At 67.8% G+C, this 47288-nt stretch carries 40 protein-coding genes; 31 read left to right on the top strand and 9 right to left on the bottom strand.

The genetic code is table 11. The features are described from left to right. Nucleotides 1-91: 91 nt before the first annotated feature. Nucleotides 92-964, bottom strand: coding sequence for a LysR family transcriptional regulator (locus E1263_RS20845; protein ID WP_132169860.1), 873 nt, complete (start codon nucleotides 962-964; stop codon nucleotides 92-94). Between the two features lie 92 nt (nucleotides 965-1056). Between E1263_RS20845 and gabT the strand changes: the two genes are divergently transcribed. From gabT to E1263_RS20815, 6 genes are all read left to right on the top strand, one after another. After that, nucleotides 1057-2379 (top strand): 4-aminobutyrate--2-oxoglutarate transaminase, encoded by a 1323-nt coding sequence (gene gabT, locus E1263_RS20840; RefSeq protein WP_132169858.1) that lies wholly within the window; start codon nucleotides 1057-1059, stop codon nucleotides 2377-2379. Beyond that, nucleotides 2376-3749, top strand: a complete 1374-nt coding sequence (locus tag E1263_RS20835; protein WP_132169856.1) for an NAD-dependent succinate-semialdehyde dehydrogenase — start codon at nucleotides 2376-2378, stop codon at nucleotides 3747-3749. The genes gabT and E1263_RS20835 overlap by 4 nt, the downstream gene beginning before the upstream one ends. A gap of 345 nt (nucleotides 3750-4094) precedes the next feature. Then, nucleotides 4095-6656, top strand: a complete 2562-nt coding sequence (gene lanKC / locus E1263_RS20830) for a class III lanthionine synthetase LanKC (RefSeq protein ID WP_132169854.1) — start codon at nucleotides 4095-4097, stop codon at nucleotides 6654-6656. Further along, nucleotides 6646-7200, top strand: a complete 555-nt coding sequence (locus E1263_RS20825) for a flavoprotein (RefSeq protein WP_132169852.1) — start codon at nucleotides 6646-6648, stop codon at nucleotides 7198-7200. The genes lanKC and E1263_RS20825 overlap by 11 nt, the downstream gene beginning before the upstream one ends. Further along, the gene (locus tag E1263_RS20820) at nucleotides 7197-8429 is read left to right on the top strand and encodes an MFS transporter (protein WP_132169850.1); all 1233 of its coding nucleotides are present in this window, start codon (nucleotides 7197-7199) and stop codon (nucleotides 8427-8429) included. Before E1263_RS20825 ends, E1263_RS20820 begins: the two co-directional genes overlap by 4 nt. Nucleotides 8430-8441: 12 nt before the next feature. Further along, the gene (locus E1263_RS20815) at nucleotides 8442-9644 is read left to right on the top strand and encodes a JmjC domain-containing protein (protein WP_132169848.1); all 1203 of its coding nucleotides are present in this window, start codon (nucleotides 8442-8444) and stop codon (nucleotides 9642-9644) included. Nucleotides 9645-9650: 6 nt separating this feature from the next. Here the strand turns inward: E1263_RS20815 and E1263_RS20810 are convergent, their stop codons facing one another. Continuing rightward, nucleotides 9651-10016, bottom strand: a complete 366-nt coding sequence (locus tag E1263_RS20810; protein ID WP_132169846.1) for a DUF1844 domain-containing protein — start codon at nucleotides 10014-10016, stop codon at nucleotides 9651-9653. Nucleotides 10017-10282: 266 nt separating this feature from the next. Between E1263_RS20810 and infC the strand changes: the two genes are divergently transcribed. From infC to E1263_RS20780, 6 genes are all read left to right on the top strand, one after another. Next, the gene (infC, locus tag E1263_RS20805; protein ID WP_132169844.1) at nucleotides 10283-11032 is read left to right on the top strand and encodes a translation initiation factor IF-3; all 750 of its coding nucleotides are present in this window, start codon (nucleotides 10283-10285) and stop codon (nucleotides 11030-11032) included. An 84-nt stretch (nucleotides 11033-11116) separates the two neighbouring features. After that, on the top strand, nucleotides 11117-11311 hold the full coding sequence (gene rpmI / locus E1263_RS20800; RefSeq protein WP_132169842.1) for a 50S ribosomal protein L35: 195 nt from the start codon (nucleotides 11117-11119) through the stop codon (nucleotides 11309-11311). Between the two features lie 94 nt (nucleotides 11312-11405). Beyond that, the gene (gene rplT / locus E1263_RS20795; RefSeq protein WP_132169840.1) at nucleotides 11406-11792 is read left to right on the top strand and encodes a 50S ribosomal protein L20; all 387 of its coding nucleotides are present in this window, start codon (nucleotides 11406-11408) and stop codon (nucleotides 11790-11792) included. Between the two features lie 29 nt (nucleotides 11793-11821). After that, complete coding sequence (locus E1263_RS20790) at nucleotides 11822-12634, top strand: TrmH family RNA methyltransferase (protein ID WP_132169838.1); 813 nt, start codon at nucleotides 11822-11824, stop codon at nucleotides 12632-12634. Further along, nucleotides 12631-13527, top strand: coding sequence for a CehA/McbA family metallohydrolase (locus tag E1263_RS20785; protein WP_165956697.1), 897 nt, complete (start codon nucleotides 12631-12633; stop codon nucleotides 13525-13527). Before E1263_RS20790 ends, E1263_RS20785 begins: the two co-directional genes overlap by 4 nt. Nucleotides 13528-13671: 144 nt before the next feature. Then, nucleotides 13672-14382 (top strand): hypothetical protein, encoded by a 711-nt coding sequence (locus E1263_RS20780; RefSeq protein ID WP_132169836.1) that lies wholly within the window; start codon nucleotides 13672-13674, stop codon nucleotides 14380-14382. Here the strand turns inward: E1263_RS20780 and E1263_RS20775 are convergent. Further along, nucleotides 14372-15070, bottom strand: coding sequence for a TetR/AcrR family transcriptional regulator C-terminal domain-containing protein (locus tag E1263_RS20775; RefSeq protein ID WP_238161358.1), 699 nt, complete (start codon nucleotides 15068-15070; stop codon nucleotides 14372-14374). The genes E1263_RS20780 and E1263_RS20775 overlap by 11 nt on opposite strands. Nucleotides 15071-15120: 50 nt before the next feature. Here E1263_RS20775 and E1263_RS20770 point away from each other — a divergent pair, with 50 nt between their 5' ends. Beyond that, nucleotides 15121-16629 (top strand): MFS transporter, encoded by a 1509-nt coding sequence (locus tag E1263_RS20770; RefSeq protein ID WP_238161357.1) that lies wholly within the window; start codon nucleotides 15121-15123, stop codon nucleotides 16627-16629. Here the strand turns inward: E1263_RS20770 and E1263_RS20765 are convergent. After that, nucleotides 16567-18045, bottom strand: a complete 1479-nt coding sequence (locus tag E1263_RS20765) for an alpha/beta hydrolase (RefSeq protein WP_132169832.1) — start codon at nucleotides 18043-18045, stop codon at nucleotides 16567-16569. The genes E1263_RS20770 and E1263_RS20765 overlap by 63 nt on opposite strands. Before the next feature lie 143 nt (nucleotides 18046-18188). On the opposite strand from E1263_RS20765, the gene pheS reads away from it, so the two are divergent. From pheS to E1263_RS20735, 6 genes are all read left to right on the top strand, one after another. After that, nucleotides 18189-19298, top strand: coding sequence for a phenylalanine--tRNA ligase subunit alpha (gene pheS, locus E1263_RS20760; RefSeq protein WP_132169830.1), 1110 nt, complete (start codon nucleotides 18189-18191; stop codon nucleotides 19296-19298). Continuing rightward, nucleotides 19298-21865 (top strand): phenylalanine--tRNA ligase subunit beta, encoded by a 2568-nt coding sequence (pheT, locus tag E1263_RS20755; RefSeq protein WP_132169828.1) that lies wholly within the window; start codon nucleotides 19298-19300, stop codon nucleotides 21863-21865. The genes pheS and pheT overlap by 1 nt, the downstream gene beginning before the upstream one ends. 6 nt (nucleotides 21866-21871) lie before the next feature. Continuing rightward, on the top strand, nucleotides 21872-23419 hold the full coding sequence (locus E1263_RS20750; RefSeq protein ID WP_132169826.1) for a gamma-glutamyltransferase: 1548 nt from the start codon (nucleotides 21872-21874) through the stop codon (nucleotides 23417-23419). A gap of 29 nt (nucleotides 23420-23448) precedes the next feature. Next, on the top strand, nucleotides 23449-24417 hold the full coding sequence (locus tag E1263_RS20745) for a glycosyltransferase family 2 protein (RefSeq protein ID WP_238161356.1): 969 nt from the start codon (nucleotides 23449-23451) through the stop codon (nucleotides 24415-24417). Continuing rightward, nucleotides 24414-26387: a hypothetical protein gene (locus tag E1263_RS20740; protein ID WP_132169824.1), complete on the top strand. Its 1974-nt coding sequence runs from the start codon at nucleotides 24414-24416 to the stop codon at nucleotides 26385-26387. The genes E1263_RS20745 and E1263_RS20740 overlap by 4 nt, the downstream gene beginning before the upstream one ends. A 100-nt stretch (nucleotides 26388-26487) precedes the next feature. Beyond that, complete coding sequence (locus tag E1263_RS20735; protein ID WP_132169822.1) at nucleotides 26488-32271, top strand: Ig-like domain-containing protein; 5784 nt, start codon at nucleotides 26488-26490, stop codon at nucleotides 32269-32271. Nucleotides 32272-32285: 14 nt separating this feature from the next. On the opposite strand, the gene E1263_RS20730 is transcribed toward E1263_RS20735, so the two are convergent. The 4 genes from E1263_RS20730 to E1263_RS42800 are packed head-to-tail and all read right to left on the bottom strand — an operon-like array spanning nucleotide 32286 to nucleotide 34234. Then, nucleotides 32286-32804, bottom strand: coding sequence for a GNAT family N-acetyltransferase (locus tag E1263_RS20730; RefSeq protein ID WP_132169820.1), 519 nt, complete (start codon nucleotides 32802-32804; stop codon nucleotides 32286-32288). Nucleotides 32805-32832: 28 nt separating this feature from the next. Then, nucleotides 32833-33711, bottom strand: a complete 879-nt coding sequence (locus tag E1263_RS20725) for an RNA polymerase sigma-70 factor (protein WP_132169818.1) — start codon at nucleotides 33709-33711, stop codon at nucleotides 32833-32835. Nucleotides 33712-33737: 26 nt separating this feature from the next. Beyond that, nucleotides 33738-34058, bottom strand: a complete 321-nt coding sequence (locus E1263_RS20720; protein ID WP_132169816.1) for a hypothetical protein — start codon at nucleotides 34056-34058, stop codon at nucleotides 33738-33740. Beyond that, nucleotides 34058-34234, bottom strand: a complete 177-nt coding sequence (locus tag E1263_RS42800) for a hypothetical protein (RefSeq protein WP_165956696.1) — start codon at nucleotides 34232-34234, stop codon at nucleotides 34058-34060. Before E1263_RS42800 ends, E1263_RS20720 begins: the two co-directional genes overlap by 1 nt. A 104-nt stretch (nucleotides 34235-34338) precedes the next feature. Between E1263_RS42800 and argC the strand changes: the two genes are divergently transcribed. The 10 genes from argC to E1263_RS20670 all read left to right on the top strand — a co-directional run bounded on the left by argC (nucleotide 34339) and on the right by E1263_RS20670 (nucleotide 43634). Continuing rightward, complete coding sequence (gene argC, locus E1263_RS20715) at nucleotides 34339-35370, top strand: N-acetyl-gamma-glutamyl-phosphate reductase (RefSeq protein ID WP_132169814.1); 1032 nt, start codon at nucleotides 34339-34341, stop codon at nucleotides 35368-35370. Then, the gene (gene argJ, locus E1263_RS20710; RefSeq protein ID WP_132169812.1) at nucleotides 35367-36569 is read left to right on the top strand and encodes a bifunctional glutamate N-acetyltransferase/amino-acid acetyltransferase ArgJ; all 1203 of its coding nucleotides are present in this window, start codon (nucleotides 35367-35369) and stop codon (nucleotides 36567-36569) included. The genes argC and argJ overlap by 4 nt, the downstream gene beginning before the upstream one ends. After that, on the top strand, nucleotides 36566-37447 hold the full coding sequence (gene argB / locus E1263_RS20705; protein ID WP_132169810.1) for an acetylglutamate kinase: 882 nt from the start codon (nucleotides 36566-36568) through the stop codon (nucleotides 37445-37447). Before argJ ends, argB begins: the two co-directional genes overlap by 4 nt. Further along, nucleotides 37444-38646 (top strand): acetylornithine transaminase, encoded by a 1203-nt coding sequence (locus E1263_RS20700; protein WP_132169808.1) that lies wholly within the window; start codon nucleotides 37444-37446, stop codon nucleotides 38644-38646. Before argB ends, E1263_RS20700 begins: the two co-directional genes overlap by 4 nt. Before the next feature lie 76 nt (nucleotides 38647-38722). Continuing rightward, nucleotides 38723-39658 carry an ornithine carbamoyltransferase gene (gene argF, locus E1263_RS20695; protein WP_132169806.1) on the top strand — a complete coding sequence of 312 codons (936 nt, stop codon included), beginning with the start codon at nucleotides 38723-38725 and terminating at the stop codon, nucleotides 39656-39658. Beyond that, the gene (locus E1263_RS20690) at nucleotides 39655-40164 is read left to right on the top strand and encodes an arginine repressor (RefSeq protein WP_132169804.1); all 510 of its coding nucleotides are present in this window, start codon (nucleotides 39655-39657) and stop codon (nucleotides 40162-40164) included. Before argF ends, E1263_RS20690 begins: the two co-directional genes overlap by 4 nt. 234 nt (nucleotides 40165-40398) lie before the next feature. Further along, nucleotides 40399-40938, top strand: coding sequence for an RNA polymerase sigma factor (locus tag E1263_RS20685; protein ID WP_132169802.1), 540 nt, complete (start codon nucleotides 40399-40401; stop codon nucleotides 40936-40938). After that, nucleotides 40935-41603, top strand: coding sequence for a hypothetical protein (locus tag E1263_RS20680; RefSeq protein ID WP_132169800.1), 669 nt, complete (start codon nucleotides 40935-40937; stop codon nucleotides 41601-41603). The genes E1263_RS20685 and E1263_RS20680 overlap by 4 nt, the downstream gene beginning before the upstream one ends. Nucleotides 41604-41619: 16 nt before the next feature. Continuing rightward, the gene (argH, locus tag E1263_RS20675) at nucleotides 41620-43035 is read left to right on the top strand and encodes an argininosuccinate lyase (RefSeq protein ID WP_132169798.1); all 1416 of its coding nucleotides are present in this window, start codon (nucleotides 41620-41622) and stop codon (nucleotides 43033-43035) included. Continuing rightward, nucleotides 43035-43634: a DNA-3-methyladenine glycosylase gene (locus E1263_RS20670; RefSeq protein ID WP_132169796.1), complete on the top strand. Its 600-nt coding sequence runs from the start codon at nucleotides 43035-43037 to the stop codon at nucleotides 43632-43634. The genes argH and E1263_RS20670 overlap by 1 nt, the downstream gene beginning before the upstream one ends. Here the strand turns inward: E1263_RS20670 and E1263_RS20665 are convergent. Then, nucleotides 43631-44590, bottom strand: a complete 960-nt coding sequence (locus tag E1263_RS20665; protein ID WP_238161355.1) for an LLM class flavin-dependent oxidoreductase — start codon at nucleotides 44588-44590, stop codon at nucleotides 43631-43633. The two genes, E1263_RS20670 and E1263_RS20665, sit on opposite strands and share 4 nt — an antisense overlap. A 99-nt stretch (nucleotides 44591-44689) precedes the next feature. Here E1263_RS20665 and E1263_RS20660 point away from each other — a divergent pair, with 99 nt between their 5' ends. Then, on the top strand, nucleotides 44690-45727 hold the full coding sequence (locus tag E1263_RS20660) for an App1 family protein (protein ID WP_132169794.1): 1038 nt from the start codon (nucleotides 44690-44692) through the stop codon (nucleotides 45725-45727). 58 nt (nucleotides 45728-45785) lie between these two features. Further along, nucleotides 45786-47084 carry a tyrosine--tRNA ligase gene (gene tyrS, locus E1263_RS20655; protein WP_238161354.1) on the top strand — a complete coding sequence of 433 codons (1299 nt, stop codon included), beginning with the start codon at nucleotides 45786-45788 and terminating at the stop codon, nucleotides 47082-47084. Nucleotides 47085-47288 lie beyond the last annotated feature (204 nt).

Here is a 47288-nt window from a genome sequence, read left to right as displayed (position 1 = left end):
GTGGGAGTACTACCTGCAGTTGTTCGTGCTGGGGAGTGGAGAAAGTTGCGTGCCTGCGTGGGCCGCAGATTGAGGGGCGGGGGATTACTGCCTAGCTGTAGCGGGCTGCCACGAACTGGCTGAGGCGGTCGGCGATGTCGGCGAGAGCCGCTCGGGCGGGGTGCCGGGAGTCCCAGGCGCTGACCAGGCGGACGGACAGGTCGCCGTCGCTGGTGCGGATCGGTAGCGGGCACAGGTCGAACTGGGGGTCGTCGGAGACCACGGCTACCCCGCGGCCGGCGGCGGCGAGGGCTTGGGCGACTGTGCCGTCGGCTGCCTCGACAGCGGCGCCGTACGAGAGACCGTCGCGTCGCAGCGCTGCCTCCAACGAGATGCGAGACGTGAAGGACCGCGGCGGCAGCACCAGCGGTACGTCGGCCAGTTCCGCGAGCTTGATGCGTTTGCGCTCGGCCCACCGATGGGTGGCCGGCACGCAAGCCCACACCGGCAGCACGGCCAGAGTGCGAGTCTCGTACGGCGCTCTGGCCGGCGTACTGGTCACTGCGAGGTCTGCACCGCGTCCCAGCACCTCGGCCGCGGTCTGGCCGTCTGCCTGGAACACCTCCGGAGTGGGGTCGTCAGCGTCCAGCGTGGCGATGAAGGGCGCGACCACATCCCGCAGGGTGGTGAGGGGAGCGCCGATGGTGACGCGGTCGAGCCGACCCTGCGCCTGGTAGGTCGCAGCGACCCGCAGAGCGTCCGCACGCTCCAGCACCTCCTGGGCCAGCGGCAGTAGCGCCTGACCGGCGCGGGTGGGTGTCAGACGGCCGCCGGTGCGGTGGAAGAGCTCCACACCGAGCTCCTGCTCGAGCTGGCGGAGCTGCCGGGACAGGCCGGGCTGGGTGATGTGCAGGTGGTCCGCCGCGGCGGTGACCGTGCCGGAGGCGACGGTCTGCACGAAGTACTGCAGCGTACGCAACTCCATTAAGAGCCTCTCTCTTGGCTAGAACTCCCAGGCATGCAGAAAGTGCAGAACAAGTATTGGACAGCATAGGCCGCTGACCGAAGACTGGAGGGATGACGATCGAACAGCGACGCATCCTGAAGACAGCGATCCCGGGACCGATCTCGGCTGAGCTGATGGCACGCAAACAAGCCGCGGTCGCGGCGGGGGTGGGGACCACCCTGCCGGTCTTCGCGGTCGCCGCCGACGGTGGCGTCGTGGTTGATGCCGATGGCAACCAGCTGATCGATCTCGGGTCCGGGATCGCGGTCACGACGGTCGGCGCGCGGGCGCCCCGAGTGGTCGACGCGGTCAAGGCGCAGGTCGACGCGTTCACCCATACCTGCTTCATGATTACGCCGTACGAGGGCTATGTCGCTGTGGCCGAGGCGCTCAACCGGCTGACCCCTGGCGACCACGAGAAGCGCACCGCGCTGTTCAACTCCGGCGCTGAGGCGGTCGAGAACGCGGTCAAGATCGCCCGCGCCTACACCGGTCGTCAGGCCGTCGTCGTCTTCGATCATGCCTACCACGGCCGCACCAATCTGACGCTCGCGATGACGGCGAAGAACCAGCCGTACAAGCGCGGTTTCGGCCCGTTCGCCGCCGAGGTCTACCGCGCGCCGGTCTCGTACCCGTACCGCGACGGCGGGCTGGATGGCGCAACCGCCGCGGCTCGCGCGCTCGACATCATCGAGAAGCAGGTCGGCGGGACCGAGGTTGCGGCGGTTGTCATCGAGCCGATCCAGGGTGAGGGCGGCTTCGTCGAACCGGCTCCCGGCTTCCTCCCGGCATTGGCCGAGTGGTGCCGGGCGAACGGCGCGGTCTTCGTGGCCGACGAGGTACAGAGCGGCTTCGCGCGGACCGGCGACATGTTCGCCAGCAACCACGAGGGCGTCGTACCGGATCTGGTGGCGACGGCCAAGGGGATCGCGGGCGGGCTGCCGCTGTCGGCGGTGACCGGCCGCGCGGAGATCATGGATGCGCCGCAGGTCGGCGGCCTCGGTGGCACGTACGGCGGCAATCCGCTCGCGTGTGCGGCCGCGCTGGCGGCGATCGAGACGATCGAGGCCGATGGGCTGGTCGCGCGCGCCCGTCAGATCGAGGAGCTGATCAAGCCGCGGCTGCTGCTGGCCCAGAAGGAGGACGACCGGATCGGTGACGTTCGTGGTCGCGGCGCGATGATCGCGGTCGAGCTCGTGCAGCCCGGTACGTCGGAACCGGCGCCGGAGCTGGCGAAAGCGGTCGCGACTGCTTGCCATCAGCAAGGAATCATCGTGCTCACCTGTGGCACCTACGGCAACGTGCTGCGCTTCCTGCCACCGTTGACGATCACCGACGACCTGTTGATCGAAGCCCTCGAGATCGTCATTGCGTCCCTGCGGGAGATCTCATGATCAAGGTTCTCAACCCGGCTGACCTGAGCATTGTCGGTGAGGTCCCTGATGGCACCACCGCTGATGCCACTGGGGCTGTCGATAAAGCCGCAAAAGCCTTCCCTGCATGGGCTCGCACCGCACCACGGGCTAGGTCGGAGATCCTGCACAAGACCTTCGAGCTGATGCTGCGCGACCGCTCCCGATTGGCCGAACTCATCAGCCTGGAGAACGGGAAGTCCGAAGCCGATGCCCTGGCCGAAGTGGGCTATGCCGCGGAGTTCTTTCGCTGGTTCGCCGAGGAAGCGGTCCGCCCCGGCGGTGACTACGGCGAGGCCCCGGCCGGCGGCGTGAGGACGCTGGTCACCGCCAAACCGATCGGTGTCGCGGCCCTCGTGACCCCATGGAACTTCCCGGCCGCGATGGCCACCCGCAAGATCGCCCCGGCCCTCGCCGCAGGCTGTACGGCGGTCCTCAAGCCGGCCGCCGAAACCCCGCTGACCGCGCTCGCGATCGCCGAGCTTCTCACGGAGGCCGGCGTACCGGCTGGCGTGCTCAACGTCGTCACGACCACCGACGCAGCCGGGGTGGTCTCCACCTGGCTGGCCGACTCACGCGTACGGGTGATCTCGTTCACCGGTTCGACCCCGGTCGGCAAGACGCTGCTCCGCCAGGCGGCCGACCGGGTCGTCGTGACGGCGATGGAGCTCGGCGGCAACGCGCCGTTCGTCGTCACTGAGGACGCCGATCTGGAGAAGGCGGTCGCGGGCGCGATGATCGCGAAGTTCCGCAACGGCGGCCAAGCCTGTACGGCGGCCAACCGGTTCTATGTGCATTCCGCCGTGGCCGATGAGTTCACCGAGCTGTTCGGCCGCGAGGTGGAGAAACTTGCCGTCGGCCCCTATTCGCAGGGGGCGCAGATCGGGCCGCTGATCTCGGACACCGCCGTGCAGCGGGTGACCTCGGTCGTCGACGAGGCGGTTGCGGCCGGCGCTCGCGTTACGCACCAGGCCGCCGTACCGGTTGCTGCTGGGCACTTCTACCCGCCGACGGTACTGCGAGATGTGCCGGACGACTCGACGTTGTTCACCGAGGAGATCTTCGGGCCGGTCGCTTCGATCGCCACCTGGTCGGACGATGACGAGCTTGTTGCCCGGGTCAACGAATCCGAATTCGGACTGGCTGGTTACGTTTATGCCGGTGAGCTGGGTCGCGCGATCCGGATCAGCGAAGCGCTTGATGTCGGCATGGTGGGCGTGAACCGTGGTCTGGTCTCGGATCCGTCGGCGCCCTTCGGTGGCGTCAAGCAGAGCGGGCTCGGCCGCGAAGGCGCTCGCGACGGTCTCCGCGAGTACCAGGAGACGCAGTACCTGAGCATTGACTGGCCGTAATGGGTGTTGCCTACCCATATTCAGTAGGCGGTGGGTAGGCGCGTAGGGCGCTGCTGAATATGGGTGGTCGCAACCCATGTGGGGGATCGGCGGAAGCGGTTGACTTCTGGCTATCGGGAAGGCCAATCGGCCGACCGCCCCAAGGGACTGGAAACGGTTCCTGACCGAAGGAGAAACATCATGGCTGAGGTTCTCGACCTGCAGATCCTGTCCGAGGAGAACACCACCAGCCCGGTGCTGCACACCGACGGCTCGGGCGTCAGCTACAACTGCTGATCTTCGTGACCCAGGGGGCCTGTGCCGACTCGGCCCGGGCCCCCTTCCGTCTGTCCTGAGAGGGGCGCAATGCCGATGATCGACTCGTTCCGGGCCTACACGATCAGTGACCCGCAGTACTACGACCGCGTCGAGCGGTCCTCCGAACCGGGCGCGTTCCTGGAGCTCCTGCGCGAGCGGGTCGGCGACAAGGCGGCCGTCCTCGACGGTGTCGGCATCTGGGCGCGCTGCCTGGACCGGCCTCTCACCGAACTGCCGGAGTACGGCTGGAAGCTGCACCTGGCAGCCCGCCCGGACGACCTGGCCACGCTCATGAACGCAGTGATCGACGAGTACCTCATCGACTCGTTCAGCTTCAAGGTCATCCGCTCCCCGGAGCTCGGACTGGCCCAGCTGGCGCGCTGGTGGTCGCGTGGCGGCGCCGGCAAGGCGGTGACTGTCTACCCGCTGTCCGAGGAGCACGCTCGCGAGCTGGCTGAGCGCTTCAGCGCCCGGCTCGGCGACCTGCACGGTGCGCACGTTCTGACCGACCGCCGGTACCCGGGCAGCGATGTGGTGCAGTACCGCTACGGCACCTTCCGCAAGCCCCCTGGCATCGATGACGACGGCTACCCGAGCTCTGTGGTCACCGGACCCGACGGTAAGCCGTGGAACGACTCCCGCACCCCCACGTTCACCCTGCCCTCCTGGGTTGCTGAGGACCCGTTCGCCGTACCGGCCGCAGTTGACGCTCCGCCGGCTGACCCGACCGGTCTGCTCAAGCGCTACAAGATCAAGTCGGTACTGCGGCACTCGCCGGCCGGCGGCGTCTATCTGGCGACCGGTCCGGACGGGGCGGAGTACGTGCTGAAGGAGGCGCGTCCGCACACCGCCTTCGCGCCGGACGGCTCAGATGCGCCGGAGCGGTTGCAGCGCGAGTACGACTACCTTCAGAAGCTCTCAGGCACCGGTGTTGCACCGGACGGCGTAGAGCTGGTGACAGTGTGGGAGCACACCTTCCTGGTGCAGTCCAAGGTGCCTGGAATCACCATGCAGGTCTGGCTGTCCCGCAACCACCCGTTCGCTGTTGGCAAGCCGGACCCGTCTTACCCGGCCCGCGCACAGACGATCCTGGAGCAGATCCGGACCGCACTGGCGACCTGTCTTGAGCACGGCATCGTGTACTCCGATGTCTCGCTCACGAACATCATGATCGACGACGACGAGACGGTGCGGCTGGTCGACTTCGAGGCCTGCCGCCCGGTCGGATCGGACCCTGCGCAGTACCCACGCACCAGTGGTTTCGCCCCCGAGCCGGGAACGGCCGCCTGGGGGAGTGACGCGGCGTACCTCGCGTACGGCGTCGACGCGATCGAAGCCGCGACGGTCATGCCCCGCAACGCCCTGCTCGCCTTCCGCCCTGAGGCGTTCAGCCGGGCCCTTGCGGTCACCTCCCGTCAGCTCGACATCCCCCTCAGCGGCCTGCCGGAGCGTCTCGGTCTGCCGGAGGTAACGGAGGAGCCGGCGGACCTGCTGGCAGACACCCTCCGCGGTCTGCGGGCGGCTGCGACTCCGGAGCGACGGGACAGGTTGTTCCCGGGCCACCCGGAGCAGTTCCAGAGCAACACGCTCTCACTCGCGTACGGCGCTGCTGGCGTACTGCGTGCGCTGCACCTGCTGGACGGTTCGGTGGATGCAGAGTGCACGGACTGGCTGGTCGCACGGCTCGATGAGAACCGCCCGCTACCGATGGGCCTGTACGTCGGTCGTGCCGGCATCGGACTCGCATTGCTGGAGCTAGGCCTCGACGACCGCGGTCTACTGGCCGGTGCGACGGCTGAGGCGCTCAGTGGCGACAAGCGCGGCGGACTGGCGACCGGACTGGCCGGTGTAGGCGTTGCGCAGCTGTACGCACACCGGCTGACCGGTTCATCGGAGCACCTCGACCAGGCGCGAGCGATTGCCGACCGGCTCATCGACAGCGCCTCTGATGACGGCACCGGGTTGTGGTGGCAGCAGGCGGATCCGCATCCGCTTGGGCTGATGCACGGTTCGGCGGGAGTAGCGACGTACCTGACTGAGCTGGGGGTCGCTGTTGGCGACTCGTTCCTGGTGAAGATGGGACGCCGGGCGCTCGGCTTCGACCTGGCGCAGGGGCGGCCGCGGTTCAACGGGGGTATCGGATTCGGTGCCTACACGGGCAGCTCGCCTTTTGAGCCGTACGTCGTCCGTGGTGGCTCCGGTGTCGGCCTGGCCGTCGCGCATCACCTGCGACTGACTGGTGACGAGACGCTGGTCGATCCGCTCTGGTCGATCGTGCGGGGTGTCGGGATGCCGTTCACGGTGAACCCCGGGTACTTCGCCGGGATGAGCGGGCTCATCGAGTTCCTGCTCGAAGCCAAGGCAGCACTGCCGGACGATGCGGCCACTGTGGACGAGACGATCGGCAGACTGGTTGAACAGATCACCTCACTGCGTTGTGAGGATGCATCCGGAACAGGCTTCCCTGGTGACGGACTGATGCGGCAGAGCTGCGATGTCGCGTCCGGCAGTGCTGGTGTCGCGATGACGCTGCACCGGTTGCAGAACGGTGGCGACACGCTCGACGTACGCTTCGGTCGGCCGGCGGGGGTGCTTAGCCATGCCGGGTGATCGTCTGGCTGTTGTGTGCACCGGTGCGAGCGCTGCGCTGGACCTGGTGTCGCACTTGGCGCACTGGCGTCGTGAGGTGAGCGGACCGCTGTCGGTGATGCTCACGCACTCGTCGCTGACCTTCGTGCAGCCGTCGGCGGTTGCGCTGATCGCTGACGAGGTGATCGAGCCGCACGGACCGGTGGTGAACCCGGTCGCTTTCGCCAACCAGGCCAGGCTTTTCGTGGTCGCACCGTGCTCAGCGAACTTCCTGGTCTCGGCTGCGCTCGGACTGGCGTCGTCGCCCGCACTGACCGCGATGTTGGCCACTCCGGCACCGCGGATCGTGTTCCCGCACATGAACCCGCGGATGTGGCAGGCGCGCACCACCCAGCAGGCGGTCCGTTCGCTGCGAGAGCAGGACGTGGTCGTGGTGTCTCCTGAGGACACTGAGGTACTCACGCTATGGAGCGGCGAATTCGAGCCCAGTAAGGCGATGCCGCCCCCGGTGCGAACCGCTGCTGTGATCGCTGGGCAGTGGCGAAACCTGATTGCAGCAGCATGACTTCCCGGACCGAGTTGCTACGTGACAACCGGGATTTCAGCCGGTTCTGGTGGGGTCAGGCGCTGACAGCGCTGGGTGCGCGCGTTAGTGACGTGTGCATCCCGCTGCTGGTGCTGGATCTGACAGGGTCGGTCCTCTGGGCCGGTGCGTTGCTCACGGTCCGGCTGATAGTGCTGAACGTGGCCCGGCTCCCAGCCGGTGCACTCGCCGACCGATGGGACCGGCGCCGAGTGATGATCCTGGTCGACCTGATCCGCGCAGTGTTGTGGGCTGTGCTGGCAGTAGCGGTCTTCACCGGTGTCGCGTCGGTCTGGCCGCTCGTCATCGTCGGTGTGGTCGACGGTCTGGTCAGTTCGATCTACAACCCGTCGCTGGCCGCCGCACTGCGACACCTGGTCCGACCGGACGACATCACGAAAGCCGTTTCCCTGAACGAGTCTCGCTCGTACGCCGCCAGTCTCCTGGGCCCGGCGGTCGGCGGTGGACTGTACGCCGTCGCGCACTGGATCCCGTTCGCGATCAACGCGGTCACCTTCGTACTGTGCACCTACCTGGTCTACCGGATCTCGGCCGGCCTCGGTGGTCGGAATGCCTCGAAAGAACGGCTGACCACAGACATGTGGGCGGGGCTGAGGTACGTGTTCACCCAGCCCTTCCTGCGAACGCTGACGATCTGGTCCGCGGTGCTGAACTTCGCTACGGCCGCAGCGTTCTTCGGAATGGTGCCGATGCTGGTCAGTCTGGAGACACCGGCCGCGGTGATCGGTGCGATGTCTGCAGTCGTTGCTGCGGGCGCACTGCTCGGATCACTGATCGCACCGAAGCTGGTTGCGACAGGCGCGTTCCGGGCTGTGGTGGTTGGCGGACTGGTGGTGGCTGGGGCAGTCACGGCAGTGGCCATCGTGCCGTCGATGCCTGTGGTGGTTGGTGCGCTCGCACTGCTTGGCGCGACCGCTCCGGTCCTCATCATCGCGATGACTGCGCAGGTCTACGACGTCATTGACGACTCGATGATGGCGCGGGCCCAGAGCACCATGACGCTGGTCGGCTCACTGTTCTACCCGGTCAGCACCCTCGTCATGGGCTGGCTGATGCAGTACCACGGGCCAGGCCCGGCGTACGGCGTGATGGCCGCCGCGCTGGCGGGTGCCGTCCTGTTCACTCTGGCCCGGCCGGTCCGGGCCCAACTGTCACCTGAACCGGTGGCATCCCGTCCGGTAGTGGTGTGAGGAGACCAGAACATGCGTACCGAAGCCCTTTCCAGCCTGATTCCTGATGCAGCTGACTTCCTGGACCACCCACCGACCGAGGCGGTCGCCTGGCGCGGCTCCTCCACACTCGACTTCGGCCTGGCCGCAGTGGGCGAGCTGATCGACCACGGCTCGCTGCAGCGCCAGATGGTGAGCATGGTGAAGGACGGCCAGCGCGTCGCACCCGCGGCGTACACCTGGGCCGGTCAGCCGATCCAGCCCGGTTTCGCGGAGGTAGTGCGCACAACGAAGGTCTCGGCGTACATCGGAGCAGGTGCGACCACTGTGCTCGAGTCGCTGCACCGCACGTGGAAGCCGATCGGCGACCTGTGCCGTCGGCTCAGCCACGAGACCGGACTGCCGATCAGTGCGAACGCCTACCTCACTCCATCCGGCAGCCAGGGTTTCGCGCACCACTACGACACCCACTCGGTGCTGATCGTGCAGACCGCTGGCAGCAAGACCTGGCAGCTGCATGCGCCGGTCTACAACGACCCGCTGGAGAACCAGCCGTGGGACGGCTCCAAGGTGACCGAAGCCGAGTGGGACCGCCTCAAGACCGGTACGCCGTTCCTCGAGGTGATGCTTGAGCCCGGCGACAGCCTGTGGATTCCGCGCGGCTGGATCCACAACGGGTTCGCGACCGACGACCACTCGCTGCACGTCAGCTTCTCGTTCCCGACACTGACGCCGTACTGGCTGGCGGGGGAGCTGATCCGGGCGCTCGGCTCGGAGCGGGCCTTCCGTGCCGAGCTGCCGTGGGGCTTCGGTCGCTCTGCCGACCTGCGCGCCGAGGCACTGGCCACTACGACCAAGCTGCTGGCCGAGCATTTCAGTGCGCTGTCGGAACAGCCTGCAGAGAACTCCGAGCTGGCTGACACCTACCGGCGGTTCTCACTGGAGTCCAGCCGGCACCCGATGGACAACTTCTTGCCTGCGCCCACTCTGGACACGCAGGTCCGTACGGTCGCCGAGTCGGCGGCCGGTGTCGACTGGACGGCCGACGGCCGTCTCCGAGTTCACCTCGGCGACTCCATTGTCGAGTTCGAGAACGCCCCCGCCCGAGTAGTCGCCGAGCTCCTCACCGCCGACTCCTCAACCCCCTGGACGGGGCAGGCCCTCGAACTCGATGAGACCGAAGCGCTGGAGCTGGTCAGTCTTCTCCTGCGCACAGGTCTCGCCGTCCGCGCCTGACTGCGGTCAGTGGGCAGCGGAGGGGTAAACGGCCCCGGTGTACTTCTCACCGGGGCCGGCCCCGGGCTCGTCGGGAATACTGGAGGCTTCCTTGAAGGCGAGCTGCAGTGAACGGAGGCCGTCGCGGAGCGGAGCTGCGTGGTGGTGACCCAGGGACGGTGCGGCCGCGTCGAGCAGGCCGGCGAGCGCGTCGATCAGCGAGCGGGCCTCGTCGAGGTCCTTGTGGTCGGGCAGGTCCTCGGCCAGGCCGAGGTTGACGGCGGCTGCGCTCAGCAGGTGCAGGGCGGCCGTCGAGATGATCTCCACGCTGGGCACCTCGGCGATGTCGCGGGAGGCGGTTGCAAGCTGCGGAGTGGAGACGTCGTCGGTCATGGTGTTACTGTTACACAGCGACCGATCTGGTCCGGCGGTGCCCCATGGGTGGAATACTCGTGAAGCTCCGGTGGTTGGATCCAAGCGGAGGGCCACCTCCCACCCAGTCGATGAACAGTCGGCGGGTCCCGGTCACGCCGAGACTCCGGTCTTGGCGATCGTACGGCGTACCAGCAGTAGTTGTGGTTGGTAGTTGTGGATCAGGGACAGTGCTAGTGGGAGTTGGGGCCTTCGTGTGTTAGTCGCACGGAGGCCTTCGTCGTTTCTTGAGGAGACCTCGAGCGGCGAAGAGGTGGTACCGGAATCAGAACAACCCAGGAGGACCCATCACCATTGAACTGCGCGTCAACGAGCGCATCCGCGTTCCCGAGGTGCGGCTGGTCGGACCGAACGGTGAGCAGGTAGGCATCGTCCGGATCGAAGACGCACTGCGGTTGGCACAGGAAGCCGATCTCGACCTGGTCGAGGTTGCAGCCACGGCACGCCCGCCGGTCTGCAAGCTGATGGATTTCGGCAAGTACAAGTACGAGACCGCGCAGAAGGCGCGCGAGTCCCGCCGGAACCAGACCAACACCGTCATCAAAGAGATGAAGCTGCGGCCGAAGATCGACCCGCACGACTACGAGACCAAGAAGGGTCACGTCGTCCGCTTCCTCCGTGCCGGGGACAAGGTCAAGATCACCATCATGTTCCGTGGTCGCGAGCAGTCGCGCCCGGAGCTCGGCTTCCGGCTGCTGCAGCGGCTGGCCGAGGACGTCAGCGAGCTCGGCTTCGTGGAGTCGAACGCCCGCCAGGACGGCCGGAACATGATCATGGTTCTCGGACCTCACAAGAAGAAGTCCGAAGCGCGCGTGGACGTGGATGCCGAGAAGGCGAAGAAGCAGGCCGAGCGAGAGGCCGAACTGGAAGCGGAGCGCGTCGAACGCGCCGAGCAGGTTGCGGCGCACGAGGCCGAGATCGCCGCCGGTGCCACGAAGAAGCCGAAGGGTCCGGCAGACAACCTCGACCCGGAGTGACGGATCGCTCCGGCCGCGGTAGCAGCCGGAGCACCACACACCGAGTTCGAGTCAACGAAAGAACGATTCAGGAGTTCACAAGCCATGCCGAAGATGAAGACCCACTCGGGGATGAAGAAGCGCGTCCGCGTCACGGGCTCGGGCAAGCTGCGCCGCGAGCAGACCGGTGTTCGCCACCTCGCCGAGGCGAAGTCGTCGAAGCGCAAGCGCCGGCTGAGCGGCACGGTCGAGGTCGCACCGTCGTTCGCCAAGAAGGCCAAGAAGCTTCTCGGTATCTGAGGCTCCCGCCTCGCGGGGCCTCGTGGCCCTTCCCCCGAACATCCGCCGTACCGGCCCAGCCCGGTCGCGGCGCAGAACCAAGGAGTAACACCTCATGGCACGCGTGAAGCGGGCAGTCAACGCCCACAAGAAGCGCCGGGTCGTACTCGAGCAGGCCAGCGGTTACCGCGGCCAGCGCTCGCGCCTGTACCGCAAGGCCAAGGAGCAGGTCACCCACTCGCTCGTCTACGCCTACCGCGACCGCAAGGCGCGCAAGGGCGACTTCCGCAAGCTGTGGATCCAGCGCATCAACGCTGCGGTCCGCGCCGAGGACCTGACGTACAACCGTTTCATCCAGGGTCTGCACCTGGCCGAGATCGACGTGGACCGCAAGATCCTCGCCGACATGGCCGTCAACGACCCGGCCGCGTTCTCCGCGATCGTGCAGCTGGCCAAGGCCGCGCTGCCGGCCGACGTCAACGCGCCCGCCGCCTCGGCCTGAGCATTACCGTTCCCAGCCGTAGCAATCGAGTGGCGAGCCCTGTCCTGCTGACCGCGCAATCCGTGCGGATCAAGCAGGCCCGGCGGCTCGCCACTCGTGCGTTCCGCCGCAAGACCGGCCGTTTCCTGGCCGAAGGCCCGCAGGCCGTCCGCGAAGCTCTCGAGCATCGCGAACTGGTCCTCGAGGTGTACGCCGAGCCTTCCGTCGCAACGCGGCATCGCGATCTGCGCGACCTGGCCGCCGCTGCCGACGTCCCGTGGTTCGACGTCGATCGTGCCGGTGTCGAGGCGCTCAGCGAGACGGTCACCTCGCAAGGTGTCGTCGCCGTCTGTTCCCTCGTCGATGTTTCGCTCGAGGAAGCGGTCCTTCCGACGGCTCGTCTGGTCGCCGCCGGCTTCCAGGTCAGAGATCCCGGCAACGTCGGCACCCTGATCCGTACGGCGGACGCCGCCGGCGCGGATGCCGTCGTACTGTCCACGGAGTCGGTCGACCCGCACAATCCGAAGGCCGTCCGGGCCAGCGTCGGCAGCATCTTCCACCTGCCGATCACAGTCGAAGCCGACCTCGCCGCAGCCGCCACCACCTGGCGGGCCCAAGGCCTCCAGGTCCTGGCCGCCGACGGCTACGGCACCACCGACCTGGACACCTGCATCGACGACGGCACCCTCGCCAAACCCACCGTCTGGCTCTTCGGCAACGAGGCCCACGGCCTCCCCGACGGCTTCGACGCCTTCGTCGACCACTCCGTCAAGGTCCCCATCTACGGCCGCGCCGAGTCGCTCAACCTGTCGACCGCCGCCGCCATCTGCCTCTTCGCCTCGGCCCGCGCCCAACGCCGATGAGCGACCTGCCGTTCGGCCTCCCCGGCCGCTTCTGGCGCGGCAATCTGCACACGCACTCGAACGAGTCCGACGGTGCCTTTTCCCCGGCCGAAACCGCGCGCATCTACCGCGACGCCGGCTACGACTTCGTCGCGATCACCGACCACTTCCGCCCGGAGTACGACTACCCGATCACGGATACCCGGGGTCTGCGCTCCGACGGCTTCACCACCCTGATCGGCGCCGAGCTGCACGCACCCCGCACGGAGGCCGGCCAGCAGTGGCACATCATCGCCGCCGGCCTACCCCTGGATTTCCCGCCACCCGGCGCTGCCGAAACCGGCCCCGAGCTGGCCCGCCGAGCCCGCGCCACCGGCGCCTTCATCGGCATGGCCCACCCATCAGCCTCACTCCTGACAGCCGTCGACGCCGAGAGCCTGGACGCCGCCCACTCGGTCGAGGTCTACAACGCCCTCGCCGACCGTGAGAACCGCGGCGACAGCTGGCACCTCACCGACGTGTTGCTGAACCGCGGCCACCGCCTCACGACGTACGCGGCCGACGACGCCCACCTCCAACCCCAAGACCCGCCGCCGTGCGCTGCCTGGGTGCAGGTGCGCAGTGAGTCCCTCGAGCCGGATGCGCTGCTGGCCGCGCTGATCGCCGGCCACTTCTACTCCAGCACCGGCCCCGAGCTGCACGACGTACGGGTCGAAGGCGACACCGTTGCAGTCCGCTGCTCACCCGCCACCAAGATCCTCCTGTCCGGCAGCCACCCCGGCGCCGAAGTCTGCCAAGGTACCGACCTCACCGAGGCCACCCTCCCGCTCGCGCTCTTCGAAGGCGGCCATTGCCGCATCACCATCGAAGACGCCACCGGCGCCCGAGCCTGGACGAACCCCATCCACTTATAGGTATGGTTGGCGCAGCGCGCGCCAGGGCGCCTCTTCTTCGCGGCAAGCACTGAGTGCACCTGGGAGTACGGCGAACTTGTGATGGCCGGTGAACCCTTCGGGACGGCCTGAGTCAGCGGAGCGGGTTGTCCTGGAAGGATCAACATGTCGACCATGCCGCTGCCTGCCAAGGCGAGTTTGAGTCAGTTGCGCGCGCGGGCCAAGGATCTGCGGAAGGCCGTGAGCAAGGGACGCCCGGACGCGATTGAGCGTGCACAGGCGCACCATCCGGCGTACGGGGATGCTGGCAGTTTCACGCTGCGGGACGCGCAGCTGACGGTGGCCCGTGAGTACGGGGTGGTCAGCTGGGGTGAGCTGATGGCGAGGGTGGCCACCGAGTTGGTGGAGGGGCGCGAGCTGCACCGGTACTTCGGGGTGGAGCTCAACAACGAGACGTGGGACCTGCTCGACCAGATCGACGAGACCAGTCCGGTGCTCGACCAGGAACGCGTCCTGTACGGCGCCTATGCCGCCTGCCTGCACTGGTTGGAGGCGGGCAACGAGGCGAACCATGCTCGCGGTGAGCACCTGATTGCCCGAGTGGCTGCTCGCATCGGTCGCGCCGACCTGGCCCTGCCGCACGCCCGTCGCTGCCTCCAACTGATTCAGGCGCACCCCCAGCAGATGTCCGACTGGGACGAGCCGTTCGCTCGCGAAGCCTTGGCTCGAGCCCTCGCCGCGACCGGTGCAGTCACGGAGGCGCGTGCCGAACTCCAGCGTGCGCGGCAGCTGACCGAGCTGGTCGCAGACTCCGGCGACCGCGAGGTCCTGGAGAAGGAGCTGGCCAAGGAACCCTGGTTCGGTCTTAGTTCTTGATGCGGGCGGCGATTCCTTCGAGGACGATTTCCAGGCCGTAGGTGAAGGAGTCGTAGAACATGCCGTCGATGTCGCCGGTGGCTCGGCGGCGGGCCGATTCCTGCATGGTGGTGTCGCCGAGGTGCTGGGTGGATTCGAGGACTGCCGTGGCGAGCTGGTCGATGGACTGACCGGCTCGTCGCGCCATCTCGCGGGTGGCGACCTCGCCGCCGGCGCTGCCGAGGACGAAGGACATCACCGTGCCGAGGGCGAAGTCGGCATTGCGGCCGGTGATGCCGGCCGCGGCGATCAGGGCGAGGCCGCGGGTGCCCATGGTCATGGCGTTCGGGCCCATGCTCGGGCGGGTGTACATCACCTCGGGCAGCCACGGGTGCCGCATGATCGTCGAGCGCATGCTGTGGGCGTACAGAAGTGTCCCGCTGCGCCAGCCGGCCAGCTCCGGCTCCGGGATGTCGATCTCGCCCCAGACTTCGTCGATCAGCAGATCGATCAGGTCGTCCTTGGTCGGGACGTGCCAGTAGAGGCTGGTCGCGCCGGACCCGAGCTTGGCGGCGAGCTTGCGCATGCTGAGGCCGGCCAGGCCCTCGGCGTCAAGGGTTTCCAGCGCCGTCCGGACGATCTGCTCCCGGGTCAGCGTCTCGCGCGCTGGGCTGGTCTTCAGCTTCCGCGTCCAGATCGATTCCGTCACGCCAAAGATCTTACTGGAACACCGTACGAGTCTTGTCGTACAGTGTGCGAGTGACTAGTACACCGTTCGAGTCAAGCGCACATCCCCGCCGCTGGTGGATCCTGCTGATCCTGTGTCTGAGCCTGCTGGTGCTTGTCGTCGACAACACCGTGCTCAACCTCGCCATCCCGTCGCTGATGCGCGATCTGGGGGCCACCCCTGCCGACATCCAATGGGTGATCGACGCCTACATCCTGGCCTTCGCGGGCCTCCTGCTGACCGCAGGAAGCCTGTCCGACCGCTTCGGCCGCCGGAAGATGCTGCTGATCGGCCTGGTCCTGTTCGGGGCCGCGTCGATGCTGGCCACGCTGGCCGAGACGCCGTGGCAGCTGATCCTCTGCCGCGGGCTGATGGGCGTCGGCGGCTCGCTGCTGATGCCGAGCACGCTCTCCCTGCTCTTCACGGTCTTCCCGCCGGAGGAGCAGCGCAAGGCCATGGCTGGGTGGTCAATGGTCGCAATGGTCGGCGTCATCGCTGGCCCGACCGTGGGTGGCGTGCTGCTGAACCACTTCTGGTGGGGCTCGATCTTCCTGCTGAACGTTCCCATCGCCGTCGTCGCGATCATCGGCACGCTCACCCTGATCCCGGAGTCCCGTGGCCCGGCTCGCAACCTCGACCCGCTTGGCGCCGTACTGACTGTTGTCGGGATGGCGTCGGTCGTCTGGGCGATCATCGAGATCCCCACCAAGGGCTTCGGCTCGGCCGAGGTCTTGGGCGGGCTGGCCCTCGGCGCGGCTGCGCTGACGGCATTCGCGCTGTGGGAGAAGCGCAGTGCGCATCCGATGGTTCCGCTCGAGCTGTTCAAGGACCGTCGGTTCAGCGGGACCAGCTTCTCGATTGTGCTGCTGTCCTTCACCGCAGGTGGTCTCATGCTCGCGCTGACGCAGTACCTGCAGTTCGTGCTCGGCTACAGCCCGCTGAAGGCCGGTCTGGCGCTCATCCCGTACGCCGTCGCCGCCACAGTGTTCAACGTGCTCGGCGCGACGTTGGGTAAGAAGCTCGCCGACCGGACGCTGATCGCCATCGGGCTCGCGGTGATCGCAGGTGCGTTCGCGATCCTGTCCCAGGTCTCCGAGACCACCGGCTACGGCCTGCTGATCGCCGGACTGATGGTGATGGGGATCGGAGCTGGTCTGGCCGGACCAGCGGCGTACACGCTGCTCATGCAGGCCGTCCCAGCCGAGCACCGTGGTGTGGGTTCCGCGATGAACGACACTGTCCAGCAAACCGGTGGTGCGCTGTCGGTCGCCGTACTGGGCAGTGTCCTGGCCGCCGCCTACTCAGCCAACCTCCCCGCCGCAGTCCCCGAGGCGGCGCGTGACTCCATCGCCGCGACCCTCGCTCTGGGATCAGAGTTCGCAGCCGCAGCTCGGGAGTCGTTCACTGAGGCCATGACGATTGCCATGACTGTCGGACTGGTCGGAGCACTAGCCGGTGCGCTGGTCGCGCTGCTTGTCCTACCGGGGCGCGACGCCACCGTCGACACTGCAGCGGATGTCAGCGGGGAGGTCAGCGCCTAGCAGGAAATTGCTGGTGGCGTCGTTCGAACAACTGGACGGCGTCAGCAGCCAGCTCCCGTGACCACCGGCATCGACGGTGATCATCCGCGTCCGATCCCAGCCCAGTGCCCGCCGCATGGCCAGCGCGCCCTGGTACGGCGTCGCCGGATCCCGCAGGTTCTGCAACAGCAGGATGTTGTCCGGCCCATGGTCAGCCAGCGGCACTCGCTGGATCGGCTTGTTCGGCCAGAACGCGCAGGGGGTCGGTGTAGCCGTCCTGCCGGCGGTCAACGGGTACTGCCGCATCGACCGCTGCACATCTGCCTTGTAGAAGGCCATGGACTTCGGCCAGGTCGCCTCACCGCAGGTGATCGAGAAGAAGACTGCGTTGAAGGACTGGTACAGCGTGTCATCCGCGGCAGCACGCTTCGCGGTCGTGACACCGTTCTTGATCGCCTTGTAGAGCTCAGCCAACGCTGGGAAACGCTTGGTGTCATACCCGTACAGTCCGGGTCCACGAGTCCGCTCGCGCAATGTGTTGCCGTCCATCCGCCCTTCCGGCGTCTCAGCCGGTTTGGCGTCCAGTTGCTTCAGCAGTCCGAGGTACGTCGTCCGTACGGCGGCCGGTGTCGCTCCGAGCCCGTACGTCGTGTCCCGGGCCGCTGCCCACCGAGTGAAGTCGCCGAACCGCACCTCGGTGGCCTTCTCCCACGCCAGCAACGTCCCGCGCCACAGCGTGTCCGGGTTCACCACGCTGTCCAGCACGATGCGATCGGTTCGCTTCGGAAACAGCGATGAGTAGACCGCGCCGAGATACGTGCCGTACGACGTCCCGTAGTACGAGATCTTCTGCTCGCCCAGGGCGATGCGGATGCGGTCCATGTCACGAGCGGTGTTCTCCGTGGTGATGTGCGGGATCACCTTGCCGCTGTACTTCTGGCACTGGGCGGCGATGTCGCGGACGACCCGGATGATGTGCGAGATGTCGCCGTTCGGAGTGGGGTACGCCACGGCGATGTCGTCGGTCTGCTCACCCGCCAGGCCACAGGTGATCGGCGAGCTCTTCTGCACGCCGCGCGGGTCGAACCCGATCAGGTCGTAGCCGGCCAGCAGGTTCGCCGGCGCGTCCTTCTCGATCTCCAGCGGAGCGTCGAGCCCCCAGACACCCGGTCCGCCGAAGTTCAGCAGCAGTGCACCACGGCGCTTGGCCGGATCGGTCGCCTTGAGTCGCGAGACGGCAATCTGCAGGGTGCCGGCGTCCGTGTTCTTGTAGTCGAGCGGCACGGTCAGCATCGTGCACTGCAGTCGCTCGGGTGGTTCGGGCATGGTGTCGGTGGCTGGACAGTCACCCCAGACAGGGCCTGCCGCAGCTGCTGGTGCTAGCGATCCAGCGGTCAGGGTGAGAGCCAGCGCAGTACTGATCAGCAGAGTCCGCATACCGGCAGTAGACACAGAGTCACAGCCCGGTGGGGGCGGCTGACCGGAACGTGCCAGGAGTGGCGATGAGACGGCCGATTCACGCTCTGGGGCCGAGGCTTCCTAGACTGCAATTCGCAGATGTTCCGAATTGAGAGCGAGCCATGTCCGGTCCTAACACTCAGTACGACCCGGTCGAAGTGACTCCATTGCATGCTGAAGCACTGGAGCGGACCCGGGACGAGGCTCTGTCGGCGTTTACCGAGGCGGCCGATCTGGCGGCCTTGCAGGCGGCCAAGGTGACGCATCTGGGCGAGAAGTCACCCATCGCGCTGGCGAACCGGGAGATCGGCGCGCTGCCGCCGTCGGCGCGCAAGGAGGCCGGTCAGCGGATCGGTACGGCGCGGAAGGCGATCAACGACGCCTTCGCGGAGCGGCTCGTGGTGCTCGAGGCCGAGCACGAGGAGCGGATGCTCGCCACCGAGCGGGTCGACGTGACGCTGCCCTGGCACACGCCGGAGCTGGGCGCGCGGCACCCGTTGTCGCTGATCTCCGAGCAGGTCGCGGACGTGTTCACCGCACTCGGCTGGGATGTCGCCGAGGGTCCGGAGATCGAGGCCGAGTGGCTGAACTTCGATGCGCTGAACTTCCAGCCCGACCACCCCGCGCGGCAGATGCAGGACACGTTCTTCGTCGAGCCGGCCGGTTCGGGCAAGGTGCTGCGCACGCACACCTCGCCGGTCCAGGCGCGCTCGATGCTGACCCGCAAGCCCCCGATCTACGTGATCTGCCCGGGCCGCGTGTTCCGCACCGACGAGCTCGATGCGACCCACACGCCGGTCTTCTACCAGGTCGAGGGCCTGGTTGTGGATGAGGGCATCACGCTCGCGCACCTCAAGGGCACGCTCGACCACTTCGTCGTGTCGATGTTCGGTGAGGGGCTCGAAGCGCGCCTGCGGCCGAACTTCTTCCCGTTCACCGAGCCGTCGGCCGAGGTCGACCTGAAGTGCTTCGTCTGCCGCGGCGCCTCCGTCGGCAACCCGGACCGCCCCTGCCGCACCTGTGGCAGCGAGGGCTGGATCGAGTGGGGTGGCTGCGGTGTGGTCAACCCGCGCGTCCTGCGCGCCTGTGGCATCGACACCGACCGGTACTCCGGTTTTGCCTTCGGAATGGGGCTGGAGCGGACGCTGATGTTCCGCAACGGCGTCGAGGACATGCGGGACATGGTCGAGGGTGATGTGCGGTTCAGCCGCCAGTTCGGGATGGAGATCTGATGCGGGTCCCACTGTCGTGGCTTCGTGAGTACGTCGAGCTTCCGGCCGACGTGACCGGCCGTTCCCTCGGGGAGCAGCTGGTCCGGGCCGGTCTCGAGGTGGAGACCGTCGAGGAGTCCGAGCTGACCGGCCCGCTGGTGGTCGGCAAGGTGCTGACGTACGAGAACGAGCCGCAGAAGAACGGCAAGACCATCCGCTGGTGCTCGCTCGACATCGGCAAGGACGAGCCGCAGTGGGTCGTCTGCGGTGCGCACAACTTCGAGGTCGGCGACCTGGTCGTGGTCGTGCTCCCGGGTGCGGTGCTGCCCGGCGGGTTCGCCATCTCCGCGCGCAAGACCTACGGACATGTCTCCAACGGGATGATCTGCTCCAGCACCGAGCTGGGGCTGGGCGACGACGGTACGGACGGCATCGTCGTACTGGAGCCTGGTGAAGGCACTCCTGGCGATGACGCGATCAAGCTGCTGTCGCTCACCGATGACGTGCTCGACATCGCCGTCACACCGGATCGCGGGTACTGCCTGTCGATCCGTGGTGTCGCCCGCGAGGCCGCCACGGCGTACGGGCTTCCCCTGAAGGACCCGGCCGCTTTGACGCTGACTGGCTCGGGCGACGGCGGCTATCCGGTGCGCGTCGACGACGCCACGGCCTGTACGGCGTTTGTGACCCGCACCGTGACCGGGATCGACGCGAAGGCGTTGTCCCCGCGCTGGCTGCAGAAGCGGCTGCTCGCGGCGGGCATGCGGCCGATCTCGATCGGTGTCGACGTCACGAACTACGTGATGCTCGAGCTCGGTCAGCCGATTCACGGCTACGACAAGAGCCGGCTGAGCGGCGACATCGTCGTGCGGCGGGCCACCTCCGGCGAGAAGCTGGTCACGCTCGACGACCAGACCCGTGAGCTGGACGCCGAGGACCTGCTGATCACCGACGACTCCGGCCCGATCGGTATCGCCGGTGTGATGGGTGGCGCGTCCACCGAGATCTCCGGCTCGACCACCGACGTGGTGATCGAGGCCGCGCACTTCGACCCGATCGTGATCGCGCGTTCGTCGCGCCGGCACAAGCTGTCGTCGGAGGCGTCGCGCCGGTTCGAGCGCGAGGTCGACCCGCAGCTGCCGCGGTACGCCGCTCAGCGCGTGGCGGATCTGCTGGCCGAGCTGGCCGGCGGCACGATCCTCGCCGACGAGACCGTTGCCGACACCCACCCGCTGCCGCAGCCGGTCGTCATCCGTGGCGATCACCCGGCCCGCGTCTCGGGTGCGCCGATCGCCGTCGATGACGCGATGGAGTTCCTGAAGGCAGTCGGCTGCAAGGTCGAGCCGGCTGCGGACGACGCAGTTGCCTCGCCGCTTGCTGTCGGGGTCAAGGCTTCGTCACTGGACTACGAGTCGAGCAATAGCTGCGATGTGCTGACGGGATCCCGCCTGTGGGCCGTGACGCCGCCCTCGTGGCGCCCGGATCTGCGGGACCCCAACGACTTCGCCGAAGAGGTCATCCGGCTGTTCGGGTTCGACAACGTGCCGTCGGTGCTGCCGTCGGCGCCGGGCGGGCAGGGCCTGACCGTGTCGCAGCGCCGTCGTCGCCGAGTCGCGACCGCGCTGGTCGGTGCCGGTCTGACCGAGGTCGTGTCGTACCCGTTCACCGGCGACGCCGACTTCGACGCGATGGGCCTGCCGGCCGACGACGACCGCCGGGCGACGGTCAAGCTGGCCAACCCGATCTCCGACGAAGAGCCGTCGATGCAGACGACGCTGCTGTCGACCCTGCTGCGGACGGCCGAGCGCAACGTCGGCCGCGGCCAGACCGACCTCGCAGTCTTCCAGACCAGCCTGGTCTTCAAGCCCAAGGCCGAGACGAAGGCCGCGCCGCTGCTGGCGGTCGAGGCTCGCCCGAGTGACAGCGACGTCCAATCCCTGTACGACGCTCTGCCGGACCAGCCGCTGCATGTCGGCGTGGTGCTGACCGGTGCGCTGACCCCGACCGGTTGGTGGGGCAAGGGCCGTCCGGCCGGTTGGTCCGACGCGGTCCAGATCGCCCGCCTGATCGCGTCCGTGGTCGGTGTCGAGCCGACCGTGAAGAACGTCGAGCTCGCGCCGTGGCACCCGGGTCGCTGCGCAGAGTTCTCGGTCGACGGCAAGGTGGTCGGCCACGCTGGCGAGCTGCACCCGAAGGTCTGTCAGGCGTTCGGTCTGCCGAGCCGGTCGAGTGCGGTCGAGCTGGATCTGGATGCGCTGATCGTGGCTGGTCCGGAGACCGTGACCGCGGTGCCGTTCTCGTCGTACCCGGTGGCCAAGGAGGACGTGGCGCTGATCCTGGCGGCCGACGTGGCCGCGGCGGACGTCCAGGCAGCGCTGACCGAAGGTGCGGGGGAGCTGCTGGAGTCCATCCGGCTGTTCGATCTGTACACCGGCGAGCAGATCGGCGAAGGCAAGAAGTCGCTCGCGTTCGCGCTCCGGTTCCGCGCCGCGGACCGGACGCTGAAGGACACCGAGGTCGCGGAAGCCCGCCAGGCCGCAGTTCAGGTCGCGGTGGAACGCTTCGGCGCTGTCCAGCGAGTGGGCTGACTTTCGATGAGCGGGTCTCACCCGCGGGTCGCGGTCGCTGCGCCTAACGCAGCGGCCGCGGAGGCCGGCGTACGGGTTGCTGCTGAGGGCGGCAACGCGGTGGACGCTGCGATTGCGGCGACGCTGGTCACGATGGTCAACGAGATCGGCGTGGTCTCACCGGCGTCCGGCGGTTTCGTGACCCTGCAGGTTGCGGGGTCGGAAGCGGTCACGATCGACGGCTGGGTGGAGATGCCCGGCCGTGGTCTGCCGCCGGAGTCGTTCGGCCGCGGGGTCTGGGACATCACCACTGACTACGGCGGCGGTACGACGACCACTGTCGGGCACGGCTCTGTCGCGACGCCAGGCGGTCTGAAGGCGCTCGATCTCGCGCACCGGCGATCCGGCAAGGCGCCGTGGCGTGAGGTGGTTCAGCCCGCGATCGAGGTGGCCCGTGACGGCTTCCCGCTCAGCCGGACGTCCGGCTACTACCTGGGCTTCACCCACGAGATCATCTTCGGCTGGCACCAGCCGAGCCACCGCGTCGTGCACGACGAAGACGGCACGGTCATCAAGGCCGGCAGCACAGTCATCATCCCGGAGCTCGCCGAGGCGCTGCAGCTGATCGCCCGCGACGGCGCTGAGACGCTGTACACCGGTGAGCTGGCGCAACTGCTCATCCGCGACATGGCCGAGAACGAAGGCATCCTCAACGCCGCGGACCTGGCGGCGTACGAGGCGATCGTCCGGCCGGCGCTGATGGTCCGGCAGAACGGATGGCGGCTCGCCACCAACCCGCCGCCGGCCGTCGGGGGAGTCGCAGTCGCTGCGATGCTCGCGCTGCTCGACGGCGTCCCGGCCGACGGCAGCTGGAATCCCGCCGAGCTGGAGCGACTGGTCGACGTACAGCATGCGGTTCTGGGGCGGCGGCTTGCGGAGCTGGATGCGGAAGACCTTCGCCAGCTTGAAGGGCAGAAGCTGCTCGAGTTGGCTTCGGCTGGCGACCTGCGTGCGCTGACCTCGCCGAGTACGGCGACGGTGTCGGTGGTGGACGACGAGGGTGACGCGTGCGCGATCACGGTCTCGTCCGGCTACGGCTCCGGCGTGCTGACGCCGGGCACCGGCATCTGGCTGAACAACGCGCTCGGCGAGCAGGAGTTGCTGCACGGCGGTCCGCACAGCCTCAAGCCAGGCACCCGACTGACCTCGAACATGGCGCCGAGCGTGGCGCGTCGGGACAGCGACGGCGCGGTGCTGGCGATCAGCTCGCCTGGTTCGGATCGCATCCCGACCGCGCTCGCGCAGGTCTACGCGCTCTACACGCACGGCGGGCTGCCGCTGGCGGAGGCCGTCGAGCATCCGCGGCTGCACGTTCGGGTCCGCGACGACATCGTGGTCGACTACGAGGAAGACCTGCCGCTGGCGGGCGCGACGAATCTGCCGTCGCGGCCGATGCCGCCGCACTCGATGTACTTCGGTGGTGTCGCAGCCGCGTTCTGGGATCCGGCCGAAGGCCTCATCGCGGTAGGCGACCCACGCCGTACCGGGGCAGTCGCGATCTCGCCGCCTGACTAACAGATCAGGGACCCGCTCGTTAGACAGGCGTGGACATCGACCCCGAGCTCACCGTCGTGGTGCCGATGTACGACGAGGAAGCCGTCCTGCCGATGTTCTTCGCGCGGATGCATCCGCTGCTGGACAGCCTCGGCCTGCCGTACGAGCTGCTCGTCATCGACGACGGCAGCCGGGACAACACGGCTGCCCTGCTCATGGAGGCGGCGAAGGACTGGCCGCAGCTGCGCGTCATCCGGCTGCTGCGCAACAGCGGTCACCAGGCCGCGCAGTCGGCCGGCTTCCGCGGCGCCCGCGGTCAGTATGTCGTCACCATCGACGCCGATCTGCAGGATCCGCCCGAGACGATCGGCGAGTTCCTGCACGTCCTGCGCGAGCGCGATCTCGACGTTGTGTACGGCGTTCGCTCGGATCGCTCGAGTGATTCGTGGCCGAAGCGGACCACCGCGCGGCTGTACTACCGCCTGATGTGCCGTCTCGTCGGCAAGCAGATCCCGTTCGACGCGGGCGATTTCCGGATGGTGTCGCGCCGCGTGGTCGACGCGGTGAACTCGCTGCCCGAGGACGGTCGGGTTTTCCGGCTCGTCATCCCGTGGCTCGGTTTTCCGAGCGCTGAGGTGACCTACATTCGCGCCCAGCGCGCGGCCGGGTCGACGAAGTACAACCTGACCAAGATGACGCGGCTCGCCTTCGACAGCGTGACCGCGTTCTCGGCCGCGCCGTTGCGGCTGGCGACCTGGCTCGGTCTGCTCGGCGGTCTGATGTCCGCGGTGTTCGTGGTCGGTGCACTGGTGATCAAGCTGACCGGCCGCGGCGTTCCCGGCTGGACGTCGACCGTCCTGGCGATCAGCGTGATCGGTGCGATCCAGCTGCTGTGCCTGGGGCTGCTCGGCGAGTACGTCGCCCGGCTGTTCCAGTCGAGTCAGCGCCGGCCGCAGTTCCTGGTCGGCTATGACAGTCTCGAAGACCAGAAGCGTGCGGAACCGGTCCGTACCCGGTGAGGCGGGCGCTGCCCTGGCTGCTCCCACTCCTTGTCGCTGCCGTCGGTCTGCACACCCTGGATGTCCTCCGGTACGGCGTCTACTTCGCGCTGGCGATCGCTCTGCCGGGCACGCTGTTGCTGCGTGCTGTCTGGCGCAGTGTCGGCAACTGGGCTGAGGACCTCGGCCTCGGTGCGATCGTCGGTGCCGCGTGGATGCTCGTTGGGTGGGCGCTGTTCACTGCGGTCGGCTGGCAGCGTTGGCTGGTTGTCTGGCCGCTGCTGACTCTTGCTGCCTTCGCACTGCCGCGGTTGCGCTCTTGCTGGCGTATTGCTCAGCCTTCGCTACTGCCACTGCGCTGGACGTGGGGACTGGCGATTGCCTCGGCGCTAATGCTCGCAGCGACCATCCGCGGTGTCATGGGGTATCACGTGCCGCCTCCGGACGCGACGTCGTACTACCAGGACCTGCTGTATCACCTGTCGATGGTGAGTGAGCTGACGCGCGCTGTGCCGCCGGAGCTGCCACAGGTCGTGGGGGAGCGACTGGAGTACCACTGGTTTGCGAACGCGGACATGGCGGCGGCTGTCGACATCACTCGGCTCAACCCGATCGTGGTGCTGTTTCGGCTGTGGGTGCTGCCATGGCTCGTGGTGGCACTGCTGGTCTGCGCAACGCTCGCCCGGACAGTCAGTCGCACATGGTGGACCGGAGTGCTCGCGGCTGCAGCTCTCACGGCGCCGCAGCTCTACCTGCTCGTGGACACCAGCATCAACCTCAATCCACCGGTCAGTTTCCTCAGCCCGTCGCAGACGTTCGGTCTGGTCGCCTGCGTCGCGGCGGGGATCTTTCTGATCGAGCTGCTCTTCCGCGATGGGCCCCGCTCGCTCTGGCTGCTTGTCGTTGCTATGGCCGTGGTGGGTGGTGGCTCGAAGCCCACCGTGTTGCCGGTGCTTGTCGGCGCGGTCGGACTGGCTGCGCTCTACAAGAGACTGCAACTGAAGTTAGTTGTCGCCGGTGCGCTGCTGGTTGCTGTCGGTGCGATCACTCTCCTCACAGTTGCTGGGAGCACTAGCGGCTCGCAGATCCAGTTCCTGGCCATTCTCAAGACCAGCCCCGGCTATGAACGCCTCACCGGTGACACCACTCCAGCCGGGGTCGGTGGGCTGCTCGTCCCGTCGCTTGTCCACGGCGCTGTGCTCGGTACGGCGGTGATGGTCCTGAGCGTGCTGCTCATTCAGTCAGCGTCCCTGGCCGGCTTCTTCGTCGTACGGCGTGATCCGGTCGCCTGGTTCCTGGTCGGAGCGATGGTGGTCGGCTGGCTCGGCTACCTGTTCATCGATCATCCGGGGGTGAGCGAGTCCTACTTCCTCTACACCGCAACGCCGTTCAGCATCGCGGCCGCCGGGTGGGTCGCCGCAACCGCGAGCAGACGGCTGGCGGTCGTCGTACTGGTGCTTCTGGCGCTCGCACCGGTCAAGAGCTTCATCCAGAACGCCATAGCTGGTGACACTGAAGCCGGGCCGGTCTTTCGGTCTGCGCAGCAGTGGGTCTATCCGGATGAGCAGTCGAGCGCTGCCTGGCTCGCTGCGAACAGTGCGCCGACCGATGTGGTGGCGACCAACACCTGGTGCCGTCCGGTGGATGCGAAGGCGCCCGGGTGCGATGCGCGCGGCTACCTAGTCAGCGGTCTCGCCGGTCGCCGGACCGTTATCGAGGGCTGGGCCTACACGAACGAGGCCATGGCCGCGCAGGGTGTCGGCGGCCGTCGCTACACCGAGCAGCCGTCGCCGTGGCCCGACCGCGTCGCCCTCGTCACGCAGACCTTCGCTAGCCCCACTCCGGCGCTGCTGAAACGACTCCACGACCAGTACGGCGTCCGCTGGCTCTACGCCGATGCGCGTGCCGGAACCGTCTCCCCGAAACTCGCCGAGCTCGTGCCGTTGCGACACAGCAACGGCAAGGTCGCGATCTACGACCTCGGAGGGTAGCGAACCCGTAACATGGAGTTCGCGTTGGCCGTTAGGTCTGCGCAGGCCCGCCCGCCCCGGTGCCGATGCATGCAGAGATGTGATTGCTCGGGAGGGCACCATGCGGGCGACACGACCGGCGGCGGTGGGCTTGCTGACGGCTGTGCTGCTGGCAGCGGCAGGTGCGGACACATTCGCCTATCAGGCGCCGGTGAAGCCATTCGAGCAAGCTGAATCGGCGACCGCGACGATGCCGGGCTCCGATCTGCGGCAGACGATCACTGTGACCGGTGGGACCGAGCTGCTCGACGAAACGACCGCAGGGATCCGGGGGACCGGGCCAACGACGTACAGCCCGCCGATCGCGCGGACCACCCCGGCGCAAGACCTGCTCGTCAACACTGGCGACTGTGCGTCCGTTGGGAGCTGTGGTGACCGCGGCACGGTGACGGTGGCGTTCAGCCGACCGGTACGCAATCCGGTGCTGCATCTGGCTGGGCTTGGCGGTGCGGTCACCGAGACCGTCAATGGCAAGCCAAGTGCGCAGTCCGAGCTGCACTCCGTGCTGCGACTGACCACTCCGGGGCTCAGCCTGAGCAAGGCAGGAGTGGGCAACAACCTCGCGGTCACCAGCGACACCATCACTGCGGCGAATCACGACGCCGGTCCGAATTGCATCAACAACAAGACTGGTACGGGTCCGGACGCCGGTGCGACGGCCGCATGTGGTTCGGTGCGAGTGAACGGCGTGGTGAGCGCAGTCCGGTTCGATGTGACGGCGTACTTCACCAAGCACGCCAAGCTGCCGGCCTTCAACACCACCTCCTCGGCTGATGCGTTCTCGGTGGTGGCCTCGGCTGGTGAGGACTTTGGCGACGCACCGGCGACGTACGGCGCGGCCTGGTCGGTGCTGAGCGATGTGCGACTGGGCAAGGACGCCACCGAGGACAACTCGACGGTGGCGAACGCGACGACCGGTCCGACGACACCTGATGCGGCTGACGACGGGGTGATGTTCCCACCACTGCGGACGAGCGCTACATCGTACGGGGTTGAGGTGAAGCTCAGCGGCGCATCTAAGCCGGGCCGCGTGTGTGCCTGGATCGATCTGGATCGCGATGGTGCGTTCCAGACCGACGAACAGGCGTGTGGCGCGTTCGTCGCCGGGCAGACGACGGTGAAGCTCAGCTGGCCGAAGTTTGCCAAGCCGACCGCAGGAGCCTCGTACGCGCGGCTGCGGATCGGGTACGACGACGCGGTCGCGAAACCGATCGGTGCGGCCGATGCTGGTGAGGTCGAGGACTACCTGCTGCAGATCACGCCGCCGCCTCCGCCGGTCCTGCACGACGACCTCGCCGCCACTGCGTTCAACACCGATGTGACCGTCAAAGTGCTCGGCAACGACCAGCCTGGTGATCCGGCCGCACCGATCGAGCCGGGCACGCTCTGCCTGCTGGACGGCGGCAAGTGCGGCGTACTGCTCAGTGTGGTCGGACAGGCCAAGTACATCGCCAAGTCAGACGGCACCGTCGCTGTGGAGCCGGTGCCCGGATTCTTCGGGGTCGGCAAGCCGGTCAGCTACCGCGTGGCCGACAGCAACGGAATCAGGGCGACTGCGAAGCTCACTGTGACGGTGGCTCTCCCGGCTGCGCCGGTAGCGACTCCCGACACCGCAACGACGCCCCAGAACGTCAGCACAGCAGTCCGGCCGCTGGCCAACGACAAGGCGGCTCCGGGCGTGACGCTCGTACCGGGGTCGGTTGTACTGCGCGATCCGGCCGACACCGCGTTCAAAAAGACGGTGGTGGTTGCCGGTGAGGGGCAGTACGCCGTCAAGCCGACAGGTGCGGTTGATTTCGTGCCGGTGCGGCAATTCACCGGGGTAGGCACGTCCATCGGCTACCGCGTCACCGATACGACCGCTCAGACGGCGGAGTCCGCTCTCACCGTCACTGTGACGGCGGTGCAGCCGGTGGCCAACGGTGACTCGGCGTCGACCGCGTTCGACACGGACACCGTCGTACCGGTGCTGGACAACGACCTTCCGGGCTCACCGGATGCGCCGCTTGATCCCACCAGCCTCAAGCTGGTCGACCCGGTCCGGCACACTCTCGTGGACACCGTGACGATCGAACGCCAGGGCGTGTACGTCGTGGCTGGCGGCAAGATCGCGTTCCAGCCGGCCCACGGCTTCCATGGCGTCGGTACGTCGCTCAGCTACCAGGTGCTCGACAAGAACGGTACAGCGGCGCGGGCTGCGTTCACTGTCGCTGTTGACGCACCAGGGCCGCCAGTGGCCAACCCCGACACAATCGCTTCGCTGCAAGGCAGTTCGGTCGTGGTAGCGGTCCTCGACAACGACAAGCCCGGTCCGACTGGCGCCGCACTGCGGCCGGACTCGGTCCGCCTGGTCCCGCCGACCCGCAGCGAGCCGGTGACGACACTGGTGGTGCCGGGTCAGGGCAAGTACACCGCGCGGTCGGACGGCAAGGTGCTCTTCGAACCAGTGCCTGCCTTCAGCGGTACGGCGACTCCGGTGACCTACCAGGTGACCGACGCCAACGGTGCGATCGGTGACGCGGCCCTGACCATGCGGGTTACGAAGGTGACACCCGATGCGTCGGACGACAGCGCAGCAACGCCGTACGACTCTGTCGCCACCGTCCGCGTGCTGTCGAATGACGCAGCGGGCGACCCGGCGGTCCCGCTGGTACCGAGCAGCGTCCGGGTGCTCGACCCGAAGACACAGGAGCCGAAGACCACAGTCGTCGTCGACGGTGAGGCGACGTACACGGTGACGCCGGATGGCGAGGTCCTGGTCGACCCACTGCCGTCCTACGTCGGAGTGACCGCAGCACTCGGCTATAGCGTCGCCGACGTCAACGGTACGACGGCCGTAGCGAAGCTGACCGTGAGTGTCGCGAAGCCGCCCGCGCCGACCGCGAAGCCGGACACTGCGACGGGCAAGCAGAACGTCCCGTTCGAGGTAGAGCCGCTGGCGAACGACAGCGCCGGCCGGGGCACTGGGCTGGATCCGCTCAGCGTGGCGGTGCTGGACCCGGCCGACGGGTCGATGAAGAAGCTGGTGAAGGTTCCGGGGCAGGCTGCCTACCAGGTGAATCCGGACGGCACGATCACGGTCGATCCGCTGCCAGGCTTCACCGGTGCGGCGACTGCGCTGACCTATCGGGTGATGGACTGGTTCGACCAGGTGACGCGGTCGACGATCGCAGTGACGGTCACGCCGGTGACTCCGGTGGCAGCCGATGACGCGGCGCGGACACCGTTCGACAAGCCGGTCACGGTCAAGGTTCTCGCGAACGACAAGCCCGGCGACCCGACCGCGCCGCTGCTGCCGACCAGTCTGCTGCTCGCCGATCCGGCCGATGGGTTGCTGAAGGCAACAGCCAGCATCCCGAACGAAGGCGTCTACACCGCGACCGGCGGAGCTGTCAGCTACGACCCGGGCGCGAACTTCCGCGGGCCGGGGACGCCGCTGAGCTACCAGGTCGGCGACCTGAACGGGACGCTGACGACGGCCAAGCTGATGATCACCGTCGGCTTCCCGCCGGTCGCGGTGGCGGACCGCGCGTCGACGCTGCAGGACATCGCGGTGACGGTGAACCTGCTGTCCAACGACATTCCAGGCACCGATGCGAAGCTCGATCCGGCGACAGTGGAGCTGCTGGGGCCGGAGGGCCGCGCGAAGGCGGTGCATGTTTATGCGAAGACCGTGACCGTCCCCAAGCAGGGCACGTACACCGTGCAGCCGACTGGCACGGTGGTCTTCGATCCGCTCCCGGCCTTCCATGGCACTGCCACACCGATGACTTATCGCGTTGCGGACTCCAACGGCACGACTGCCGTCTCTAGGTTGACCATGACGGTCACACCGATCTGGCCGGTCGCACTGGACGACTCCACAATCACCCCGTTCAACCAGCCGACCACTGTCGACGTACTGGCCAATGACAAACCAGGTGATCCGACAGCGCCGCTGGTTCCGGCTTCTGTCGTGTTGAAGACCGCGGATGGGTTCGGGAAGACGTTCACTCAGGCTGGTGAGGGCACGTACGCCGTCACGGCCGACGGAGCGATCACGTTCACCCCGGTGAAGGACTTCCAGGGGGTGACGACACCTGCGACGTACCGGATCGCTGACGACAACGGGACCACGGCGGAAGGCTTGCTGTTCCTCACGGTAGGCAAGGGACCCGAGGCGGTGCCGGATGCGGTGATGACGAAGCAGAACGTCACGCTGGCCCTGGAGCCGCTCGACAACGACAGTGCCGGGACTGGCGCGGAGCTGGAGAAGGATTCGGTCGAGGTCTACTCGGTCACTACACGCAGCTGGGTTCGCACTGCGGCGCTGACCGGCCAGGGGATCGTGACGGTCAACCAGACGACCGGCCGGGTCGCAGTAGATCCGGTACCGGCGTTCCGTGGCGTGCTGTCGATCACGTATCGGGTCAAGGACTCCAGCGGCAACCAGGCGATGTCGACGATGACGGTGACGGTCACCCCGGTGACTCCGGTCGCCAACGACGATGCGGCGACGACGCCGTACGACACTGTGCTGACTGTGCCGGTGCTGGCGAACGACAAGCCCGGGGATGCGTCAGCGCCGCTGGGTGCTGTGCAGCTGATGGACCCGGCGTCTGGTGACCTGCTGCCGATGCTCGAGGTGGAGGGCCAGGGGCTGTTCACAGTGCAGCCGTCAGGTGGAGTGAGGTTCGCTCCGGCCGGCGGATTCGTCGGTACGACGGTTCCGGTCGGCTACCAGGTGGTCGACGGCAACGGAACGACCGGTACGGCGACTGTGTCGATCACCGTCCAGTCGCGGCCGGTGGCTCACGCGGACCAGGCTCGTACGAAGCAGCACCTGCCAGTGGTCATCGACCCGATCGCCAACGACGTACCGGGGCCGGGGGCGACGCTCGACGCGGACACTCTGCTGCTGATCGGTCCGGACGCCGTACTGGTCAAGCAGGTCACAGTGGCCGGGCAGGGCGAGTACGTCGTTGCTGACGGCAAGGTCACGTTCACTCCGGAGGCGCGCTTCACCGGGAGCACGCGGCCGGTGGGCTACGAGGTGAAGGACAGCAACCGGAACCGCGCCCGCGCCACGCTGAGCGTGATGGTCGCTCCGGTCCTGCCGGTGGTCCGCGACGACAGTGCGCGGACTGGTTACGACACTGCGGTCGGTGTCGAGGTGCTGAGCAACGACCGGCCTGGTGATCCGTCAGCGCCGCTGGCCCCGGCGAGCGTCGTACTGCGTGACCCGGGTGATGAGAAGGACAAGAAGACCGTCACCGTGGCCAACGAGGGTGTCTTCGCGGTCGGCCCGGACGGTGTCATCACCTTCACCCCGGTCAAGGACTTCATCGGCTCTACGCGATCCCTCGCTTACCGAGTCGCCGACGCGAACGGTACGACGGCCAGCGCCCTACTCGATGTCACCGTCGACGCACCCCGTCCTGCACAAGCCTCAGCAGACAGTGCCACCGGTACACCCGGGGGAGTGGTCGCCGTGAACCCGTCCCTCAATGACACCGGCGGCTCCGGGCCCATCTGCCTCCGAGTAGACCCAGCCACCTGCACCCGCACCGCGACCACCCCAGCCGGCACCTGGACAGTCACCCCCGACGGCACCATCCGCCTCAGCCCGGCCAAGGGCTTCACTGGCACCGCCAAACTCACCTACGAACACGCGAGCGCCGGCGCCGCGCCGGTCGCAGCCCCAGTCCGCTTCACCATCGCTGCGGACCCCGGCCCAGCCCTGCGCCTGGTAAGCCAGACCGAGCTCCCCGAAACAGGAGGACCGCCCCAGCTCCTGCTGACGCTGGGCTCACTCCTGACCGCGCTGGGCGCGACGCTTCTAGCCCTGGTCCGCTCCCGCCGCTGACCTACAGGTCCGGCCTAGAGGTCGCGGACGAGCATGACCTCGTCGCGGTAGTCGGTGTCGGAGAGGCGGATGGCTCGGGGGTGGCGGCCGACGACGCGGTAGCCGAGAGGCTGGTAGAAGTTCTCGAGCCCCAGCCCGTCGCGGATGGTGAGCTGCAGTTGCTGCAGACCCAGGTCGACCGCTGAGCCGCGCAACCCCTCCATCAGGACCCGTCCGGCCCCACTGCCCTGGTGCTTCGGGTGGACCATCACCCGCAGCACAGTCCGCCAGTGCGAATGCAGGCCGCCGCTACGGCTCGCCAGGATCCCCATCCCGGCGTACCGCTCGCCGTCATGCAGCACGCCCAGCAGGTCGAGTCCGGCAGCCACTCGGCCAAGAGCCTCGTCGAGAGTTAGTGCGACCTGCTCCACCGGAGCCGGTGCCGTGAAGCCGACTGCGCCACCCGCGTCGGTTGCTGCAACCCACGTGTCGAGCAGATCGGCTCGCACCGCCGGATCGAGCGCGTCGTCGGAGTCCACCACCACGTACTTCACAGCACCTCCAAGTGCGACACAGTTGCGTTTATTCTAAGGCGTGCCGCGCCGGAACCGTCGTGAGCTTGTCGGGGTTGCGGATCAGATAGAGCTCGGTGATGAGTTCGCCGGACGTCTGCAGGAAGGCGACTGTGTCCGGCTCGTCGCCGAAGTACGCGACCAGTGCCAGCTCGCCGTTCAGAGCAGCTGTGACGAGCTCGAAGCCCGGGTTGGAGCTCATGACGCCGAACAGCCAGCGAGCGATCTTCTCGGGGCCATAGATCGGCCGCAGCGCCGCAGTCTTCTTCCCGCCGCCATCACTGATCAGTACGGCGTCCGGTGCCAGCAGTGCGACCACCTGAGCGAGGTCACCGGTGCCGGCCGCTGCTATGAACTGCATGGTCAGCTCGCTGTGCCGCGCCTTGTCCACCCGATGCCGCGGCTGCCGCGCATGCACGTGCCCACGGGCCCGGTGTGCGAGCTGCCGAACCGCCGCCTCCGAACGACCGAGCGTTTCCGCGATCTCGTCGTACGGCAGGTCGAACACCTCACGCAGGACAAACGTCGCGCGCTCGAGCGGTGACAGCGTCTCCAGTACGACGAGCATCGCCATACTGACCGAGTCAGCCAGCTCAACCGCCGCCTCGGGCCCCTCGCACTCGACGATCGGTTCCGGCAGCCAGGGCCCGACGTACTGCTCCCGTCGAGCCTTCTGCTGCCGCAGCCGGTTCAGAGCGAGACGCGTAGTGATGCGGATGAGGTAAGCCCGCACATCCCGCACCTCCTCATGCGCAACCCCAGCCCACCGCAGCCAAGCCTCCTGCACGATGTCCTCGGCGTCACTGGCACTCCCCACCACCCGGTACGCCGCCCCCAGCAGCACCGCCCGATGCTCGTCGAACTCCCGCGCCAGCGCCTCGTCCGCCATTCCACCCACCTCTCGACAGCCCTGTCCTACCACTCCGACACGACAGCCCCGCCATATGTGACATGGCGCCACTGATAGATGGCAAACGCCATCAGCGAGAGCAGCGTCACCAGTACAGCTCCGGCGTACGCAAGCGTGCCGCAGAGCACCGGCGGAATGCTGGTGCGATGGAGGAGTGCTACCAAGCCAACCCCGACCAGCCCACCGAGCGCGACCCACGGGCCGGCGTCGAGGAGAACCTGCGCGGGATGTCCGTACCGCCGCCCGTGCTCGGACGTCAGGAAGCTGAAGCCCGCGATGGCACCGATCAGGTTCCACCCGAGGAGCACTACATAGCCGTTCGTCATCAGCAGGACCGCCCTTGGAATACCGCGAGCCCACCGAGGAGGACGCAGGGCACATACGCCAGCGCCGCGAACACCACCGGATTGCCGACCTTCGGCTCCGGCCGCTCATCGGCGCCCAGAGCGATCACCGCCAACACCCCGAGCACGACCAAGCCGACGTACACACCGTTCTTCATGCCCTCAGCCTCGGGCTCAAGACCCCCGCGGCGCCTGAGTGCTTCTACCTGAAGCGGGTGAGTATTCCTTGGATATTTTTCCATGGCATGGCATACTCATTCATATGAGCGTGAAGGTGGCGGTGGCCGGAGCCAGTGGCTATGCGGGGGGCGAGCTGCTGCGGTTGCTGAGTTCGCATCCGGCGGTGGAGATCGGTGCCCTCACCGCCGGCGGGAACGCCGGTACGGCGCTCGGAGCGCATCACCCGCATCTCGTGCCGCTGGCCGGGCGCATCCTGGTCGAGACCTCGGCGGAGCAACTTGCCGGTCACGACGTGGTGTTCCTGGCGTTGCCGCATGGACAGTCCGCCGGACTCGCCGAGCAGCTCGGCGAGGACGTCACCGTGATCGACTGCGGCGCGGACTTCCGGCTGACCGAGGCCGAGGCGTGGGTGGAGTTCTACGGCGGTGAGTATGCAGGCTCGTGGCCGTACGGGCTCCCGGAGCTACCCGGTCAGCGGGACAAGCTCCGCGGTTCGCACCGAGTCGCCGTACCGGGTTGCTACCCGACCGTCTCCTCACTCGCCCTGCTGCCCGCCGTCCAGCGTGGGCTCGTCGACGCGACGCAGCTCAACGTGGTCGCCGTCAGCGGCACATCCGGCGCCGGCAAGGCTCCGAAAGCACACCTGCTCGGTTCGGAGATCATGGGCTCGGCCACCGCGTATGGCGTCGGCGGCACCCACCGCCACACCCCGGAGATCGAGCAGAACCTCACCCCGTACGCCGATGGTCCGGTGAACGTCTCGTTCACCCCGGTCCTGGTGCCGATGTCGCGGGGCATCCTCGCGACCTGCAGCGCACCGGTCACCGCAGGCACCGACCTGGCGACGATCCGCAAGGCCTACGAAGACGCGTATGGCGACGAGCCGTTCATCCACCTGCTCCCCGAGGGCCAGTGGCCGCAGACCCAGGCCACGCTCGGTGCGAACACCGTGCAGTTGCAGGTCACTCTCGACGAGCGCGTCGGCCGCCTAGTGGTTGTGGCCGCAATGGACAACCTCACCAAGGGCACTGCCGGCGGCGCCGTGCAGTGCATGAACCTGGCCCTCGGTCTCGACGAGACCACGGCCCTGCCTCTAGTAGGAGTAGCGCCATGACTGCCGCCGTCACCTCCGCCACCCAAGTCGATCGGAGCGCCGGAGTGACCGCGCCGGCCGGCTTCCGCGCGGCCGGGGTGATTGCGGGGATCAAGCCAGCAGGCAAGCCCGACCTGACCCTCGTCGTCAACGAAGGACCGCATGACGTCGCCGCCGGCGTCTTCACCACCAACAAGGTGAAGGCCGCACCGGTGCTGTGGTCACAGCAGGTGCTCAGCGCAGGCAAGCTCAAAGCAGTAGTGCTCAACTCTGGCGGTGCGAACGCGTGCACCGGACCAGAGGGCTTCCAGGACACGCACAAGACCGCAGAGAAGCTGGCTGAGGTTCTCAACGTCGGTGCGGCCGAGATCGGCGTCTGCTCGACCGGTCTGATCGGTGAGCGGCTTCCGATGGACAAGGTGCTCGGCGGTATCGACCAGGCAGTCGCTGCGCTGGCCTATGGTCCGGATGCCGGTCTCGACGCCGCCACTGCGGTCATGACGACCGACAACGTGCCGAAGCAGGCCGCGCTGACCCACGCGGGCGGCTGGAGCATCGGCGGGTTCGCCAAGGGTGCCGGCATGTGCGCACCGAACATGGCCACGATGCTCAGCGTCATCACGACCGACGCCGTACTGGATCAGCCGCATCTCGACCACGCTCTGCGGAACGCGGTCGGCAAGACGTTCAACCGCCTCGACGTCGACGGCGGTACGTCGACCAACGACACCGTGCTTCTCCTCAGCTCGGGGGCATCCGGCGTCACAGTGAGCCCGGACGAGTTCGAAGCGGCCCTGACTGCGCTCGCTGCCGACCTCGTCAAGCAACTGCAGGCCGATGCCGAGGGCGTCACCAAGCACGTCAGCATCACCGTGCAGAACGCCGCGACCGAGGCCGAGGCCCTGGCCGCCGCGAAGATCGTGGCCCAGGACAACCTCTGCAAGACCGCCTTCTTCGCCTCGGACCCGAACTGGGGCCGGATCGCGATGGCCGTCGGCAACGCACCCACCGCGTTCGACCCGGCGCTGCTCGACATCACCCTGAACGGCGCCGCGATCTGCATCGCCGGCGGCAAGGGCGTCGACCGCTCCGAGGCCGATATCAGCGGCCTCGAGATCGACGTCGTGATCGACCTGCACGCCGGCCCCGCGTCCGCGACCGTCCTCACCACGGACCTCTCGCACGCCTACGTCGAAGAGAACTCGGCCTACTCCTCATGACGACAACTCACGCAGCAGCGGTCGAGAAGGCCGCCGTACTGACTGAAGCGTTGCCGTGGCTGAAGGAGTTCCACGGCAAGACGATCGTCGTGAAGTACGGCGGGAACGCGATGGTCGACGACGAGCTGAAGCAGGCGTTCGCCTCCGACATCGTGTTCCTGCGGCACTGCGGTGTCCGGGTCGTCGTGGTTCACGGTGGTGGACCGCAGATCAGCGACATGCTGAAGCGGCTCGGGATCGACAGCGAGTTCCGCGGCGGTCTCCGGGTGACTACGCCCGAGACCATGGACGTGGTCGGCATGGTCCTGGTGGGCAAGGTCGGTCGCGAACTTGTCGGTCTGCTGAACGCGCATGGTCCGTTCGCCGTCGGCATGTCCGGTGAGGATGCCGGTCTGTTCACGGCCGAGCGGCGCGGCGCGATGATCGACGGTGAGTCGGTCGACATCGGTCTGGTCGGTGACGTCGTCGACGTCCGTCCGGAGGCCGTGATCGACCTGATTGACGCCGGCCGGATCCCGGTCGTCTCCACGATCGCCCCGGACGAGGACGGTCTGGCGCACAACGTGAACGCCGACACCGCTGCCTCTGCGCTCGCGGTCGCCCTCGGCGCTTCGAAGCTCGTCGTACTGACCGATGTTGCGGGCCTGTACCGCAACTGGCCGGAGAGCGACGAGATCATCACCCAGATCGATGCGGCCGAGCTCGCCGAGCTGCTGCCGTCGCTCGCCTCCGGGATGGTCCCCAAGATGGAGGCCTGCCTGCGCGCCGTGCAGTCCGGCGTCTCTCGCGCGACCGTGATCGATGGTCGCGTCCCGCACTCGTTGCTGCTGGAAATCTTCACCGACGCCGGAAGTGGAACCCAGGTGATCCCTTCATGACCGAGCTCCTCACTGTCGACGGCACGCAGGCTGCGCTGACCGAGCGCTACACCGGTGCGTTGATGAACACGTTCGGGGCGCCGAAGCGGGTGCTGATCCGCGGCGAAGGCGCCTACCTGTGGGATGCCGACGGCAACAAGTACCTCGACCTGCTCGGCGGCCTCGCGGTGAACTGCCTCGGCCACGCGCACCCGTTCGTGGTCTCGGCCGTCACCTCGCAGCTTGCCACCCTCGGCCACGTCTCGAACTTCTTCGCCTCCGCACCGCAGATCGCGCTGGCCGAGAAACTGCTCGGTCTCTTCGATGCCCCGGGCAAGGTGTTCTTCACGAACTCCGGCACCGAGGCGAACGAGGCGGCCTTCAAGATCACCCGGCGGACCGGCCGGACCAAGATCGTCTCCACCATCGGCGCCTTCCACGGCCGCACGATGGGAGCCCTCGCGGTGACCTGGAAGCCGGCGTACCGGGAGGCCTTCGCACCGCTGCCGGGTGACGTCACCTTCGTCCCGTACGGCGATGCTGCCGCGCTCGCGGCCGCGGTCGACGACGAGACGGCGGCGGTGGTTCTCGAACCCATCCAGGGGGAGAACGGCGTCGTCGTGCCGCCGGACGGCTACCTGCAGGCGGCGCGGCGGATCACCTCCCAGCACGGCGCACTGCTGTGGCTCGACGAGATCCAGACCGGCGTCGGCCGGACCGGCACGTGGTTCGCGTTCCAGCCCGAGGGCATCACGCCGGATATCGTGACGCTGGCCAAGGGGCTCGGCGCAGGCATCCCGATCGGCGCCTGCATCGGCCTCGGGGCGGCCGCGGATCTACTGCAGCCGGGCAACCACGGTACGACGTTCGGTGGGAACCCGATCGCGGCCATCGCCGGGCTCGCGGTGCTGACGGTGATCGAGCGGGACGGACTGCTCGCCCAGGTCAATGCCGTCGGCAACCATCTCGCGTCGTCGCTGATCGCCCTCGACCACCCGCTGATCGCCGGGGTCCGCGGTCGTGGACTGCTGCTCGCGATCGAGCTGACCCAGCCGGTGTCGGACCAGGTCACGGCGCTCGCGCTGGAGGCCGGTTTCGTCATCAACAACCCGATCCCGAACGCGCTGCGGCTGGCGCCGCCGTACATCCTGAGCAAGGCTGACGCCGACAGCTTCGTCGCCGCCCTGCCCGGGTTGTTGGACCAGGTGGAGCTCCCATGACCGCGCTGCCTGGGGCAGGCGTCCGCCACTCCGCCCCTTCCCTCCCCGCGCTCCCCAGTCCAGGTTCGGAGGCCTCATGACAGTCCGCCACTTCTTGCGGGACGACGACCTCAGCCCGGTGGAGCAGGACGAGGTCCTGACACTGGCGCAGCAGTTGACCGAGGATCGGCACGGGCACCAGCCGCTGGCCGGGCCGAAGTCGGTCGCGGTGATCTTCGACAAGGCCTCGACCCGGACGCGCATCTCGTTCGCGGTCGGCATCGCCGAGCTCGGCGGTTCGCCGCTCATCATCGACGCACAGAGCTCCCAGATGGGCCGTGGCGAGCCGATCGCCGACACTGCCCGCGTGCTTGACCGGCAGGTCGCGGCGATCGTCTGGCGGACCGCCGGGCAGGAGCGCATCGACGAGATGGCCGGTGCCTCGCGGGTCCCAGTGATCAACGCGCTGACCGACGAGTTCCACCCCTGCCAGATCCTCGCCGACCTGCTCACCATCCGGCAGCACAAGGGCGCGACAGCCGGGCTGAAGCTCGTCTACTACGGCGACGGCGCCAACAACATGGCCCACTCGTACCTGCTCGGCGGAGCGACCGCAGGCATGCACGTGGTCGTCGCCTCACCTGTCGACTTCCAGCCGGACGCAGCGATCCTCGCTCGCGCCGTCGAGATCGCAACCGAGACCGGTGGCTCGGTCGCGTGGACCGACGACCCGTACGCCGCGATCGACGGTGCCGATGTGGTCGCGACCGACACCTGGGTGTCGATGGGCCAGGAGGCCGAGGCAGCTGAGCGGGAAGCGCCGTTCGTGCCGTATGCGGTGACTGAGCAGCTAGTCGCGAAGGCCAAGGACGATGCGATCGTCCTGCACTGTCTCCCCGCGTACCGAGGGAAAGAGATCGAGGCTGCAGTCCTGGACGGGCCGCAATCGGTTGTGTGGGATGAGGCAGAGAACCGGCTCCATGCGCAGAAGGCGTTGCTGTCGTGGCTGCTAGCTAGGAGCTTTGATTCATGAGTATCGCCGTTCCGACCACCAAGACCGCACGTCAGCAGCGCATCGTTGATCTGCTCGGCCGACAGCCGGTGCGGTCCCAGACCGAGCTGGCTGACCTGCTGTCGGCGTCCGGGCTGGTTGTCGGCCAGGCCACGCTCTCCCGCGATCTGGTGGAGATCGGAGCGGTCAAGGTCCGCGACTCCTCCGGTCAGCAGGTGTACGCCGTACCGGGGGAGGGCGGTGACCGGACGCCGCGTGCTGGTGAGGCGGCAGCGTTCGAGGCCCGGCTGGCCCGCGTCGCGAACGAGTTGCTGGTGTCAGCAGAGGGCAGCGCCAACCTGGTCATCCTGCGAACCCCGCCGGGAGCGGCCCAGTACCTCGCGTCGGCGATCGACCACGTGGGACTGGACGACGTTCTCGGCACCATCGCCGGCGACGACACCGTCATGATCGTCAGCCGCAACCCGACCGGGGGAGACGCGCTCGCTGCCCGCCTCCTGTCGCTGGCTGCTCGCGAGCCCAGGTAGTCAGGGGGTGTCGCCTGCCTCCACGCCTACTGCGCTGCACTCGGCACGGCACCTCGCCGCACTGGAGGAAAGGCCACGATGGAAAAGCATCGAGGCCTCCCCTCCAGCACACCGATGCACCGCACCGAGCACATGCTCGCTACGGCGCGGAGCCAGGCGACACCCCCAGGCGAACGCTCCCGCCGGTTCGCGCCAAGTAGCAGGCGACGGTAGACCGGCGAAGGGGGACACGGGATGGACGACTGGTTCGCGGCACAGGTGGAACGGAACGGACCGGACATCCACGCCTACCTGACCCGCCGTACGACGGACGGGGTGGCAGACGACCTCTTGGGTGATGTGTGGGTCGCTGCGTACGGCGGCCGGTCCGGATTCGACCCTGATATCGGTACGCCGCGGGCGTGGCTCTTCGGCGTCGCCCGCCACGTCCTGCACGGCTACTACCGCAAGCACCGCCTCCGCAGCACCATGGCGCGCGTCATCGGTATCGATCGCCCCACCGACGAGACAGCGGCGGTAGACGCACGCCTGGACGCCGCAGCCCTCGCACCGCAACTCCGCGAAGGCCTCCGCTCGCTGCCAGCAGCCGAACGCGAACTGCTGCTCCTGGTCGCCTGGGAGAACCTCACCCCGACCGAAGCCGCCCAGGTTCTCGGCATCCCCGCAGGTACCGCCCGCTCTCGACTGCACCGCGCCAGACAACGCATGGACGAACGCCTCTCCGGTTCGGCCCAAGTAGTGGACGAAACCACCCGACAGGAGGCCGACCGATGAACGACGACAACTGGACCACCCTGCAGTCCGCTGGCAAGGTCCCGCCGCCCTCACCTGAGGTGCTCGCCCATGCGGCCCAGCGCGTCGAACAAGCTGCAACCCGCAACCCCCGCCGCACTGTGGGTCGCCGTGTCCTGGTCCCAGCCCTCGCAGCGACCGCCACGGCTGCCGTGATCGGCGTAGTCGCACTCCAGCAGTCCAACACCCCCACCGCGCTCCCTGTCGCCCCATCCACGACTCCCTCCGTCTCCACCTACCCGCCGAGCAGACCCTTGGAGAACCAGGACAAGTCCCCCTTGTGCGTCGCCAGCTACCCCAAGGAGCTGCAGAAGAGGGGCTTCGGCTTCGACGGCACCGTGCTGTCCGCCGTCCAGATCCCCCGGACGGCCTACTACTGGGCGGTGACCTTCCAGGTGCACGAGTGGTACCGCCCGGGGCGTAGCCCTCAGCAGGTGACTGTGCAGATGCTCGGCGGACCGAATGGGCAGGTGCAGCTCGAAGACCAGGTGGGTTACGAGATCGGCGACCGGCTGCTGATCTCGGGTGCCTCGGTGGACTCGCGCACCGGCAAGGCGCTGAAGTACCCGATCGGCTGGGCCTGCGGCTTCAGCCGGACCTACGACGTACCGACGGCCGATACCTGGCGGAAGGTTTTCAGTAAGTGACTGAGAGGATGACTCTGTGAGTTCAGGAGAGAGTGCGGCCCTGTGGGGCGGACGGTTCGCGGGCGGTCCGGCCGACGCGTTGGCGGCGTTGAGCAAGTCGACCCATTTCGACTGGCGACTGGCGCCGTACGACATCGCGGGGTCCAAGGCCCACGCGAAGGTGCTGCACCGAGCGGGGCTGCTGACCGACGCGGACCTGGACTCGATGCTGGCTGGGCTGGACAGTCTGCTGGCCGATGTCCTCAGCGGTGCGTTCCTGCCGGCTGAGGACGACGAGGACGTGCACACCGCGCTGGAGCGTGGGCTGCTGGAGCGCCTCGGGGCCGAGCTGGGCGGACGGCTGCGTGCCGGCCGCTCCCGCAACGACCAGGTCGCCACGCTGTTCAAGAGCTACCTGCGTGAGCACGGCCGCATCGTCGCCCGCCTGGTCCTGGACCAGGTGAACACGCTGGCTGACCAGGCCGAGAAGCACCTCGGCGTAGCGATGCCTGGCCGCACTCACTTGCAGCACGCGCAGCCGGTCCTGCTCTCGCACCACCTGCTCGCGCACGCCTGGCCGCTGGTCCGCGACCTGGACCGGCTCGCCGACTGGGACGCCCGCGTGGCGGCCGATTCGCCGTACGGGTCGGGTGCTCTGGCCGGCAGCTCACTCGGGCTGGACCCGCAGTACGTCGCGACCGAGCTCGGCTTCACCAACTCCTCGGCCAACTCGATCGACGGTACGGCGGCCCGTGACTTCGTGGCGGAGTTCGCGTTCGTCACCGCGCAGATCGGGATCGACCTGTCCCGGCAGGCCGAAGAGGTGATCATCTGGGCGACGAAGGAGTTCGGTTTCGTCGAGCTGGACGACGCGTTCTCGACCGGCTCGAGCATCATGCCGCAGAAGAAGAATCCGGATATCGCCGAGCTCGCCCGCGGTAAAGCCGGTCGGCTGATCGGCAACCTCGCCGGTCTGCTCGCGACCCTGAAGGCGCAGCCGCTGGCCTACAACCGCGACCTGCAGGAGGACAAGGAGCCGGTCTTCGACTCCATCGACACTCTCGAGGTCCTGCTGCCCGCGTTCTCCGGCATGATCCGGACGCTGCGCTTCAACACTGCCCGGTTGGAGGAGCTGGCCCCGCAGGGCTTCTCGCTCGCCACCGACATCGCCGAGTGGCTGGTCCGCCAGCAGGTCCCGTTCCGGATCGCCCACGAGCTGGCCGGCGCCTGTGTGCAGGAGTGCGAGAAGCGTGGCATCGAGCTGTGGGACCTCTCCGACGAGGACCTCGCCACCATCTCCCCGCTGCTCACTCCGGCCGTCCGTGAGGTCCTGACCGTCGAAGGCTCACTGGCCTCCCGCAACACCCGCGGCGGTACGTCGCTCGACCAGGTCACCCACCAGCTGGCCGAACTGCACGCTCGCGCCGCGCAGCACACCACGCGTCTGTCCTGATGCGCCGCAAGCAGCTGGCGGGGCCCGTCCTCGACGTAGCCCCGCTGCTGCTCGGCGCAGTCTTCCGCCACACCACGGCCGAGGGCACAGTCGCCGTCCGCATCACCGAGGTAGAGGCCTACGACGGCCCCAACGACCCCGGCTCGCACGCCTACCGCGGCGAAACCCCACGCAACGCCGTCATGTTCGGCCCGCCCGGCCACCTCTACGTCTACTTCACCTACGGCATGCACTTCTGCATGAACGTAGTAACCGGCCCAGCCGGCACCCCGTCCGCAGTGCTTCTCCGAGCAGGCGAAGTCATCGAGGGAGTGGAGCTGGCCCGCACGCGCCGGGCTGTCGCCAAGGACCGGGACCTGGCACGCGGGCCTGCTCGGTTGTGCGTTGCTCTTGGCATCAACCGGGAGCAGAACGCGGTTGACCTGCTGGCGAGGGACTCCCCGGTCCGCCTCCTCGACGGCCCGGGCTTCGCCGGTACGCCGTCCGCCGGGCCGCGCGTGGGTCTTCGCGAGGCCCCGGACTGGCCGTGGCGGTTCTGGATCCCCGACGACCCCACCGTCTCGCCCTACCGCCCGCACGTCCCCAAGCGTCGTACCTAGCGGTTCGCCAGCTCGACCACGAACTCCAGCTGCGGCAGCCCGTGCTCCACCTCCGGGTCCGGGCACAAGCTGATGTGGTGCACCCCAGCAGCCTCCAGTTGCTCCACGTGCTCAACCGCGTCCTCGATCGTCCCGATCGCACCGAGCGCGGTCCACCACTCACGCGGCATCCCGACCAGCCCCGCCTCACCCGACTCGTCGAACAGCTTCTGCAGCTCCTCGTAGAACGGCAACGCGGTCAGCCCTGGGTTCTTCGCGCTCAGCTGCCACCCGATCCACGGCGCGGTCCACTCGTAGGCCGATTTGCGGTCCTCCCGGATACACAGCGAAGTGAACGCAGCGACCACGAAACCCTCCGGGTTCCCCGCCAGCTTCAGCGACTGCCTCACATACGCGGCACTGGCCCCCTCGGCCAGCACCAGTCCACCAGCGACCCGGCCGGCCAGCGCCATCGACTTCGGCCCCTGCACACCCAGCAGAATCGGCGGTGCGACCGCCGGCGGCGCCTCAAGCTTCACGTCCCGCAACTGCACGACCTTGCCCTCGAAGCTCACGCTCTCCCCAGCCAGCAGCCGGGTGACCGTGGTCGTCACCTCGTCGAGCGCAGTGAGCGGCGACTTCGGCCGCACGCCCATCTGCCCCATCCACTCCTGCACCCCGTGCCCGATCCCCGGCAGGAAACGCCCCGGCGCCAGCGCATCCAGCGTCGCGAACTCCATCGCCGTCACCGCGGCAGTCCGCGCCACCGCCGGCACGATCCCGAGTCCAACGGTCAACCGTTCGGTCGACGCCAGCGCAGCCGCCACCAGGGACGGACCGGAGGTGTAGAAGCAGTCCTCGATGATCCACAGTTCGTCAGCTCCACCAGCCTCGAGCCGCCGGGCCACATCGGTCACCAGAGCGGCGGGGTAGGTCCGGGGGAAGGTCATCCCGACAGCAGCAGTGGTCTGAGTCATGCGAAGACGGTAGACGCTGGCACCGACAGTTCGGTAAAGGTCTGTCCAGAGGCCAGCTCCGGGGCGCATAGCGGCCCCGCCTGCGGGTAGGTTTCGGGTATGGCCCGCCCGCACTACGCATCCCGTCTCGAGGACTGGTTCAACATCGGGGTGCAGGCGATTCTCCGGCGCCGCGGGTGGCGCGAGCGGATCATCCCGCAGGTCGGTTACGGCACCACGGAGTTCGTCCGGGTGATGGCCCGCGTCGTACTGGGCCGGGACCCGCACAATCAGCCGCGGTTCGACGAGGATCAGGTGGTGCGTGGCTGGCGAGTCTTCGTCACCGCACCCGCGGTCAAGGTCGCAGTGACCGTGACGGTCGACGGGCAGACGTTCGACGCCGTCACCGATCGCGGTGGTCTCGTCGACCTGATCGTGCCGGTGGTGCTGCCGCCGGGGTGGCACGAGATCAACCTGGGCGTGCACGGTGAGCGGCAGGCCCGAGCGAGCATCTTCGTCCCCGATCCGAACGCAAAGTTCGGTCTGGTCAGCGATATCGACGACACCGTCATCCTGACGATGCTCCCGCGGCCGCTGATCGCCGCCTGGAACACCTTCGTCCGCGAGGAGCAGGCGCGCCGCGTCGTCCCGGGGATGGCGGAGATGTACCAGGAGCTCCTGGTCGACCACCCGGGCGCACCGATCTTCTACCTCTCCACCGGTGCCTGGAACATCGCACCGACGCTGACCCGCTTCCTCTCTCGCCACGGGTACCCACTCGGCCCGTTGCTGATGACGGACTGGGGTCCGACCAACACCGGCTGGTTCCGCAGCGGTCAGGAGCACAAGCGGACCGCACTGCGCCGGCTGGCTCGCGAGTTCCCGGACGTGCGCTGGGTGCTCGTCGGTGACGACGGCCAGCACGACCCCCAGCTGTACGGCGATTTTGCGCAGTCACACCCGGATCACGTGCGAGCGATCGGCATCCGCCAGCTGACCCCGGCCGAGCAGGTGCTGTCGCACGGTCTGCCCGTGCCGAACCAGGACCCCGGTGCGCACCATCCGCACCGGCCGACGGCTGCCACGGTGCAGGGGCCGGACGGCCATGCACTCCGGCCGCAGCTGCGCGACATCCTCGCGCGCCCAGAACCCAGTTAGCCCCAGCTCCTCGCCGTACAGGACACTTGGGGTGTACCGACGTACTCGAGGAGATGAAGTGACCGACAGCGGGACTGCACGCCGTACCCAGGTGCTTGACGACCTGGAGAGCCGCGGCCTGATCGCGCACTCGACCGATCCGGAGGCGCTGCGCGCCTCCATGGCCGAGGGACCGATCACCTCGTATGTCGGCTTCGACCCCACAGCACCCAGCCTGCACATGGGCAACCTGCTGCAGCTGCTGACGTTGCGCCGGCTTCAGCTGGCCGGTCACAACCCGATCGGTCTGGTCGGCGGTGCCACCGGACTGATCGGTGACCCCAAGGAGAGCTCCGAGCGGGTGCTGAACCCGAAGGACCTCGTGCAGCAGTGGGTCGAGCGGGTGCGCGCTCAGGTGGAGAAGTTCATCGACTTCGACGAGTCGCTGCCGAACCCGGCCCGGATGGTCAACAACTACGACTGGACCAAGGACCTCAACACTCTCGACTTCCTGCGCGACATCGGGAAGCACTTCCCGGTGAATCGGATGCTCGGGCGCGAGGTAGTGAAGGCCCGGTTGGAGCAGGGGATCAGCTACACGGAGTTCAGCTACGTGCTGCTCCAGTCGCTGGACTACCTGGAGCTCTACCGTCGCCACGGCTGCACGCTGCAGACCGGCGGTAGTGACCAGTGGGGGAACCTGACTGCCGGAGTGGAGCTGATCCGACGTTCCGACTCTGGCAAGGCGCACGCGCTGGCCACCCCGCTCGTGACCAAGGCCGACGGTACGAAGTTCGGCAAGACGGAGTCCGGCACAGTGTGGCTGGACCGGGAGCTGACTTCGCCGTACGCCTTCTACCAGTTCTGGTTCAACACCGACGACCGCGACGTGATGCAGCTAGTGCGGTACTACACCTTCCGTACGCCGGAGGAGATCGCGGAGCTCGAGCTGGCAACCGCCGAGCGACCGCATGCGCGGGAAGCGCAGCGAGTGCTTGCAGAGGACGTCACCACGCTGGTGCACAGTGAGGCTGACACCAGAGGGGTGCAGGAGGCGTCGAAGGCGCTCTTCGGCCAGGGGGAGCTTGCCGCGTTGGACGGCGACACCTTGCGGGCCGCACTACGCGAAGCACCGCACGTAGAACTCGGCGCCGGCGAACCGATGCCGACGTACGGCGATCTGCTCGTGAAGTCAGGTCTGGTGGCCAGCAAGTCGGCTGCGCGCCGGACGGTGGCCGAAGGTGGCGGGTACCTGAACAACGAGAAGGTGAAGGACGCCGAGTACGTGCCCGGTGCTGACGATCTGCTGCCTGGTGGCCTGCTGGTGCTGCGCCGTGGGAAGCGTTCGTTCGCCGGGGTGCTGCAGTCCCACAAGTAGGTTGCCGGAAGCAAATTACAGCCCTGTGATTCAGGGCACCGGAAACCGATTTGCATCTAGCGGGTGAACATCAGTATTGTTCTTCTTGTTGGGAGCGAGTGCAGGACGCGGAAGCGGCCGGACCTCCTGATCACCCTCTAAGGCTTACGCAGCCGGATCGTGTCTTCGGACTCGGGTCGGTCGCTGAGACACGGGTGACTGTAG

The sequence above is a fragment of the Kribbella antibiotica genome (assembly GCF_004349055.1).
Classification (GTDB): Bacteria; Actinomycetota; Actinomycetes; order Propionibacteriales; family Kribbellaceae; genus Kribbella; species Kribbella antibiotica.
Note: the sequence above shows the minus strand (reverse complement) of the source record. Positions and strands in the feature narration are given on the sequence as shown.

Bases quoted from the DNA above. Each gene is read 5' to 3' on its own strand.
- E1263_RS20845 (WP_132169860.1), bottom strand. From the start codon at position 964: ATGGAGTTGCGTACGCTGCAGTACTTCGTGCAGACCGTCGCCTCCGGC.
- gabT (WP_132169858.1), top strand. From the start codon at position 1,057: ATGACGATCGAACAGCGACGCATCCTGAAGACAGCGATCCCGGGACCG.
- E1263_RS20835 (WP_132169856.1), top strand. From the start codon at position 2,376: ATGATCAAGGTTCTCAACCCGGCTGACCTGAGCATTGTCGGTGAGGTC.
- lanKC (WP_132169854.1), top strand. From the start codon at position 4,095: ATGCCGATGATCGACTCGTTCCGGGCCTACACGATCAGTGACCCGCAG.
- E1263_RS20825 (WP_132169852.1), top strand. From the start codon at position 6,646: ATGCCGGGTGATCGTCTGGCTGTTGTGTGCACCGGTGCGAGCGCTGCG.
- E1263_RS20820 (WP_132169850.1), top strand. From the start codon at position 7,197: ATGACTTCCCGGACCGAGTTGCTACGTGACAACCGGGATTTCAGCCGG.
- E1263_RS20815 (WP_132169848.1), top strand. From the start codon at position 8,442: ATGCGTACCGAAGCCCTTTCCAGCCTGATTCCTGATGCAGCTGACTTC.
- E1263_RS20810 (WP_132169846.1), bottom strand. From the start codon at position 10,016: ATGACCGACGACGTCTCCACTCCGCAGCTTGCAACCGCCTCCCGCGAC.
- rpmI (WP_132169842.1), top strand. From the start codon at position 11,117: ATGCCGAAGATGAAGACCCACTCGGGGATGAAGAAGCGCGTCCGCGTC.
- rplT (WP_132169840.1), top strand. From the start codon at position 11,406: ATGGCACGCGTGAAGCGGGCAGTCAACGCCCACAAGAAGCGCCGGGTC.
- E1263_RS20785 (WP_165956697.1), top strand. From the start codon at position 12,631: ATGAGCGACCTGCCGTTCGGCCTCCCCGGCCGCTTCTGGCGCGGCAAT.
- E1263_RS20780 (WP_132169836.1), top strand. From the start codon at position 13,672: ATGTCGACCATGCCGCTGCCTGCCAAGGCGAGTTTGAGTCAGTTGCGC.
- E1263_RS20765 (WP_132169832.1), bottom strand. From the start codon at position 18,045: ATGCGGACTCTGCTGATCAGTACTGCGCTGGCTCTCACCCTGACCGCT.
- pheS (WP_132169830.1), top strand. From the start codon at position 18,189: ATGTCCGGTCCTAACACTCAGTACGACCCGGTCGAAGTGACTCCATTG.
- pheT (WP_132169828.1), top strand. From the start codon at position 19,298: ATGCGGGTCCCACTGTCGTGGCTTCGTGAGTACGTCGAGCTTCCGGCC.
- E1263_RS20750 (WP_132169826.1), top strand. From the start codon at position 21,872: ATGAGCGGGTCTCACCCGCGGGTCGCGGTCGCTGCGCCTAACGCAGCG.
- E1263_RS20735 (WP_132169822.1), top strand. From the start codon at position 26,488: ATGCGGGCGACACGACCGGCGGCGGTGGGCTTGCTGACGGCTGTGCTG.
- E1263_RS20725 (WP_132169818.1), bottom strand. From the start codon at position 33,711: ATGGCGGACGAGGCGCTGGCGCGGGAGTTCGACGAGCATCGGGCGGTG.
- E1263_RS20720 (WP_132169816.1), bottom strand. From the start codon at position 34,058: ATGACGAACGGCTATGTAGTGCTCCTCGGGTGGAACCTGATCGGTGCC.
- E1263_RS42800 (WP_165956696.1), bottom strand. From the start codon at position 34,234: ATGAAGAACGGTGTGTACGTCGGCTTGGTCGTGCTCGGGGTGTTGGCG.
- argC (WP_132169814.1), top strand. From the start codon at position 34,339: ATGAGCGTGAAGGTGGCGGTGGCCGGAGCCAGTGGCTATGCGGGGGGC.
- argJ (WP_132169812.1), top strand. From the start codon at position 35,367: ATGACTGCCGCCGTCACCTCCGCCACCCAAGTCGATCGGAGCGCCGGA.
- argB (WP_132169810.1), top strand. From the start codon at position 36,566: ATGACGACAACTCACGCAGCAGCGGTCGAGAAGGCCGCCGTACTGACT.
- E1263_RS20700 (WP_132169808.1), top strand. From the start codon at position 37,444: ATGACCGAGCTCCTCACTGTCGACGGCACGCAGGCTGCGCTGACCGAG.
- argF (WP_132169806.1), top strand. From the start codon at position 38,723: ATGACAGTCCGCCACTTCTTGCGGGACGACGACCTCAGCCCGGTGGAG.
- E1263_RS20690 (WP_132169804.1), top strand. From the start codon at position 39,655: ATGAGTATCGCCGTTCCGACCACCAAGACCGCACGTCAGCAGCGCATC.
- E1263_RS20685 (WP_132169802.1), top strand. From the start codon at position 40,399: ATGGACGACTGGTTCGCGGCACAGGTGGAACGGAACGGACCGGACATC.
- E1263_RS20680 (WP_132169800.1), top strand. From the start codon at position 40,935: ATGAACGACGACAACTGGACCACCCTGCAGTCCGCTGGCAAGGTCCCG.
- E1263_RS20670 (WP_132169796.1), top strand. From the start codon at position 43,035: ATGCGCCGCAAGCAGCTGGCGGGGCCCGTCCTCGACGTAGCCCCGCTG.
- E1263_RS20665 (WP_238161355.1), bottom strand. From the start codon at position 44,590: ATGACTCAGACCACTGCTGCTGTCGGGATGACCTTCCCCCGGACCTAC.
- E1263_RS20660 (WP_132169794.1), top strand. From the start codon at position 44,690: ATGGCCCGCCCGCACTACGCATCCCGTCTCGAGGACTGGTTCAACATC.